This is a genomic window from Streptomyces sp. NPDC054783 (assembly GCF_053611725.1).
The window spans coordinates 54118-109991 of record NZ_JBSHAY010000029.1; the positions used below are offsets into that span (position 1 = coordinate 54118).

52 protein-coding genes and 4 pseudogenes (2 of these 56 only partly in view) are annotated in these 55874 nt (G+C 71.1%); 23 read left to right on the plus strand and 33 right to left on the minus strand.

Annotation, left to right across the window (positions count from 1 at the left end; all coding sequences use genetic code 11):
* On the plus strand, positions 1-256 hold the 3' end of the coding sequence (locus ACWGJ5_RS35725) for a UDP-glucose dehydrogenase family protein (protein ID WP_453313779.1). It extends 1172 nt beyond the left edge of the window; only the last 256 of its 1428 coding nucleotides appear in the window; its start codon lies off the left edge, out of view; the stop codon is at positions 254-256.
* Here ACWGJ5_RS35725 and ACWGJ5_RS35730 read toward each other — a convergent pair.
* Positions 190-1857: a right-handed parallel beta-helix repeat-containing protein gene (locus ACWGJ5_RS35730; protein ID WP_453313780.1), complete on the minus strand. Its 1668-nt coding sequence runs from the start codon at positions 1855-1857 to the stop codon at positions 190-192. The genes ACWGJ5_RS35725 and ACWGJ5_RS35730 overlap by 67 nt on opposite strands.
* 195 nt (positions 1858-2052) lie before the next feature.
* Between ACWGJ5_RS35730 and ACWGJ5_RS35735 the strand changes: the two genes are divergently transcribed.
* From ACWGJ5_RS35735 to ACWGJ5_RS35745, 3 genes are all read left to right on the plus strand, one after another.
* Positions 2053-2982 carry a glutaminase gene (locus tag ACWGJ5_RS35735; protein ID WP_453313781.1) on the plus strand — a complete coding sequence of 310 codons (930 nt, stop codon included), beginning with the start codon at positions 2053-2055 and terminating at the stop codon, positions 2980-2982.
* Between the two features lie 173 nt (positions 2983-3155).
* Positions 3156-4559 (plus strand): polyprenol phosphomannose-dependent alpha 1,6 mannosyltransferase MptB, encoded by a 1404-nt coding sequence (gene mptB, locus ACWGJ5_RS35740; RefSeq protein WP_453313782.1) that lies wholly within the window; start codon positions 3156-3158, stop codon positions 4557-4559.
* Positions 4556-5959 carry a glycosyltransferase family 87 protein gene (locus ACWGJ5_RS35745; RefSeq protein ID WP_453313783.1) on the plus strand — a complete coding sequence of 468 codons (1404 nt, stop codon included), beginning with the start codon at positions 4556-4558 and terminating at the stop codon, positions 5957-5959. The genes mptB and ACWGJ5_RS35745 overlap by 4 nt, the downstream gene beginning before the upstream one ends.
* A gap of 56 nt (positions 5960-6015) precedes the next feature.
* Here ACWGJ5_RS35745 and ACWGJ5_RS35750 read toward each other — a convergent pair.
* Together ACWGJ5_RS35750 and rho are read right to left on the minus strand one after the other, a co-directional pair.
* Positions 6016-6852, minus strand: a pseudogene (locus tag ACWGJ5_RS35750) (D-alanyl-D-alanine carboxypeptidase family protein); the annotation flags it as partial.
* A gap of 100 nt (positions 6853-6952) precedes the next feature.
* Positions 6953-8101, minus strand: a complete 1149-nt coding sequence (gene rho / locus ACWGJ5_RS35755; protein ID WP_453313784.1) for a transcription termination factor Rho — start codon at positions 8099-8101, stop codon at positions 6953-6955.
* 433 nt (positions 8102-8534) lie between these two features.
* Between rho and ACWGJ5_RS35760 the strand changes: the two genes are divergently transcribed.
* Positions 8535-9476 carry a hypothetical protein gene (locus ACWGJ5_RS35760; RefSeq protein WP_453313785.1) on the plus strand — a complete coding sequence of 314 codons (942 nt, stop codon included), beginning with the start codon at positions 8535-8537 and terminating at the stop codon, positions 9474-9476.
* A gap of 26 nt (positions 9477-9502) precedes the next feature.
* Here ACWGJ5_RS35760 and ACWGJ5_RS35765 read toward each other — a convergent pair whose 3' ends face one another.
* On the minus strand, positions 9503-9901 hold the full coding sequence (locus ACWGJ5_RS35765; protein WP_228622380.1) for a nuclear transport factor 2 family protein: 399 nt from the start codon (positions 9899-9901) through the stop codon (positions 9503-9505).
* A 110-nt stretch (positions 9902-10011) separates the two neighbouring features.
* On the opposite strand from ACWGJ5_RS35765, the gene ACWGJ5_RS35770 reads away from it, so the two are divergent.
* Positions 10012-10575: a PadR family transcriptional regulator gene (locus tag ACWGJ5_RS35770; RefSeq protein WP_453313786.1), complete on the plus strand. Its 564-nt coding sequence runs from the start codon at positions 10012-10014 to the stop codon at positions 10573-10575.
* A 4-nt stretch (positions 10576-10579) separates the two neighbouring features.
* Positions 10580-11332 (plus strand): class I SAM-dependent methyltransferase, encoded by a 753-nt coding sequence (locus ACWGJ5_RS35775; RefSeq protein ID WP_453313787.1) that lies wholly within the window; start codon positions 10580-10582, stop codon positions 11330-11332.
* On the opposite strand, the gene ACWGJ5_RS35780 is transcribed toward ACWGJ5_RS35775, so the two are convergent.
* From ACWGJ5_RS35780 to ACWGJ5_RS35805, 6 genes are all read right to left on the minus strand, one after another.
* Positions 11302-12045, minus strand: coding sequence for a GntR family transcriptional regulator (locus ACWGJ5_RS35780; RefSeq protein ID WP_453313788.1), 744 nt, complete (start codon positions 12043-12045; stop codon positions 11302-11304). The two genes, ACWGJ5_RS35775 and ACWGJ5_RS35780, sit on opposite strands and share 31 nt — an antisense overlap.
* Before the next feature lie 130 nt (positions 12046-12175).
* Complete coding sequence (locus tag ACWGJ5_RS35785) at positions 12176-13342, minus strand: serine hydrolase domain-containing protein (RefSeq protein WP_453313789.1); 1167 nt, start codon at positions 13340-13342, stop codon at positions 12176-12178.
* 118 nt (positions 13343-13460) lie between these two features.
* The gene (locus tag ACWGJ5_RS35790) at positions 13461-14429 is read right to left on the minus strand and encodes an acetylxylan esterase (RefSeq protein WP_453313790.1); all 969 of its coding nucleotides are present in this window, start codon (positions 14427-14429) and stop codon (positions 13461-13463) included.
* A gap of 106 nt (positions 14430-14535) precedes the next feature.
* Positions 14536-15120, minus strand: a complete 585-nt coding sequence (locus tag ACWGJ5_RS35795) for an Rv1733c family protein (RefSeq protein WP_453313791.1) — start codon at positions 15118-15120, stop codon at positions 14536-14538.
* A gap of 217 nt (positions 15121-15337) precedes the next feature.
* Positions 15338-16057, minus strand: coding sequence for a ferredoxin reductase (locus ACWGJ5_RS35800; RefSeq protein WP_453313834.1), 720 nt, complete (start codon positions 16055-16057; stop codon positions 15338-15340).
* Between the two features lie 361 nt (positions 16058-16418).
* Positions 16419-17024 (minus strand): sulfite oxidase-like oxidoreductase, encoded by a 606-nt coding sequence (locus ACWGJ5_RS35805; RefSeq protein ID WP_453313792.1) that lies wholly within the window; start codon positions 17022-17024, stop codon positions 16419-16421.
* 179 nt (positions 17025-17203) lie between these two features.
* On the opposite strand from ACWGJ5_RS35805, the gene ACWGJ5_RS35810 reads away from it, so the two are divergent.
* Positions 17204-18127, plus strand: coding sequence for an NADP-dependent oxidoreductase (locus ACWGJ5_RS35810; RefSeq protein ID WP_453313793.1), 924 nt, complete (start codon positions 17204-17206; stop codon positions 18125-18127).
* Positions 18128-18132: 5 nt separating this feature from the next.
* Entirely contained in the window at positions 18133-18885 is a 753-nt protein-coding gene (locus ACWGJ5_RS35815) for a GNAT family N-acetyltransferase (RefSeq protein ID WP_453313835.1), read from the plus strand.
* Positions 18886-18922: 37 nt separating this feature from the next.
* On the opposite strand, the gene ACWGJ5_RS35820 is transcribed toward ACWGJ5_RS35815, so the two are convergent.
* Positions 18923-19363 (minus strand): MarR family winged helix-turn-helix transcriptional regulator, encoded by a 441-nt coding sequence (locus ACWGJ5_RS35820; RefSeq protein ID WP_453313794.1) that lies wholly within the window; start codon positions 19361-19363, stop codon positions 18923-18925.
* 85 nt (positions 19364-19448) lie between these two features.
* On the opposite strand from ACWGJ5_RS35820, the gene ACWGJ5_RS35825 reads away from it, so the two are divergent.
* Positions 19449-20585 (plus strand): hypothetical protein, encoded by a 1137-nt coding sequence (locus ACWGJ5_RS35825; protein ID WP_453313795.1) that lies wholly within the window; start codon positions 19449-19451, stop codon positions 20583-20585.
* Between the two features lie 88 nt (positions 20586-20673).
* Here the strand turns inward: ACWGJ5_RS35825 and ACWGJ5_RS35830 are convergent, their stop codons facing one another.
* The 3 genes from ACWGJ5_RS35830 to ACWGJ5_RS35840 all read right to left on the minus strand — a co-directional run bounded on the left by ACWGJ5_RS35830 (position 20674) and on the right by ACWGJ5_RS35840 (position 24814).
* Positions 20674-21915 carry a vWA domain-containing protein gene (locus ACWGJ5_RS35830; protein ID WP_453313796.1) on the minus strand — a complete coding sequence of 414 codons (1242 nt, stop codon included), beginning with the start codon at positions 21913-21915 and terminating at the stop codon, positions 20674-20676.
* Positions 21912-23150 carry an AAA family ATPase gene (locus ACWGJ5_RS35835; RefSeq protein ID WP_453313797.1) on the minus strand — a complete coding sequence of 413 codons (1239 nt, stop codon included), beginning with the start codon at positions 23148-23150 and terminating at the stop codon, positions 21912-21914. The genes ACWGJ5_RS35830 and ACWGJ5_RS35835 overlap by 4 nt, the downstream gene beginning before the upstream one ends.
* 77 nt (positions 23151-23227) lie before the next feature.
* The gene (locus tag ACWGJ5_RS35840; protein WP_453313798.1) at positions 23228-24814 is read right to left on the minus strand and encodes a hypothetical protein; all 1587 of its coding nucleotides are present in this window, start codon (positions 24812-24814) and stop codon (positions 23228-23230) included.
* A gap of 221 nt (positions 24815-25035) precedes the next feature.
* Here ACWGJ5_RS35840 and ACWGJ5_RS35845 point away from each other — a divergent pair, with 221 nt between their 5' ends.
* Positions 25036-25839, plus strand: a complete 804-nt coding sequence (locus ACWGJ5_RS35845) for a putative protein N(5)-glutamine methyltransferase (RefSeq protein WP_453313799.1) — start codon at positions 25036-25038, stop codon at positions 25837-25839.
* Positions 25840-25851: 12 nt separating this feature from the next.
* On the opposite strand, the gene ACWGJ5_RS35850 is transcribed toward ACWGJ5_RS35845, so the two are convergent.
* The gene (locus tag ACWGJ5_RS35850; protein WP_453313800.1) at positions 25852-27930 is read right to left on the minus strand and encodes a SpoIIE family protein phosphatase; all 2079 of its coding nucleotides are present in this window, start codon (positions 27928-27930) and stop codon (positions 25852-25854) included.
* A gap of 374 nt (positions 27931-28304) precedes the next feature.
* Between ACWGJ5_RS35850 and ACWGJ5_RS35855 the strand changes: the two genes are divergently transcribed.
* Together ACWGJ5_RS35855 and ACWGJ5_RS35860 are read left to right on the plus strand one after the other, a co-directional pair.
* The gene (locus ACWGJ5_RS35855) at positions 28305-29186 is read left to right on the plus strand and encodes a hypothetical protein (RefSeq protein WP_453313801.1); all 882 of its coding nucleotides are present in this window, start codon (positions 28305-28307) and stop codon (positions 29184-29186) included.
* 105 nt (positions 29187-29291) lie between these two features.
* Positions 29292-29663: a hypothetical protein gene (locus tag ACWGJ5_RS35860; RefSeq protein WP_385312769.1), complete on the plus strand. Its 372-nt coding sequence runs from the start codon at positions 29292-29294 to the stop codon at positions 29661-29663.
* A gap of 12 nt (positions 29664-29675) precedes the next feature.
* On the opposite strand, the gene ACWGJ5_RS35865 is transcribed toward ACWGJ5_RS35860, so the two are convergent.
* Positions 29676-30089 (minus strand): tautomerase family protein, encoded by a 414-nt coding sequence (locus ACWGJ5_RS35865; RefSeq protein WP_453313802.1) that lies wholly within the window; start codon positions 30087-30089, stop codon positions 29676-29678.
* Between the two features lie 169 nt (positions 30090-30258).
* Here ACWGJ5_RS35865 and ACWGJ5_RS35870 point away from each other — a divergent pair, with 169 nt between their 5' ends.
* Positions 30259-32274: an oxidoreductase gene (locus ACWGJ5_RS35870; RefSeq protein WP_453313803.1), complete on the plus strand. Its 2016-nt coding sequence runs from the start codon at positions 30259-30261 to the stop codon at positions 32272-32274.
* Positions 32275-32305: 31 nt separating this feature from the next.
* The gene (locus tag ACWGJ5_RS35875) at positions 32306-32851 is read left to right on the plus strand and encodes a PadR family transcriptional regulator (RefSeq protein ID WP_453313804.1); all 546 of its coding nucleotides are present in this window, start codon (positions 32306-32308) and stop codon (positions 32849-32851) included.
* 21 nt (positions 32852-32872) lie between these two features.
* Here the strand turns inward: ACWGJ5_RS35875 and ACWGJ5_RS35880 are convergent, their stop codons facing one another.
* On the minus strand, positions 32873-33460 hold the full coding sequence (locus ACWGJ5_RS35880; RefSeq protein WP_453313805.1) for a hypothetical protein: 588 nt from the start codon (positions 33458-33460) through the stop codon (positions 32873-32875).
* 203 nt (positions 33461-33663) lie between these two features.
* Positions 33664-34641: a fibronectin type III domain-containing protein gene (locus tag ACWGJ5_RS35885; protein WP_453313806.1), complete on the minus strand. Its 978-nt coding sequence runs from the start codon at positions 34639-34641 to the stop codon at positions 33664-33666.
* 511 nt (positions 34642-35152) lie between these two features.
* Between ACWGJ5_RS35885 and ACWGJ5_RS35890 the strand changes: the two genes are divergently transcribed.
* The gene (locus ACWGJ5_RS35890) at positions 35153-35869 is read left to right on the plus strand and encodes a glycoside hydrolase family 75 protein (protein ID WP_453313807.1); all 717 of its coding nucleotides are present in this window, start codon (positions 35153-35155) and stop codon (positions 35867-35869) included.
* 22 nt (positions 35870-35891) lie between these two features.
* On the opposite strand, the gene ACWGJ5_RS35895 is transcribed toward ACWGJ5_RS35890, so the two are convergent.
* The 7 genes and pseudogenes from ACWGJ5_RS35895 to ACWGJ5_RS35925 form a co-directional block, all read right to left on the minus strand.
* A complete protein-coding gene (locus tag ACWGJ5_RS35895; RefSeq protein ID WP_453313808.1) occupies positions 35892-36302 on the minus strand; it encodes a PTS-dependent dihydroxyacetone kinase phosphotransferase subunit DhaM in 411 nt (136 codons plus the stop codon).
* Complete coding sequence (gene dhaL, locus ACWGJ5_RS35900; RefSeq protein WP_453313809.1) at positions 36299-36904, minus strand: dihydroxyacetone kinase subunit DhaL; 606 nt, start codon at positions 36902-36904, stop codon at positions 36299-36301. The genes ACWGJ5_RS35895 and dhaL overlap by 4 nt, the downstream gene beginning before the upstream one ends.
* A 67-nt stretch (positions 36905-36971) precedes the next feature.
* The gene (gene dhaK / locus ACWGJ5_RS35905; RefSeq protein WP_453313810.1) at positions 36972-37964 is read right to left on the minus strand and encodes a dihydroxyacetone kinase subunit DhaK; all 993 of its coding nucleotides are present in this window, start codon (positions 37962-37964) and stop codon (positions 36972-36974) included.
* A gap of 401 nt (positions 37965-38365) precedes the next feature.
* Positions 38366-38763, minus strand: a pseudogene (locus ACWGJ5_RS35910) (transposase family protein); the annotation flags it as partial.
* Positions 38735-39241, minus strand: coding sequence for an FUSC family protein (locus ACWGJ5_RS35915; RefSeq protein WP_453313811.1), 507 nt, complete (start codon positions 39239-39241; stop codon positions 38735-38737). The gene ACWGJ5_RS35915 and the pseudogene ACWGJ5_RS35910, both read right to left, overlap by 29 nt.
* A gap of 237 nt (positions 39242-39478) precedes the next feature.
* A complete protein-coding gene (locus ACWGJ5_RS35920) occupies positions 39479-40321 on the minus strand; it encodes an alpha/beta fold hydrolase (RefSeq protein ID WP_453313812.1) in 843 nt (280 codons plus the stop codon).
* A 1354-nt stretch (positions 40322-41675) separates the two neighbouring features.
* Positions 41676-42122 carry a MarR family winged helix-turn-helix transcriptional regulator gene (locus ACWGJ5_RS35925; RefSeq protein ID WP_453313813.1) on the minus strand — a complete coding sequence of 149 codons (447 nt, stop codon included), beginning with the start codon at positions 42120-42122 and terminating at the stop codon, positions 41676-41678.
* Positions 42123-42230: 108 nt separating this feature from the next.
* On the opposite strand from ACWGJ5_RS35925, the gene ACWGJ5_RS35930 reads away from it, so the two are divergent.
* Positions 42231-43160, plus strand: coding sequence for an alpha/beta hydrolase (locus ACWGJ5_RS35930; protein WP_453313814.1), 930 nt, complete (start codon positions 42231-42233; stop codon positions 43158-43160).
* Between the two features lie 80 nt (positions 43161-43240).
* Here the strand turns inward: ACWGJ5_RS35930 and ACWGJ5_RS35935 are convergent.
* Both ACWGJ5_RS35935 and ACWGJ5_RS35940 read right to left on the minus strand, forming a co-directional pair.
* Positions 43241-43622 (minus strand): annotated as a pseudogene (locus tag ACWGJ5_RS35935) (transposase); the annotation flags it as partial.
* A gap of 38 nt (positions 43623-43660) precedes the next feature.
* Entirely contained in the window at positions 43661-44065 is a 405-nt protein-coding gene (locus tag ACWGJ5_RS35940) for a winged helix-turn-helix transcriptional regulator (RefSeq protein ID WP_453313815.1), read from the minus strand.
* A gap of 211 nt (positions 44066-44276) precedes the next feature.
* On the opposite strand from ACWGJ5_RS35940, the gene ACWGJ5_RS35945 reads away from it, so the two are divergent.
* Positions 44277-45134 (plus strand): alpha/beta fold hydrolase, encoded by an 858-nt coding sequence (locus tag ACWGJ5_RS35945; RefSeq protein ID WP_453313816.1) that lies wholly within the window; start codon positions 44277-44279, stop codon positions 45132-45134.
* A gap of 228 nt (positions 45135-45362) precedes the next feature.
* On the opposite strand, the gene ACWGJ5_RS35950 is transcribed toward ACWGJ5_RS35945, so the two are convergent.
* Positions 45363-45650 carry a hypothetical protein gene (locus ACWGJ5_RS35950; RefSeq protein ID WP_453313817.1) on the minus strand — a complete coding sequence of 96 codons (288 nt, stop codon included), beginning with the start codon at positions 45648-45650 and terminating at the stop codon, positions 45363-45365.
* 359 nt (positions 45651-46009) lie between these two features.
* On the opposite strand from ACWGJ5_RS35950, the gene ACWGJ5_RS35955 reads away from it, so the two are divergent.
* The 5 genes from ACWGJ5_RS35955 to fumC all read left to right on the plus strand — a co-directional run bounded on the left by ACWGJ5_RS35955 (position 46010) and on the right by fumC (position 52494).
* Complete coding sequence (locus ACWGJ5_RS35955) at positions 46010-46729, plus strand: DUF6082 family protein (protein WP_453313818.1); 720 nt, start codon at positions 46010-46012, stop codon at positions 46727-46729.
* 85 nt (positions 46730-46814) lie between these two features.
* Positions 46815-47531, plus strand: coding sequence for a transposase (locus tag ACWGJ5_RS35960; protein ID WP_453313836.1), 717 nt, complete (start codon positions 46815-46817; stop codon positions 47529-47531).
* An 816-nt stretch (positions 47532-48347) separates the two neighbouring features.
* Positions 48348-49211 (plus strand): SDR family oxidoreductase, encoded by an 864-nt coding sequence (locus tag ACWGJ5_RS35965; protein WP_453313819.1) that lies wholly within the window; start codon positions 48348-48350, stop codon positions 49209-49211.
* Between the two features lie 170 nt (positions 49212-49381).
* Positions 49382-51037: an NAD-dependent malic enzyme gene (locus ACWGJ5_RS35970; RefSeq protein ID WP_453313820.1), complete on the plus strand. Its 1656-nt coding sequence runs from the start codon at positions 49382-49384 to the stop codon at positions 51035-51037.
* Between the two features lie 35 nt (positions 51038-51072).
* On the plus strand, positions 51073-52494 hold the full coding sequence (gene fumC / locus ACWGJ5_RS35975; RefSeq protein ID WP_453313837.1) for a class II fumarate hydratase: 1422 nt from the start codon (positions 51073-51075) through the stop codon (positions 52492-52494).
* Between the two features lie 44 nt (positions 52495-52538).
* Here fumC and ACWGJ5_RS35980 read toward each other — a convergent pair.
* The 5 genes and pseudogenes from ACWGJ5_RS35980 to ACWGJ5_RS36000 all read right to left on the minus strand — a co-directional run.
* Positions 52539-53003 (minus strand): annotated as a pseudogene (locus tag ACWGJ5_RS35980) (transposase family protein); the annotation flags it as partial.
* 86 nt (positions 53004-53089) lie between these two features.
* Positions 53090-53776: an alpha/beta fold hydrolase gene (locus ACWGJ5_RS35985; protein WP_453313821.1), complete on the minus strand. Its 687-nt coding sequence runs from the start codon at positions 53774-53776 to the stop codon at positions 53090-53092.
* Positions 53777-53980: 204 nt separating this feature from the next.
* Positions 53981-54676, minus strand: coding sequence for a type 1 glutamine amidotransferase domain-containing protein (locus ACWGJ5_RS35990; protein WP_453313822.1), 696 nt, complete (start codon positions 54674-54676; stop codon positions 53981-53983).
* 35 nt (positions 54677-54711) lie between these two features.
* Entirely contained in the window at positions 54712-55512 is an 801-nt protein-coding gene (locus ACWGJ5_RS35995) for a maleylpyruvate isomerase family mycothiol-dependent enzyme (RefSeq protein ID WP_453313823.1), read from the minus strand.
* 37 nt (positions 55513-55549) lie between these two features.
* Positions 55550-55874 carry the end of an NAD(P)-dependent oxidoreductase gene (locus ACWGJ5_RS36000; RefSeq protein ID WP_453313824.1) on the minus strand. Its footprint extends 584 nt past the window's final position, so the window shows 325 of its 909 coding nt (coding positions 585-909); the start codon falls outside the window, past its right edge — the gene reads right to left on this strand; its stop codon occupies positions 55550-55552.

Genomic DNA, 55874 nt, shown 5'->3' on the forward strand with positions numbered 1-55874 from the left:
GTGGCGGCACTACCGCGAGCTCGATCCGGTGCGGCTGGCCGAGGTGGTCCGGGTGCCGCGGCTGCTCGACGCGCGCAACGCCCTGGACCGGGCGGCCTGGCACGCGGCCGGCTGGCACGTGCGCGCTCCCGGACGGCCCGCGCACGTGCCGCAGCCAGGACAGGGCGAGGCCCTCCGGGTGCGGATCCCTCACGCCTTCGGCGCCACCTGCACGGCCCCCACCGTGGGAGAACCGGCCAGCGGCGTCCCGAAGTAGTCCACCGGCCCGGGGTCGGTCCCGACGGTCCGCATGTCCACCGCGGCACCGGTCAGCGCGTGGGAGCATTGGGAAGCGAGTGCGCCACGCATCGGGCCGGTGCCGCGCAGGTCGGGCCCGTTGGTGGGCAGCGGGACCTCCGCGAGGCAGGGGTCGGCGTCGGTGCCGGTGGCCCGCGGCCCCTGCAGTTCCTGACCGGACGACCGGCGCCAGGTCGCCAGATCGCCGTACCAGCCGTCGCCCCACTGCAGGGTCCAGCCGCTGGAGCTGTGGTAGTCGTTGCCCTGCATCTCCACTTCGGAGATGGCGAAGTGCCCTTGGGCCGCCACCACCGGGGCGCCGTCGGTGACGAACACGTTGTTGCGCACCGAGACGGCGCTGATGTTGGGCTGAAGCCGCAGCGCGGGTGCCCGGACCGTGCCGTTCGCCCTGGCCAGCACCGTGTTCTGGTAGATCGCCAGGTTCGCCACCCGGGCTCCGAGCGCCACGATGCCGCCGTAGTCCTGCAGTTTGCGGCCGTTGTCCTGGCTGATGTTGTAGCGGATCGCGTTGTTCGTGTGGGCCGTGTTCGCGACGGCGGAGTACGCCAGGAAGCCCGCGCCGTCGTTGCCGTAGGACAGGTTGTACTGCATCAGCGAGTACGACACGTTGTTGTCCAGGCCGAATCCGCCGCCGTCCACCTGGGATCCGGTGTGGTTGTCGTAGGCGACGTTGCGCTGGAAGACGATCCGTGTCGAGTCGTACGTCCAGATCCCCTCCGGGCCCTCCGCGGCGTTCGGCGAGGACGACGCCCCGTTGTCGTGGGCGACCGATGCCTCGACCACCCCGCCCCGGACACTGCCGAGGACGACGCCGCTGCCGGTGTTGCGTCCGGACTGCGCGTCCCCGGCGTTCTTGAACGCGACCAGTTTGGACACCCTCACCTGCTCGTGTGCGTAGGCGGGGGCGTCCGCGTCGAAGGCGGGGCCGTCCGTGACGAGGCCCGCGTCCTTGTTGTTGTGTACCGCGCAGTCGTCGACGACGATGTCCCGGAAGCCGGATGCCCCGGCGCCGCCGCGCAGCCGGATGCCGTTGCGGAAGCCCGAGACGTCGACGCCCGTGACCCGGATGTACGGCAGTTTCCGCTTGCCCGGCAGGTCGCTGACGAAGCCGATTCCGTCCTGCGACCGGTAGGACGCGGCGTTGCCGGCGAGGACCAGGTCGCGGATCTCGACGCCGCTGGTGTCGTGCACCTCGATGCCGCGCGTGCCCTCGGCCGTGATCATTGCTCGGCCGTCCCCGTAGGAGCCGATCTCCACGGGCTTGTGGGGGTCGCCCGCGTCCCCCCGGCCGATGCTGAGGGTGCCGGGGAAGTGTGCACCGCCCTCGAGCAGCAGACGGTCGCCCGGCTTCAGCCGCACGGCGTCGGCACGCCGCAGCGTGCGCCAGGGGGTCTGCGGGGTCCGGCCGTCGTCCTTGTCGTCACCCTGCGGGCTGACGTAGAAGGTCCGTCCTCCCCGTGGATTCTCCAGCACGGGAACATGCGGGGTGGGCAGGCTGCATCCGGCCAGCAGCAAGCCGATGGCACACAGACCCACCCTGTAGTCGTTCCGCCCGCGCACGATCACTCCTGTCTCTCTGTGACCGAACGGCCTCCGGATAGCAGGAGACCGCGGACCACACCCTGACGTGCGGATCCGACGATCGGCGGTCCAGCACGCGGAGTTCGGCGCAAGACATGCCTGATTGGCCTCCTGCGCGTGCCGCCAACGGGGGTTCCAGGCGCCCCCGGGGCGCTGGGCCGACAGGAGTGCGGCATGATGACGCGCATGTCCTCGCAGTTCCAACCGGTCCTCGATCGCATCATGGCGGAGATCGATCGCACTCCGGGACGCGGCCGGTCCGCCGACTACATCCCCGCCCTCGCCGCCTGGGACCCCCGCCGCTTCGGCATGGCCGTCGCCGAGCTGGACGGCACGGTGTACGGGGTCGGGGACTGGCGCCAGCCCTTCTCCACGCAGTCCATCACCAAGGTCTTCACGCTCGCCCTGGACCTGGCCCGCGAGGGCGACGAACTCTGGGAGCACGTGGGCCGCGAGCCCTCCGGCAACCCCTTCAACTCCCTGGTCCAGCTGGAGTACGAGGACGGCATCCCGCGGAATCCTTTCATCAACGCGGGCGCCCTCGTCGTCACCGACCGCCTGCAGACCCGTACCGGAGACGCGGCCGGCGAGCTGCTGGCCTTTCTGCGCGCCGAGAGCGGCAACCCGAGGCTCGACTTCGACAAGGAGGTCGCCGCCTCCGAGACCGCGCACGGCGACCGCAACGCCGCTCTCGCCCACTTCATGGCGGCCTACGGCAACATCGACAACGACATTCCCGTCCTGCTCGACCAGTACTTCCGCCAGTGCTCCATCGCCGCGTCCTGCGCCGACCTCGCCCTCGCCACCGGCTTCCTCGCCCGGCACGGCATCCGCGCCGACGGCAGCAGGCTGCTCACCCGCAGCCAGGCCAAGCAGGTCAACGCGGTGATGCTGACCTGCGGGACGTACGACGCGGCCGGGGACTTCGCCTACCGCGTGGGGCTGCCCGGCAAGAGCGGCGTCGGCGGCGGGATCATCGCGGTGGTCCCGGGCCGGTGCACGCTGTGCGTGTGGAGCCCGGGCCTGGACGAGCGCGGCAACTCGGTGGCCGGAGTGGCGGCCCTCGACCGGTTCACCACGCTGACCGGGCTCTCGGTGTTCTGAGTCCGAGGCCGGCGTGGGTGCCCTCCGCGGCGGCCGGACGACGTCCTCGGGGTACTCAAGACCCTGGCGTACGACCGTCACCACCACGCACCGGTCACACTCCGGTCCCCGCCCGGAGGGGCCCGCGTCGCCTTCCGGCCACCCGGCGTTGACACGCTGAAGCAGTGTTGGCCATGGCATTTCCCGTCGATATCCGCCGCTGCCAGGTGCTCGGGCTGGCCGGTACCGCCTTTCTCGCGCTGGGCGGTGAGACGGCCGGTGCCCTGCCCGTGCAGGATCTCCTGGCCCCCGCCTCGGTGCAGGCCGCGCTCGGCCTGGTCGGCGTGTACTTCGGCGTCGTGCTGCTGATAGCGGCCTGGGTGCTCCTCGGCCGCCTGGTGCGCGGCCCCCAGCCGCCCACCCCGCGCGCCCTGCTGCTGGTGCTCGCCGTGTGGGCGGCACCGCTGCTGCTCGCACCGCCGCTGTTCAGCCGGGACGTCTACAGCTATCTCGCGCAGGGCGCCATGGTCGACGCCCACATCGACGTCTACGCCCACGGCCCGGCGCAGCTCGGCGGCCCGCTCGCCGACGAGGTGGCCCCGATGTGGCAGCACACCGGCGCCCCCTACGGCCCCGCCTTCCTGGCCCTGGCCTCGGCGCTGTCCGGACTGACCCGCGGTCAGCTCCCCGCCGGCCTGCTCGGCATGCGGCTGGTCGCCCTGCTCGGCGTGGCCCTGATGGCGGTGGCGCTGCCCCGCCTCGCCCGGCACAGCGGCTCCGACCCGGCCGCCGCCCTCTGGCTCGGTGCCCTCAACCCGCTCGTGCTGCTGCATCTGGTCGCGGGCGCCCACAACGACGCCCTGATGCTCGGTCTGCTGGGACTCGGCCTGGTCGCCGCGCGGGGTGACCGCCCGGCCGGCGGCGCCGTCGGAGCCGTCCTCGTGACCCTGGCCGCCCTGGTCAAGGCGCCGGCCGCCCTTGGCCTGCTGGCGGTCGTGGCCCTCCAGGTCCGCTCCGGACGCCGCCCCCTGCCGGCGGTCCTGACCGCGGCGGCCGCCTCCGCCGTGACGACGGTTGCCGCCACGGCAGTCGCCGGCACCGGGTACGGCTGGATCGGCGCCCTGGCCACCCCCGTCTCCCCGCACAACTGGGCCCTGACCAGCCTGCTCGGCCGCGCCACCGGTGCCCTGCTGGAGCACCTCGGCAGCAGCCTGGCCCCGTTGGCCGTGCCGGCCTGGCATCTGTTCGGCCTCGCCGCCACCGCCGTCGCCGTGGCGCTGATATGGCTCCGGCTGCGCGTCAGGCCGGTGTACGCCCTCGGGCTCAGCCTGCTGACGGTCGCCGTGTTCGGCCCGGCGATCCGCCCCTGGTACGTGCTGTGGGGACTGTTCCTCATCGCCGCCGCCGCGCCCAGCACCTCGGTACGGCACCGGGTCGCGGCCCTGGCCGGCGTCCTCGCCCTCGCCGTGCTGCCGAGCGGCGGCCCGGCCGACCTCGGGCAACTCGTGCTCGCCGTCTCCGGCGGGGTGCTCGGCGTGGTCGTGCTGTGGCAGGCCCACCAGGCGGCCCAGGCCCCGGCCCCGGGACGCATGGCGTGAGGGGGCCGCGCACGACCAGGAGCCGTCTGCTGCTGGTCCTCGTCCTCGGCGCCGCGGTCACCGTCTTCACGGCGACCGTGCCGCTGCTGCGCGACTTCTTCGACCTGCGCGTCTACTACGGCACCGTGCACACCTGGGCGCACCACGGCGGACGGATCTACGACTACCAGGTGCCCGGCACCTCGTACGGCTTCACCTATCCGCCGTTCGCCGCGCTCGCCATGCTGCCGCTGGCGCTGCTGGACCGTACCTCGGCGATCGCGGCGTCCCTGCTGGTCAACCTGGCCGCGCTGGCGGTCATCCTGCGGATCCTGGCCGGCCCCGACTGGCGGCGGCACGGCTGGTACCGCTGGTCGCTGTGCCTGTGCCTGCTCGCGCTGTTCGAGCCGCTGCGGGACACCTTCAGCTTCGGCCAGGTCAACCTGGTGCTGCTCGCCCTCGTCCTCGGGGACTGTCTGCTGCTGGCGACCGGCCGGGAGCGCTGGGCGGGCGCCGGCATCGGGCTCGCCGCCGCCGTGAAGCTCACACCCGCCCTGTTCATCGGTCTGCTGCTGCTAGCCGGGCGGCGCCGGGCGGCCGGCGTCGCGACGGCCGTGGCCGCCGTCGCGACCGCGCTGGCCGCCTGGGCGGACCCGCGGGCGTCCCGTTTCTACTGGACCCAGGCGCTGTGGGACACCGGCCGGGTGGGCCGGCTCGACTATGTGTCGAACCAGTCGCTCCAGGGTGTGCTGGCCCGCCTCGGCGAGCCGGGCCGCCCGCTGTGGGCGACGGCGGTCCTGCTGACCCTGTGCGTCTGGGCATGGCGGGCGCGTCGGGCGGTGCAGGCCGGTGACTGGACGGCGGCCTTCGCCCTCACCGGGGCGGCGGCCTGCCTGGTCAGTCCCATCACCTGGGTGCACCACCTGGTGTGGCTGCTGCCGTCGTTCGCCGTGCTGCTGCGCGCAGGGCACCCGCGGATCGCGGGCGCCCTGTACGCGGTGCTGTGCACGAGCGTGGTCTGGCTGTGGTTCGACGACGCCTCCGGCATCGGCGGCTTCCTCGGCAGCAACACCTACACCTGGATCACGCTGGGGCTGCTGCTCGGCCTGCCGACGGGTCAGCCGCGCGGGGTGCGCTTGCCCCTGGCCCGCAGCGCCACCACCACGGCGGCGCGCAGCGCCACGACCGCGGCGCCGGCGACGAGTCCCGCGAGCCCCGCGACGACGGCGGGGCCCGGCCAGCCCGAGCGGTCCGGTGTCTGCGACGTGCCCGCGGCCACCGGTTTGGCCGGCGACACCGGCCGCGACTTGACACGCAGCCCGTCCAGCGAGCCGACCGGGTCCACCCGGCCGGCCGCCGCGAAGCCCCAGTCCAGCAGCTCGCGCGCCTCCTGGTACACCGCCAACCCGCCGCCCGTCTGAGGGTTCATCACGGTCACCACCAGCGTGCGGCCGCCATGGCGGGCCGCGGCCACCAGGGTGTTGCCCGCTTTGCTGGTGTAGCCGTTCTTGATGCCGATCAGCCCGGGATACTTGCCCACGCCGTTCTGGCCGGTCAGCAGCCGGTTGGTGTTCCTGATGCCGTACGTCGAGCCCTCACCGGGGAAGAACGCCTCGGCGGTGGAGCAGTACCGGGCGAAGTCGGGATTGCGCAGGCCCTCCCGGCCGAAGACCGCCAGGTCGTAGGCGGAGGACACCTGGCCGTCGGCGTCGTAGCCGTCGGGGGAGACGACATGGGTGTCCATGGCGCCGAGCGAGCGCGCCTTGACCTGCATCTCGGCGGCCGTGGCCTGCCAGCCGCCGTTCATCGAGGCGAGGACGTGCACGGCGTCGTTGCCGGAGTTGAGGAAGACCCCGCGCCACAGGTCGGCCACCCGGTAGGTGAGTCCCTCCTTGACGCCGACCAGGCTGCTGCCCTGGCCGATGTCCGCCAACTCCGCGTTGCGCACGGTGTGCCGCATCCCGGCGGGCAGGGAGGGCAGCACGGTGAGGGCGAACAGGGTCTTCAGGGTGCTTGCGGGCGGCAGTTTGCGGTGCGCGTCGCTCGCGGCCAGCACCGCCCCGCTGCCGGCGTCGGACACCACCCAGGACAGCGCCGACACCTTCGGCAGCTCGGGCGCGTCCGGGTGCGGCCGGACCAGGGAGCCGGAACGGTAGAGCTGGTTCGGCCCGGGCATCGCCGCCCCGGGCTCCGGCGGGCCGGGTTCCCCGGCACGGGGCCCGGCGGAGGCGGCGGCCGGGGTGAGTGCCAGCACACCCGCCACGCACAGGGAACAGGCCGACACGGCCACCCGATGAGAAAGTCCGGTGATCATGTGATCAACGTACGAACAGGTCCGTCATCCCTCGCGCTGGAGGGGCCGTTCGGCCCAGGCGAGTAACCCGTAAGCCGCACCCGGCCGCCTCCGGGCGGGCTCAGCCGGCGGGCAGGGTGGGCCGGATCTGCCGCAGGAACGCGGCGTTGTCGGGCGTGGCGCGCAGCCGTTCCAGGAGGGTCTCCAGACCGGACGGACCGCCCTCGCGGGAGCGCAGGACGCGGCGCAGACCGTGTACGGCCGTCAACTCGGACGGAGTGAGGAGGAGTTCCTCGCGACGGGTGCCGGTGGCGTCCAGGTCCACGGCGGGGAAGAGACGCCGGGCGGCGGCTTCCCGGTCCAGGCGCAGCTCCATGTTGCCCGTGCTCTTCAGCTCCTCGAAGTAGTAGCCGTCGGCGCGGGAGCCGGTGTCCACCAAGGCGGTGGCGAGGATCGTCAGCGAGCCGCCCTCCTCGGCCTGGCGGGCGGCACCGAAGAACCGCTTGGGGCCGATCAGCGCGCCCGCGTCGACACCGCCGCTCAGGGTACGGCCGCCGGCGGCGGAGGCGTTGTTGTGCGCCCGGCACAGCCGGGTCAGCGAGTCCAGCAGGATCACGACGTCCTCGCCGGCCTCCACCAGGCGCTTGGCCCGCTCGACGACCAGTTCGGCCAGGGCGATGTGCTCCTTGGGCGTCCGGTCGAAGGTGGAGGCGTACACCGCGCCGCGCACCGAGCGGCGCACCTCGGTGACCTCCTCGGGGCGCTCGTCCAGCAGCAGGACGATCAGACGGCACTCGGGGTGGTTGCCGGCCACGGCGGCCGCCAGTTGCTGGAGCAGCACCGTCTTGCCGCTCTTCGGCGGGGCCACGATCAGTCCGCGCTGGCCCTTGCCGAGCGGAGCGAAGAGATCGGCGACGCGCCCGGCGACTTTGGACGCGGGGTGTTCCAGGCGGATGCGCTCGTGCGGGTGGAGCGGGGTGAGGTCGCGGAAGTGACGCCGGCCGCGGACGTCCGCCGGGTCGTGTCCGTCGACGCGCGTGACCTCGGTCAGGGCGCGCCGGTCACCCCGTACCCCTTCGACGAGGTCGCCCTTGCGCAGTCCGTGGCGCCGGATCAGGGCCGGGGAGAGCTGCGGGTCGCCGGGGGAGGACAGGAGGCTCGGGCCCCTCAGGTGCCCCTTCCCCTGCGTGTCGATGTCGAGGACACCGGTGACGAGCCGGGAGACCGGGGTCTGCTGGACCACGGGAGGGTGTTCGAGTGTGGTGGTCATGGTGGGAGTCCTTTCACGGACGGGACGAAGAAGGAGTGGGAAGGAGAGAGGCCGCGAGCGGGAGGCTGGACAACTGCCTCCGGGCGGCGGGAACGACACCTCGAGTACGGCGGAGACGCCCTGGTCACGAGGTGGTGCAGGGAAGAAGCCCGGGCCGGTCGGAAGCCTGGCCGAGGGGCTGATGGAGAGAACGGCGGCATCGGTGCCCGTACTACGGGAGACGCACATGCGCTGATCGCACTATACCCGTGCGCTCGCTTCGGTCAACATGACGCCGTCCGCGTCCATTCCCGGGTTCCGGCAGGGCCGGAGCGGTGCGCCCTCGCCCTCTTCGCAGGTCCGTCAGGTCATGGAACCGCATCAGATGTCCCCAGACCATAACGGTCCCGGACGTCAGGGGACTTGACCGTCAACCGTGGACTATGTTCCAGACATGTCCACGCCACCGCAGCCCCCGCAGCCGGCCGACCAGCCGGTTCCGCAGCCCCAGCAGCCCGCGCAGGCGCCGGCCGTCCCGCCGCAGCCGACGGCCTACCCCTACCCGAACCCGCAGTCCCCGCCGCAGGGCAACTTCTACGCCCAGCCCACGCTGGTCGGCCAGCCGCAGCCGGGTCAGTTCGGTCAGCCGGGCCAGGCGGGCCAGCCGGGCCAGTTCGGTCAGCCGGGCCAGCCGCAGCCGGGGAACCCCTACGCCCAGGCTCCCCAGTTCGCAGCCGCGGTGCCGCCCGTCCCTCCGTCCGGTGGCGGGGCAGCCGGCAAGGCGGTGCTGTGGGCAGCGGTCGGCGCGGTCATCGCCTCCGCCGCCTGGGCGGGCGGCGTCCTCCTCGCCGGCGGCAAGGGTGACGGCGCGGACCTGCGCGGCTACTCGGCGCCCTCCGACATGTGCTCCAGCGCCGACTACTCCTCGTTCAAGGACGAGTACCCCGAGGGTGACTCCTCGCCGACCAAGACCTCTCTCAAGGACACGGCGCTGGACGAGAGTTACTGCTACGTGGACCTGAAGAAGACGGGCTCCTCATATGCCGACGCCTATCTGTCCATGCAGCTCGACCTGCACAGGAAGACCGATCCGGGGCCCGAGTTCACGGCCCAGTGGAAGAACTACGGTGACAGCCACACCGGTTACGACGTCTCCCCGGTCAGCGGCATCGGCGACGAGGCCTACCTGGTCAGCCAGGACACCACCCGCGGCTCCTCCAGCAGCGGTGCCCGCTATGCCACGCTCGCGGTCCGAGACGGCTGGGTGACGTACACGATGAGCTACAGCGCCTACCTCACCTCGTACGACCAGGACAAGAACCCGCCCGCGCTCAGTGATGTGGACGACTGGCTGAAGAAGGACGCCAAGGCCACGCTGGGGCAGCTCAAGGGCTGACCCCGGGCTGCCGCCTCGGGGCGCGTTCACGCCGACCGCGCCTCCGCCTCCTTCACGATCTCGTCGAACCGCGCGCCCATGGCCTCGGCGAGGGCGTGCGCCCCGGACAGCGGGCGGACCATGACCATGAGCTCGTCGATCAGGCCGTCCTCGTTCACATGCAGGAAGTCGCAGCCGGTCAGCTCGCGGTCGCCCACCCGGGCGGTGAAGACCAGCGCGTGGTCGGGCGCGGCCGGGTCGCCGATCTCCCGGACGTACCGGAAGTCCTCGAAGACCTGGGAGACCGCGCGCAGGATCGCCGCGGTGATCGCCTTGCCCGGATACGGCTTGAAGACGACCGGGCTGGTGAAGACGACGTCCTCGGCCAGCAGTGCCTCGACGGCGTCGATGTCCCCGGCCTCGACCGCCGCACGGAACGCGTGCATCGGATCACCTCGCAGAGTCAATGAGCATGGTCAATGAGCGTGAACATGAGCCTAGTCAATTAATTGAATAGGTGCGGATGAGAATAATCAACGGCTGCTAGTCTGTCCATATGTCGCTCAAGTACGCCGTCCTGGCAGCCCTGCTGGAGGGCGAGGCCTCGGGCTACGAGCTGTCGAAGTCGTTCGACGTCTCGCTCGCGAACTTCTGGCCCGCCACCCCGCAGCAGCTCTACCGGGAGCTGGAGCGGCTGGCGCAGGACGGGCTGGTGCAGGCCCGGACGGTGCAGCAGGAGCGGCGGCCGAACAAGCGGATGTTCACGCTCACCGAGACGGGCCGGGCCGAGCTGGACGCCTTCGCCGCCGAGCCGCCCAAGCGGCCCACCGCCATCCGCGACGAACTCCTCATCAAGATCCAGGCGATGGACGGCGGCGACCCGGAGGTCACCCGCGCGCTGGTCGAGGAGCGCATGGGCTGGGCGCGCGGAAAGCTCGACCGCTACCGGCGGGTGCAGCGCCGGCTCCTCGACGGCCGGACCGAGGACGAGTACCTCCGCAGCGACGACCGCGTCGGCCCGTACCTCACCCTCATGGCCGGGATCGCCTTCGAGGAGGAGAACCTGCGCTGGTGCGAGCGGGTGCTCGCGGTCCTGGCACAGCGGGTGGCCCTAGGCTGAGGAGATGTTCGGTCCCGAAGGCCCCGGCCTGCGTGAACTCGCCGTGCAGGCGCTGTCGTCCGTCGAGCACGGCTACGACCTGCTCGCCCCGAAGTTCGACCACACGCCCTTCCGGACACCCGACGGCGTCCTGGAGTCCGTGGCGAAGACACTGACCCCGCTCGGCCCGTTCGAGGACGGTCTCGACCTGTGCTGCGGCACGGGCGCGGGCGCCGAGGTGCTCACCGGGCTGTGCCGCCGCAGCGTCACCGGGGTCGACTTCAGCGCGGGCATGCTGGACGTCGCCCGGCACCGGGCGCGGTCCGCCGGCGGGCCCGAGGTCGCCTGGGTGCGCGGCGACGCCCGTGCCCTGCCGTTCGCGGCCGCCTTCGATCTCGTGGTCTCCTTCGGGGCTTTCGGCCACTTCCTGCCGCGCGAACTGCCGGGTCTGTTCGCCCGGGTCCACTCCGTCCTGCGGCCGGGCGGACGGTTCGCCTTCCCGGTGCTCGCCCCGCCCCGACCGACACAGGCCGGCTTCTGGATGCTGCTCGGCTTCGACGCGGTGATGCGGGTGCGCAACGCGCTGTGGCGGCCGCGGTTCGTCATGTACTACCGGGCCTTCCGGCTCGGCCGCGTGCTCGGCGAGCTGGGCCGTGCCGGGTTCGCCGTCGAGCTGCACCCCCTGCCCGAGTTCGGGCGTCGCGGCGACGGCAGCCCACGGGCCCGGCTGGTCGTGGCCCGGCGGACTCAGCCGGCCGCCGGCAGCATGAACTCGTAGACCAGCGCGTCCCGTTCGGCGTCCACCACCAGATCGGTGATCTCCAGCGGCCGGGCGTACTGGTCGTGCACCCGCCGGGTCACCCGCACCGAGGAGGCGCCGTCGACCTGGGTGATGGAATCTCGCTGGTGCAGGGACAGGCCGGCCTTGCGCATCCAGTCGTAGGCCCGGCGCAGCTGCGCGGGGGTGGTGCCGTCGGCCCGGCCCCGGTAGCGGGCCAGCTCCGCCACCTCGGCCAGCGCCACCGCCGAGAACGACGTCACCGCCGTCCGCAGCGACCGGCCGTCCGGCGTGGCCGAGCGGTAGCGGTGCACCAGCGTCGGCCGGTGCGGGGCCAGGCCCAGCGCCCGCGCGTGCTCATCCGGCGGCACCTCCCAGGTCACCGTGGCCCGGGCGACCGCTGACGGGTCCGTCGAACGGGCGCCCAGGGGGAAGGCCGGCGTCCCCGGCGTCGTGACCGGCCGCGCGGGCAGCGTGGCATGGCTGCCCCGCCGGTCGGTGGAGACGGCACCGCTGCGCCGCAGCACCTCCAGCGCCTGCCGGACGGTTTCCCGGCTGACCTGGAAGTAGGCGGCCAAGTGCCGCTCGCCCGGCAGCCGTTCGCCCGGTGGAATGGCGCCTGCGCGCAGTTCGTCGAGGAGCAGCGCCGCGATCCGTCCGTACAGGGGCCGGTCGTCGCTCTGCGCGGGTTCGTGCGGGGTGGTGCGGGCCATGCCGCGCCCTCCTGTTGTGACAAGACGTAGTCGTGCGGGCTCGTTGCGCGACCACAATTAGCATTGGTCTAAACCACAAGGGAAGAGTGGTCTGCCGGTTCGGCCGAAACCCACCCGCGCGATCACGCCGTCACAGGGCGCTGTACAGAGCGTCGATCAGCGCCATCTTCCGTGGGTCGTCGGCGATGCGCGGCCCCATCCGGTTCAAGACGTACCCCAGTGACACGCCCGCCTCGGGATCGGCGAGTCCGCACGAGCCACCGAACCCGTCATGACCGAAAGCCCGCGGGTTCGGGCCGTACGACCCCTGCGGACCGCTCAGCCACAGACCGAGCCCCGCCTCGGTCTCCCGCTCGAAGCCGGCGCCCAGCACCAGATCGCGGCAGCTTCCCTGGCCCTCGCGCACCTGCTCCGCCGCTTCCGGCGACAGAAGACGCCGCCCGCCGTGGCGGCCGCGCCCGGCCAAGACGCCGTACAGCGCCGCGACGGCGCGTGCGGTGCCGTGCCCGTTCGCCGCGGGGATCTCCGCCGCCCGCCACTCGGGCGTGTTCGCCTCCGCCGCGCCGACCACCGGATTGGTCAGCGCCGCCAGCGCGGCGGGCGCCAACTGGCCGAAGACCGCCGCTTGTTCACTGCGGGAGGCGGCCGGCGGACGCACCAGCTCGGCAGCCCGGCCCGCCTCCTTCGCCGGCAGTCCGACCGTGAAGTCGATCCCGAGCGGCCCGGTCACCTCCCGCTCCAGGAAGGCCCCCGGCAGCAGCCCCGAGATCCGCCGCACGACCTCGCCGACCAGATGGCCGTACGTCAGCGCGTGATACCCGGAGCGGGTGCCCGGCTCCCACCACGGCGCGGTCGCCGCCAGCCGGGCGGTCGTCAGCTCCCAGTCGTACAGCTCCGCCACCGAGTGCGGCTCGCGCAGCCCGGACAGCCCGGCGCGGTGCGACAGCAGATGCCGTACGAGCACCTTCTCCTTGCCCGCCGCCGCGAACTCGGGCCAGTACGCGGCCACGGGCGCGTCGAGGTCGAGCAGTCCCCGGTCGGCGAGCAGATGCGCGCACAGGGCCACCGGCCCCTTGGTGGTGGACCACACGTTCACCAGCGTGTCGCGCTCCCACGGCCGGTTGCCGGCCGCGTCCGCCCAGCCGCCCCACAGGTCCACCACGGTGGTGCCGTCGACGGTCACCGCCACCGCGGCGCCCAGTTCGCCCCGCTCCCGGAAGTTGTCCTCGAATGCCTCCCGCACCGCCGCGAAGCGCGCGTCGCAGTGGCCGTGGACCTGTGTCTCGTGCCCGGGCATGGGACCTCCGTCGTCGCCGGAAACGCGGGCCGCGGCGCCGCGACCCGGGTGCCCCGAACGTACCGACTGGTCGGACTGGAGGGAAGTGCGCGGCACGCCCTCGCGCCCGCCCGCCGCCTCAGGCGTACGACCGCAGCCAGCGCAACTGCTCCACCTCGTGGAAGGGACCGCCGCCCTCGTGGTCGTTGAAGTCGTAGACCTCGATCGCCTTGTCCTCGTGCGCCCAGGCGTTGAACGCGGCGAACACGGTCGACGGCGGGCAGGTCTGGTCCTCAAGCGCCGCCGAGAAGAGGGCCGGGGCCCGGCCGCGGGCCGCGAAGTGCACCCCGTCGAAGTAGGACAGCGTGCGCAGCACCTCCGCCGAGCGGCCCCGGTGCGTCTTGAGGAACAGTCCGATCTCGCGGTAGGGGTGCCGGTCCGTCAGCGTGGTCGCGCGCGGGAAGTCGCACAGGAACGGCACGTCCGGTGCCACCGCGGCCAGGTCGGGGACCAGGCCGCCGACGGCCAGGGTGATGCCGCCGCCCTGGCTGGCGCCGAGCGCCACGGTGCGGCCCGAGTCGGTCAGCGGGTGTGAGCGGGCCGCCTCGACGGCGCGTACGGCGTCCGTGTACACCCGGCGGTAGTAGTAGTTCTCGGGCGCGTCGATGCCCCGCGTCATGAAGCCGGGGTACGCCGGGGCCGCGCCGACCGGGTCCGCCGTGCCGCCCCCGGCGCCCCAGGCGCTGCCCTGGCCGCGGGTGTCCATCACGAAGTGCGCCCGGCCCGTCGAGGCCCACAGCAGGTTCTCGTGCGGCAGCCCGCGCCCGCCGCCGTAGCCGACGAACTCCACGATCAGCGGCAGGGGTTCGGTCGCGCCGGCCGGCAGCCGGAGCCAGCCCCTGACCGGGTGGCCGCCGAACCCCGCGAACGTCACGTCGAACACCTGGACCGTCGCCAGCCCGGTGTCCACCGGCTCGAAGCGGGCGTCCAGGTCGTGCTCGCGCGCCTCCTCGAGGGTCTTGTCCCAGAAGGTGTCGAAGTCCTCGGGCTCGGTGGACTCGCTGCGGCGCTCGTGAAGTTCGTCCAGGGGCAGGTCGAACAGGGCCATCTACAACCACCTTTGCGAAGGGAGACTGCGTCAGCTCACCGTACGTGGGTGTCGCAGGGCCGGCCAGTAAGCGTTTGCCCCCGCTCGGCGGCGGGGCGCCTGTCCCTCACGTCCGCGGCTGGGTCCACCTCGGTCCCGTCCGCGCCCACTCCCGTTCCCACTCCGCCAGCCGGTGGCGCAGCGCGATCCGGCGCTCCATGGCGTGTCCGAGGAGTACCACGGCCGCTGTGCCGCCCGCCGCGACCAGGCCGACGGTCACCGTGTGCTGCCACACCGCCGCGTCGTCCGGCGGCGGCGCGACACTGCGGCCCCGGGCGTCGAACCACACCGAGACCGTGTCACCGGTATGGGTTCCCGCCGGCACCCGGGCCCATGCCGTACGGGTTCCCTTGCCGGGCTCGGTCCAGCGGACCTGGGCGCGGTACGCGTACGCGCGACCGCCCTGTTCGGCGGAGAGCCGCTCGGGCGGGGAGCCGACCACCTGCGCACGGATCCGGTGGCGCTCGGCCCGCTGGGTGGCGGCGACGGCCCGGGCCGTGTCATGCGCGTATAGGCCCGCGGCCACGCCCACCAGCGGTGTGACGACGAAGAGCAGGACGGCCACGACCAGCATCGTCCATGCCTCCACGACATCCGAGTGACGCCGCAGCGGATTGCGCCGCCAGCGCCAGCCACACACCCGGGTACGCATGTCCACCTCCTTGCACCGTCGGAGCCGGAGAGCCGACGAGCCCGTCCGAACGGCCCGTCACCCCCCCGCTCACGCACACGAGCGTCCACACCCGTCTCGTACCCCGTACGGAGCACCTCGCTCACGCAGCGAACCGCGACTTCGAGCCCACCTGGAGCACGGAACGCGCCACGCGCCCCGGGACCGTGCGTACGACCCCGGCGCGCGACCGGGACGGTCAGCCGAAGCGCTCGATCCGGATCCGGTCCACCGGCTGGCCCGCCGCGACCAGCAGCCGGGACGCGTGCTCGGCGAACCCGTTGGATCCGCACACATAGGCCTCCCACCCACCGGGAGGCTGCTCGGCCAGGAGAGGCGCCACATGTGCGGCTGCCATACGTCCCACGGGCACTCCCTGTGGGGCGCTGCGAGTGAAGACAGGCGTCGTCTCCGCGCCGAGCTCCGCCGAGTAGATCAGCTCCTCGGGGCTGCGCGCGGACACCAGCATGCGCAGCGGCACGGTGGGACCGTGCCTGCGGTGGTGCCGCACCATCGACATCAGCGGGACGATCCCGGAGCCGGCGCCGATCAGCAGCGCGGGCCGGTCACCCGGCCAGGCGAAGAAGCCGCTCAGCGGCCCGCGCACCTCGACCGTGTCACCGGGGCGGGCGACCGTGTGGAACCAGCCGGAGACCTCGCCGTCCGGCACCTGGTCCAGGGTCAGCTCGATGTGCCCGGAGTCGTCCGGCGCCGAGGCGATCGAGTAGTGGCGCTGGGCCACGTACCCGTCCGGCGCGGTCAGACGCAGCATCAGATGCTGCCCGGGCAGATGCCCCGCCCAGCCCGGCACCGCCAGCCGGAAAGTGGCCGCGTGCGGTGTCTCACGCCGTACCTCCACCACGGTGGCGATCTGCCACACCGCCGCAACCTGCCCACTCACCGCGATCCGCCCGGGCACGGCGAAACGCGCGGCGGGGACGGCGGTGCTGGAGGGCGGGGCGGGGGCGGTCGGGGCCGGGGTCGTGTGGGGGGCGGCCGCATCCGGGGCCGGAGTCGTCGGGTTCCGGTTCCCGGGTACGGCCCTGGCGGTCAGGTTCTGGGCCGTGCTCACGGCCGCGGCCTCGGCGGGGGCCGGGCCCGGGGCGGCAGCGTGGGCAAGCTCCTCCCGCGGCCGAGCGCCTGCTTGCGGTGCCGTGGTGCCGGCGGTCGTGTCCGGTGGGGGAGTCGTCGGCTCCGGGGTCGTGGTGCCGTCGGTCGGGGCCGGAGGCTGGGCCGCGGTCGGAATCATTCGTTCCGGACGGGGGGTGTGGGGCGCCGTGTCAGTCACCGGAGTACCGCTGCTCCTCCCAGGGGTTGCCGCGTTCGTGGTAGCCGTTGCCTTCCCAGAAGCCCGGTTCGTCGTGGTCGAGGAGTGTGAGGCCGGCGATCCACTTGGCGCTCTTCCAGAAGTACAGGTGGGGCACCAGCAGCCGGGCCGGGCCGCCGTGTTCGGCCGGCAGTGGCTCGCCGTCGTACTCCCAGACGATCCAGGCCCGCCCGCCGGTGACGTCGGCGAGCGGCAGATCGGTGGTGTAGCCGGTGTGGGAGCGGGCGAGCACATGGGTGGCGGACACATGGGGCCGGACCACATCGAAGAAGGCGTCGAGGGAGACTCCGCCGAAGCGCACACCGAACTTCGACCAGCCGGTCACACAGTGGATGTCGCCGTCGTACGCCGACGCCGGCAGCGCGTGCGCCCCCTCCCAGTCCCAGGTGTGCGGCCGCTCGACGAGGCCGTCGAGCCGGAGGGACCAGTCGGCCGGTGCGAGGTCCGGGGTGACTTCGGCGGACAGGACGGGCCAGTCCTCGCCCGCGTCGTACTGCCCGGGCGGCAGCCCCGGGTTGTGGACGCGCGGGCGGCCTGTGAAGCCTCGCGTAACGTTCATCCTTCAACCGTACGTGGTCGTTCCAGGTGCTCCGTCCCTGGTGACCATCCCGCACGCCCGGATGATTGCGGCCGTATGAACTCTTTCGGGCCTGGGGAATAGCTCTGCGGCGCTTCTCCTTTGCGCTCGATGCCGGCACCGGTAGACCGGTGACAGCGCGAGAGAAGCGAGGGAAGAGCATGCCCAAGGCGTATGTCTACATGCGGCACGGAGGACCGGAGGCCGAGGCGCTGATCGGTCTCGACCGTCCAAGTCCTGGCCCCGGAGAGATCCTGATCGCGGTCCGCGCGGCGGGCGTCAACCCCGTCGACTGGAAGCTGCGCCAGGGCTTCCGCCGCCCCGGCGAGGTCGAGCGTGTCTTTCCGGTGGTGTTCGGCAGCGAGGCCGCCGGCGTCGTCGAGGAGGCCGGCCCGGGGGTCACCGGCTTCGCCGCCGGCGACGAGGTGTTCGGCAGCGCCCTCCACGGCGCATACGCCGAGTACGCCCTGCTCACCGCCGAGATGACCGCCCACAAGCCCGCCGCGCTGTCCTTCGGTGACGCCGCCACCCTCCCGGTCGCCGCCGCCACCGCCTACGACGGCGTCCGCCAGCTCGACCTGCCGGGGGGCTCGACCCTGCTGGTGACGGGCGCGGGCGGCGGCGTCGGCAGTGCGGCCGTGCAGATCGCCCGCGCCTTCGGACTGCGGGTCGTGGGCGTGGCGAGCGAGGGCAAGAGGGAGTTCGTGGAGTCGTTGGGCGCGGTGCACGTGTCCTCCGGGCCCGATCTGGCCGAGCGGGTGCGGGCCGCCGCGCCGGACGGGATCGACGGGGCGTACGACCTGGTGGGCGGCCCGGTGCTCACCGAGGCCGCCGAGCTGCTGAAGGACCGCGGCAAGCTGGTCACCGCGGGCTCGCCGCAGGCGGAGGTGGCCGCGCTCGGCGGCGCCGCCGTCCAGCGGGTCCGCACCGCCGCCGTCCTCGAGGCGGTGGCCGATCTCGCCGTACGCGGCGCTCTGAAGCCGCACATCACCCGCGCCTTCCCGCTGGAGCAGGCCGGCCAGGCGCTGCGCGCGGTCGAGGACGGGCACGCCCTCGGCAAGATCGTGATCGAGGTGGCCGCGTGAGCCTCATAGCCGGAGCGGGCGTCGGCGACGGCCCCGCCGCCGACGCCCCGCACGTCCTCGACAACCCCGCCCTCGCCTCCCTGACCGGCCCGCACGCCCACTTCGCCGAGCGGCGCGGCCGCGTGCTGCGCTACCCCCTGGACGTCTCTCCCTGGCCGGCGCTGCCCGACGAACCGGACGCGCGGGACTGGGCGGATTTGGCCGCGCTGGCCGGTCCCGGCGCGGAGATCCCGCTGCCGGGCTACCGCGGCGAGGTGCCTGAGGGCTGGGAGATCACCTTCCGGATCGACGGGGTGCAGTTCGTGGACGACGGCCTGGCCGCCGCGCCGGACGCGGAGGCCGTCCGCCTCGGCCCGGCGGACGTACCCGAGATGCTCGACCTCGTGGCCCGTACCCGGCCCGGACCGTTCCTGCCGCGGACCGTCGAACTCGGCACCTACCTCGGCATCCGCCGCTCCGGCGCGCTGATCGCCATGGCCGGGGAGCGGCTGCACCCGCCGGGCTGGACCGAGATCAGCGCGGTCTGCACCGACCCCGCCTTCCGCGGCGAAGGCCTCGCCACCCGGCTGATCCTCGCGGTCGCGCACGGCATACGGGAGCGCGGAGAGACGCCCTTCCTGCACACGAGCGCCCGGAACACGGGCGCGATCCGGCTGTACGAGTCCCTCGGCTTCCGGCTGCGCCGCCGTACGGCGTTCCTCGCGGCGCGCGCCCCCGAGCGGCTGGCCGACGAGCGGACCGCGGTGCCGGTGGCATGAACCTCCCGCCCGGTACTGCGCCCCGAAAAGCCGCCGGTCAGCCGGCCCCGGCCGCGCCCGGACCCGCGTTGTACCGCTCCAGGTAGGCCGCGAAGCGCACCAGGTCCTCCTCCGGCCAGCCCGCGAGCCGCTCCCGGAACGCGGCCCGGCGGCTGCGGGTGACCTGGGCGAGGATCTCCCGGCCGGCCTCCGTCAGATGCAGCACCTGGACCCGGTGGTCCTCCGGGTCCAGACGGCGCTCGATCAGCCGGGCCCGCTCCAGCGCGGCCACCTGGCGGCTGACGGTGGACTTGTCCAGGGCGTAGTGGGCGGCCAGGTCCGTCGCCCGGCAGCCGCCCTGCTCCTCCAGATGGCCGAGGAGGGTGTACGACACCAGGGACAGTTCGGGATGCATGCGGCCCGCCGAGGCGCGGGCCCGGCGGGCGAAGATGGTCATCTCGCGCTGGATCGTCTCGACGGCCGACTCCGCTGCGCTCACGGGAATACCTCCTCCGGGCGTTCTAGTTGTATAGTACAACTTGATGTGAGAGTTGTATAAGCCAACTACTTGGAGGTCGCGCGCGATGAGGTCACCCGCACTGCGCCATGTGCTCACGCACCTGATCACCCCGCTGCTGATGTGCCTGGGCATGGGGCTCGCGTACATGGGGGCCTTCGTAACCCCGGAGCCGCACCACCTGCCGGTCGCCGTCGTCGGCAGCTCCCCGCAGGCGAAGGTCTTCGCCCAGACGGTCAAGGACACCGCCGGGGACAAGCTCGACGTCCGCACGGTCGCGAGCCGCGCCGACGCCGTCGGCCTGCTCAAGTCCCGCGATGTGACCGGCGCCTACGTCCCGAGCGCCAAGGCGCCCGAGCTGCTGGTGGCGAGCGCCGCCTCCGACATGGGCGCGACGGCCGTCGAGAAGGTCTTCACACCGGTCGCCGCCAAGGAGGGCGTGCCGCTGAAGGTCACCGACCTGGCCGAGCCGGTCGCCGACGACCCCACGGGGCAAGGCCTGTTCTTCCTGCTGATCGCCCTCAGCATCGGCTCCTACGCCTCGGTCGCCGCCCTCGGTGCCGCGGGCGCCGCCCTCTCGATGCGGGTGCGGGCGCTGCTCGCGCTCGCTGTCTCCGCCGTGGTCAGCGGCATCGGCGCGCTGCTCGCCGGACCGGTGTTCCACCTCGCCCACCACGACCTCGCGGGCGTGTGGGGCATGGCCTGGCTGTACTCGGCCGGCATCCTCTTCATCGGCGTCGGCCTGCACACCTTCCTGAAGCGGTGGACCACGCTCACCATGATGGTGCTGTTCGTGATGCTCAACTTCACCAGCTCCGGCGGGTTGTTCCGCCCCGAGCTGCAGAACGGCTTCTTCGGCACGCTGCACGCCTTCTGGAACGGCGCCGGATTCGTCGAGGGCGTCCGCAGCCTGCTGTACTTCGGCGACGACGGTCTTGCGCGCAACGTGTGGACCCTCGGCATCTGGCTGCTGGTGGGCCTGGTCGTGACCGGGATCGCGGCCCTGTACGAGCGGCCCCGCCGGGCCCGGCACGCGGCCGGCCACACCGGCGCCGCGACCGCGACCGCGACGACCGCCACGCCCGCCGTGGTGCCGGCCCGGCCGGAGGCGGCGCGGGCGGCCGAGGAAAAGGCCGGGGAAATGGCCGAGGAGGACGCCGGGGAGGCCGCCGAGGAAGAGATCGAGGAGACCGTCGGCGTCTGACCCGAGGACGTCAGGGACAGGGAGCGCGCCCGGCGACGGGCGGGGGCTCCCTGCCGACACGTCCTCGGACGGGGCCCCACCCGCCCATTCATCCAGCCGCCGACCCGATCGTCACCACCCGCGCCCACGCCGGCGGCGCGTCCGGCAGGTAGTCGGGATCGTCCTCGTCGTACGACCCGCCGGCCCGGGGAAACAGCCCCACCACCGTCCGGCACGGCGGCCGTTCGTCCGGCCACGGAGTCTGACCGTCCGTCAGGGCCACGACCACATCCGGCCGGGTCCGCAGCGCGCGGGCGAACCCGGTGCGCAGATCCGTCCCGCCGCCGCCCACCAGCTCGATGCCCTCCGTCCGGCACAGCGGCTGCACGGTCCGGGCCGCGGCATCGCAGGACAGTACGGAGACCAGGTCCCGCCGGCCGCCCGCGGCCCGGCAGATCGCCGCCACCTCCAGCAGCGCGCTGCCCAGTTCGGCGTCGCTGACCGACCCCGAGGTGTCGATGACGACACACACCCGGGGCGGCCGGCGCCGCAGACTCGGCAGGACGACCCCGGGCAGCCCGGCCGACCGCCGCGCCGGACGGCCGTAGCTGTAGTCCTCGCCCGCACCCGGCGCGGAGACCGCCGACCGCAGCGCCGAGCCCAGCAACTGGCGCCAGGGCTGCGGCGGATGGAACACCTCCTGCGCCCACCGCCGCCAGCCCTGCGGTGTGTCTCCCGGGCTGGCCTTGATGCCCTGCGCCACCCGGAACCGGACCGCGTCCCGCTCCTGCTCGCTGAGCCCGTGCGCGCCGTCCGGCCCCAGCTCCCACGCCCTGTCCAGCCCGTCGGCGCCGCTGCCGCAGTCCAGCCAGGCCAGCCGCTGAAGCCGCGGGCCGAGCCGGAAATGGCGCAGGTAGTCCTCCATGAGCTCGCCCGGGCACAGCCCCAACTTCTCGGGTGTCACCGCGCCTTCGGGCTCCACCAGCCCGTCGCCGTACACATCGTCGTTGATCTCGCAGTCGGCGGCGATGTTCATGCGGAGCCGTTCCGCGGGCCCGGACAGCCGGCGCTCGCGGGCGTACCGCTCGCTGCGCCCGTGATGGTCGCGCAGCAGATGCGCCACCTCGTGCACCCACACCGCCGCCAGCTCCTCCAGCGGTGTGCGGTCCACGAACGCCGGGGAGACGTAGCACCGCCAGTACCGGTCGACCCCCATCGTCGGAACCTCCCGCGACTCCACCGGCCGCAGCGCGAACAGGGCCGTCGCCAGGTAGGGCCGGACGCGGGCCGCGTGCAGCCGTGCGGCGAACAGCTTGCCGAGGTTCAGCGTGCCGGGCGCGTCCGCCGTCATCGGCCCGCCCCGGCGGTCCGCGCGACCCGGCGGGCAGCCTCGTCGGCATGCCGGGACAGCGACACCACCCCGGCGAGCCGTTCCACCGCCGCCGGCACGTCCCAGTCCTCCCGGCGCAAGGATGCCAGCGTGGTCGCCGGCACGACCACCACGTCCGGCGCCCCGGTCTCCAGCGCCCGTACCAGCACCGCCCACGCCGCGTCCCAGCGGGCCCGCTCCGGGCGCCCCCGGACCGCGTCCACCACCCCGTCCAGCACGGCCTGCCGCAGATCCCCGCGCTCGGGCAGTTCGGCACCCGCGGGGTCGGCGAGCAGCGTCTCGGGGTCGGGCAGGTCCATCCGGTCCAGGCCGGCCAGCAACTCGAGCCCGGGACCGTCCCCCACCGTGCCGCGGACCAGCAACGACAGCACGTCCCGCGACGATCCCGCGGCGGTCGCGAACGCGATCAGCCGCAGGGTCGCCTCCCAGCTCCGGGGCGACGGCCACGCCCCGCCCCGGCGGCTCTCCCCGCTCGGCAGCCGGTGCACCAGCCCCGGCCGCGCGACGAGGAATGCGCACACCGCGCGCCGGGCGAAGGCCACGGCCTCGGACAGCCGCTCCGCATCGAGCCGGGGCAGGGTCGCCCGCGGCCAGGTCCCCCCGAGGCCCCGTACGACCACGTCGTGGTCGTGGGCCCACTGCAGATGCACGAACCGGTTGGCCAGCGGCGGGCTCAGCTCCCAGCCGTCGGCCGCCGAGGAGCGCGGGTTGGCGGCGGCCACGATCCGCACCCCGGGCGGCAGCCGCAGCGCGCCGATCCGCCGCTCCAGCACCAGCCGCAGCAGGGCCGCCTGCACCGCCGGGGGAGCGGTGGACAGCTCGTCGAGGAACAGCAGTCCGCGCCCGGCCCGTACGAGCCGCACCGCCCAGTCCGGCGGGGCCATCGGGACGCCCTGCACCGCCGGATCGTCTCCCACGACGGGCAGGCCGGAGAAGTCGGACGGTTCGTGGACGCTCGCGATCACGGTCGTCAACGGCAGGTCCAGGGCACCGGCGAGCTGGGTCAGCGCCGCCGTCTTGCCGATGCCCGGCTCGCCCCACAGCAGCACCGGAAGGTCGGCGGCCACGGCCAGGGTCAGCGCCTCGAGCTGGACGTCGGAGCGCGGTTCTGTGGTGGTGTCGCGGAGCAGGTCCAACAGGGCTTCGGCGACATCGAGTTGAGGGACGGGGGAGACAGGAGTGGTGGCAGCAGTCATGTGGGATCACCTGAAGGGTGTGAAGTGGCGGAAGAGAGCGGAAGAGAGCGGAAGAGAAAGGAGGTTCAGAAGAGGGTTCAGAAGAACGTGACGGTTCGGGTCTGCCGTCGGGCGGGGCGGCGGCCTCGGCCGGTGCGGCGGCTCGGGTCGGTGGAGGTGCCGCCCGGGCTGGTCAGACCGGCCCGGTACAGCCCGTAGGCGATGCGCCCCTCGGCGGCCGCCGTGAGCTCGTCCCGCAGCGGCCCCTCGCGCAGCACCGCGCCGGGGCCCAGCAGCCCCTCGACGACGGCCAGCGCGCCCTCGGTGTCACCGTGGTCCAGCCGTTCCCGCACACCGGCCAGGCAGTCGGGGCGCCGGTGCGCCTCGTCGATGACCCGCAGACAGGGCAGCGGCGGTCCGCCGAGCGCGGCCAGCAGCTCCTCGCGCCGGATCTCGTCCGGAGCGTGGTCCAGCGGAACGAGGACACCGTCGACCAGGCCGATCCGGTGCGTGGCTCCCCCGCACTCCACCTGACGAGCCCGTTCCACCGGATCCGGAACGCGGAGCGCAGCGGGCGTCATGGGGCCGGGCAGCAGCGCGGCGGCGACCAGGGGATGCAGCCGGTCGGCGCCGATCAGTCCGGCACGCAGCAACTCGAGATCGGGCGCCACCCAAGTCGCCGCATCGGGCAGCACCGGTACGGCGGACATACCGCCCGGCGGAAGCTCGTCGACGATCAGCAGGCACGGCGCACCGTCACGGTTCGGGACCCGGTGCCGCAGCCCGGCTGGGCCTGGTGCGCCGTCGCCTGGGCAGGCTGCGCGTGGGCGCTCGGCCGGATCCGGGGCGTCGTGCCCGTCCGCGATGTGGTGCGGTTGGCCGCGGTGCCGCATCCCGGCCAAGGGCCGCGGCCTGTCGGACTGGGCGGCCCCGCACCGGTTCTCGGTCGGCTCCGGTGTGTCGCTCCCGTCCGCCGCCACCGTCAGGAGCAACCGGCGGCCGCCGCCGAGCCGTACGGCGAAGGTTCCGCCGGTGTGTCCGTCGGCGCACAGCAGGATGCCCGCCTCGGCCGCCCACCGGCCGACGGCACAGCCATGTCCGGGCGGGACGAGACCCAGCGGATCGTGGTCCGGCGGCGCGGGACCGCCGGCGCCCGACCGGTCGCGCAGCTCGCCGGCCCTGCTCGCGTCCCACAGGTGCCGGTGCAGATCGAGCCGGTAGCGGCGGTTGGGGCGGGGATGGGGATGGCGGCCGGCGGGCGTGTCGGCCGGATCGAACAGGGCGAGGCCGATCCGCTGGCCGGCGTCCGCCCAGGCCGGTGGGGTACGGGCCACCAGGTGCAGGGGTCCGGCCCGGCCGGGCCGCTCGTACCGGGCCAGCGTCAGGGTCAGGCCGGGGCGCAGCAGCCCGTCGGGCGCGATCCTCGGCATGTGCCAGCGCAGCAGGTCCGGGGCGAGACGGCGCAGGTCGGCGCGGAGCCGGGCCGCGATCTCCCGGCCGTGGGCGCGGGCGACGGAACGCAGATCGAGGTCGACGTCGATCCGGGCGGCGGCGCAGGCGCCGGCCCAGTCCCCGGCGGCACGGCGGGCGGTGGCGAGCTCGATCATGGACGGTGGCACGGCGTACGTCCGTACGCGCAGCCACATGGAAAGCCGGGAATCCCCGTACGCGGTGGAAGGGAGCATCAGCGCTCACCTTGCGTGGACGGGTCCCCCAATCTCTGCGAGGCGTGAGTCGTCATCGCGGCGAGAGTAGCCGCGCGCCCGGCACCGCGCCAGGTGTTTTTCCCGCCCGGAACCGGGTGTCCCCCTGCGGTAGGCTGGGCGTCCGGTCGCGGATGGTGCACCGGCAGCGGTGACCGCGAGAGCGCCCTGAAGTCCCGCGCTCCGAAAGGCTTTCGGCCCCCATGTCCTCTCCTGGTTCCCTGTCTTCTTCTTCCCCTTTTCCCCCCGCCGCCCTCGTCTCCGCGCTGCGCGCCGCCGGGTGTGTCTTCGCCGAGGACGAGGCGGAGTTGATCCTCGCCACCGCCCGCACGCCCGAGGAAGCCGCCTCGATGGTCGAACGGCGCGCCGCCGGGCACCCGCTCGAACACGTCCTGGGCTGGGCCGAGTTCCACGGAATGAGGGTCACGGTGGAACCGGGAGTGTTCGTCCCCCGCCGCCGTACCGAGTTCCTGGTCGACCAGGCGCTGGCCCAGGCGCCGCGGGCGGGCGTCGTCGTGGACCTGTGCTGTGGCTCCGGCGCACTCGGCGCGGCCCTCGCCGCCGCCCTGGACGGTGCCGAGGTGCACGCGGCCGACATCGACCCGGCCGCCGTACGCTGCGCCCTGCGCAACCTCGCCGCCTTCGACGGACGCGTCCACCAGGGCGACCTCTACGACTCCCTGCCCACCGCCCTGCGCGGCCGCGTCGGCATCCTGACCGCCAACGTGCCGTACGTCCCCACCGCCGAACTGCCCCTGCTCCCGGCCGAGGCCCGCGAGCACGAACCGCGCGTCGCCCTGGACGGCGGTGCGGACGGCCTGGACGTGCTGCGCCGGGTGGCCGCCGGGGCACCCGAGTGGCTCGCACCGGGCGGCTGCCTGCTGACCGAGACCAGTGAACGCCAGGCACCGGCCGCCGTACGGGCCTTCGCGGACGCGGGCCTGACGGCCCGTCTGGCGGTGTCCGAGGAGCTGTCCGCGCACGTGGTGATCGGCCTGCGGCCCTGAGGCCCGTCCCCGCTACGGCAGTTCCTGCGCCCGGGCGATCAGCAGGGCGACGTCGTCGTGGTTGTCGGGGTGGTGCAGGGTCCGCAGAAGGAAGTCGCAGGTCTCCTCCAGCGGGCGGGCCGGGTCGTCGAGCAGGGACAGCAGGAGGTCCAGGCGTTCGTCCAGGGAGTGGCGGCGGGTCTCCACCAGCCCGTCGGTGTAGAACACCAGCTCGTCGCCGGGCTCGAAGTCGACGGTGACGGTGGAGAAGGCGATCCCGCCCACGCCCAGCGGCACCCCGGTCGGCAGGTCGAGCAGTTCCGGAGGCCGGCCCGGGCGGAGACGGGCCGGCGGCAGGTGGCCGGCGTTGGCGATCCGGCACTGGCGAGTATGCGGATCGTGCACGGCGTACATGCAGGTCGCGATGGAGTGGTCCAGGGCCGACGTGGTCTTGTCCAGGTGCTCCAGCAGCAGCGCCGGGTCGAGGTCCAGGGCGGCCAGCGTGGTGGTCGCCGTGCGCAGCCGGCCCATGGTCGCGGCCGCGCCGAGCCCGCTGCCCATCACATCGCCCACCACGAGCGCGGTCTTGCCGCCCTCCAGCGGGATGACGTCGAACCAGTCGCCGCCGACCTCGCTGGTGGCCCCGGCGGGCTGGTAGCGGGAGGCCACCTCCAGGCCGGTCGTCACCGGCGGACGGCTTGGCAGCAGACTGCGCTGCAGGGTGAGGGCGGTGTTGCGGGCGTTCTGGTACCAGCGCGCGTTGTCGATCTGCACGGCCGCGCGGGCGGCCAGTTCCCGGGCCAGCAGAACGTCGTCCTCGTCGAACGGCGCCGGATTGCGGGTGCGCTTGAGGTCCAGGGCGCCGAGCACCTCGCCGCGCGCGATCAGCGGCACCGCGAGATACGAGCGCAGGCCCGCCCGGCCCAGCAGCTCGGCCGCCTCGGGGGAGCGGGCGATGCGCGGCAGGTCCTCGTCCTTCACGTGCGGCACCAGCACCGCCTCGGCCGAGCGTACACACTCGGTGATCAGCCGGTCGGGCTCGTACGTCGCGATCCGGCCGGGCGGGTCGGCGGCCCGTACCACGTCCGAGCCGTCCTGCGGGCGTACCGCGAGGGCCCGGATCACCGCCGGCTCCGACGGGCCGAGCGTGCTGCGCCGGCCCTCCACCACCGAGTCCAGCAGGTCCACGGCGGCCACGTCGGCGAGTCCCGGTACGGCGACCTCGGCCAGCTCGCAGGCGGTGCGGTCCAGGTCGAGCGTCGTACCGATCCGGGCGGAGGCGTCGGCGATGACCGCGAGGCGGCGCCGCGCGGCCTCCGCCTCCAGGGAGGCCCGGTGCTGCTCGGTGATGTCGACGACCGAGACCGCGACGCCGAGCACGTTGCCTATGGCGTCGTCGAGCCGGTACAGCGAATGCGCCCAGGTGTGGTCCTCGTCCGGGTCGGCGGGGGTACGGCCGATCAGCGTGTTGTCGATGACCGGCACACCGGTGTCCAGCACCCGCCGGGCGTCGGTCTCCACCGGCTCGGAGTCGAGCATGGGCAGCACCTCGCTCAGCGTGCGTCCCACATGCTCGGCGGCGGGCACCCCGTTGATCTTCTCCAGGGCCGGGTTGACCGAGACGAACCGCAGCTGGGTGTCCAGGACGGCGTAGCCGATCGGCGACTGCTTCACCATCCGCTCGGACAGGGCCACGTCCTGCTCCAGCCGCCGCAGGGTCGACTGGTCGGCGCAGAGCCCGAGCGCGTACACGTCACCGCGGTCGTCCAGCAGCCGCATGTTGCGGAACTCCACCAGGCGGGTGCCGCCGTCCTTGTGCCGGATCGGGAAGCCGCCTGCCCAGCTCTGCCCGGTGCGCATCACATCGGCGAAGAGCTTGCCGACCAGCTCGAAGTGCCGTTCGTGGACCATGAGCCGGGCGGCGTACTCGCCGAGGGCCTCCTGCGCGCCGTACCCGAACAGCTCCTCCGCCTGGGGGCTCCACAGCACGATCCGGCCGGCGGTGTCCAGCACCACCGATGCCACGCCCAGCACGTCGAGCAGGCCGCCCGGCCGCACCGGCCCGCGCGCGGGCTCGCCACCCTCCGTCACCGGAGCCTCGGCTGCGCTCATGCCATGTACCGCCTTCGCCCGTCCGCACGGCACGTCGTCCCCCGTGCCGACTCCCCTTGATCCACCGCGTTCACACCCGACTCTCCGAGGCCGTCGCCGGTTACCTCCACCATCTCCCACCACAGTGGTGCACGTCCGCCCAAGCCGTCACGCCGGGGCCCGACCGCTTGCCCGGACATCCTGCACGTCCCTTCGGCGGACCGGGAGAGTTCACGCTCATGTTGCTGCATTGGCCTGTACATGACTAACGCGCCACGCCAGACTGTCCGCCGACCGAGTGTTCCCGCCCCGCCCCGCGCCGTGTTCCCGCCCGCCCCACGCTGTGTTCCCGCCCGCCCCGCCCTGTGTCCCCACCCCCGTTCGAGGAGTCGGCCATGCCCGCGTCCGCCCGGCAACGTTGTCATGCAGTTCTCGCCGGACTCGTCACCCTCGCCACCGCCGCCGTCGTGTCCCTCACCGCGCCCGCGCCCGCCTCCGCGGCCGACACCTGGGCCGAGACCGGCTCCGACCGCGCCCGGCCGCTGGACGAGAGCCAGGGACTGACCTCCGTGGAGGTCCCCGCGAACAGCCCCAACCGGTACACCGGTATCGGCACCATTCCCCTCGGTGTCTCCAGTCGCGGCTGGAACCACGTCGGCGATCCCGACGCCTCGTACAACGGCTACTACATCGAGCCCTACCAGCAGGACACCGGCAACTCGAAGATGTACCGCGTGCAGGCACCCGACGGCACCTGGTCGGAGTACGTCCACACGCTGAGCCCCGGCGAGGCCCTGAACAACTCCTGGGACGCGATCTCACCCGACGGCCAGTGGATGCTCTCCGGCGAGTGGGGCACCATGAACCGCCTGCTGGTCTTCCCGACCCCCGGCGTCAATCCGTCCACCTCGCCCTCGGCGAACCTCCCGCAGGTCTCGAACGTCAACCTGGACCACGCCGTCCGTGACGTCCAGGGCTGCGACTTCTCCGGCCCCACCACCCTGCTGTGCTCCTCCGACGACCCCGACGGCAGCCTCTTCGGCATGACCAAGCCGCTGCTCCAGATAGACCTGTCGGCCCCGCCGAACGGCTCAGGAGACGTCACCGGCCATGTCACAGCCCTGCGCCAGCTGCCGCTGCGCAGTGCCTGCTCCGGCACGTTCGAGGTCGAGGGCATCGACTACGACCGCCGCACCGGCGTCCTGCGCGTGATCGTGATGTCGCCGGGCTTCTGCATCCTGACGGACAGCAAGACGTACAAGTTCTCCCGCGGCTGAGCCCGCCTGGGGTGTGCCGACCGGCCGGTGGTGCTTTCCTGGGGGATGGACGCGGTTCGGCGGGGTACCCCCTTCCACCGCGGCGCGGCACGAAAGGAGCGATCAATGGCACACACGGAGCGGTCGCACCCGGAAACCGTCACGGTGGAGATCAGCGGTTCCAAGGAGGACGCCCGCCTCGTCTTCGACGCGCTGAGCTCCTGCTTCGCCTCCGACCGGGGCGCGGACGAGATCCCTCAGCAGCTCCACGAGGTCCGGCCGATGGTGTGGCTCGGCACGTACGACGTCGCGGACGCCCGGGGGCCGGGCTGCCCGCCGGTCCACCTCGACGCGACCATCCAGGCGGACGTCCAGGGCGGCTACTGGGCCGTGGACCGGTTCCGGCACACCCTGGACTCGATGTTCACCGTCGAGGAGACCTGCACGGCCTCCGGCGACCAGGAGAGGGACCTGCATCTGCGACTGCGCAGCCGCTGACCCTCTCGAGCACTACGGGAGCGCCCCGGCCGGCTCCCCGTCGGCCGGGGCGTACTGCGCCTCGCCGTCGCCGAAGGACCAGTCGACGCAGGTGTTCTCGGTGACGCTGACGAGCACGTTGTGCGGCGCGGTGCCGGTGCGCTCGTGCACCAGCTCCGCGATCCGCCGGTAGAGCGCGCGCTTGTGCTCCGGGGAGCGCCCCGAGCGCATGGTGATGGCGACGAAGACGACCGAGTCGTCCTTGCACAGGCCCAGGTGGTCGCCGTAGCGCAGGGTGCTGGTGGCGCCGTCGTGTCCGGTCAGCACCTGGAAGCGGTCGTCGGGCGGGACGCCGAGCGTCTCCACCAGGGCGTCCTGGACGGCCCGGCCGAGCGCGTCGAGGCGGGCAGGGTCGGTGCCGAGCGTGTCTATGCGGACGAAGGGCATGGTGGGGCATCCTTTCGGAGGCGGGCCGGGCGGTTTCGTGTCTTCCGTGTGTACATACTAGTAGGTACAGAGTGGCCCGTGTCACCTCCCGCCAGTTGTGCAACTAGTTGCATAAAGACTCCGGCTTCCTCTACAACAAGAGGCGACGACACCGCGCACGGAGGGCCCGATGAGCCGTTACCCGCACCTGATGACCCCGCTCGACCTGGGCTTCACCACCCTGCCCAACCGCGTGCTCATGGGTTCCATGCACGTCGGTCTGGAGGAGGCCGAGCGCGGCTTCGAGCGCATGGCGGCGTTCTACGCGGCCCGCGCCCGCGGCGGAGTGGGTCTCATCGTCACCGGCGGCATCGCACCCAACGAGGAGGGCCGGCCGTACGAGGGCGGAGCCAAGCTCACCACCGACGCGGAGGCCGAGCAGCACAGGGTGGTCACCGAGGCCGTGCACCACGAGGGCGGCCGGATCGCGATGCAGATCCTGCACTTCGGGCGGTACGCCTACCACCAGGACCTCGTCGCCCCCAGCCCGCTGCAGGCACCGATCAGCCCCTTCGCGCCGCGCGAACTGACCGACGCCGACGTCGAGCGGACCATCGACGACTACGCCCGCGCCGCCCGCCTCGCCCGGCAGGCCGGCTACGACGGCGTGGAGATCATGGGCTCCGAGGGTTACCTCATCAACGAGTTCATCGCCGCGCAGACCAACCGGCGCACCGACCGCTGGGGCGGGTCCTACGAGAACCGGATGCGTTTCCCGGTCGAGATCGTCAAGCGGGTGCGCGAGGCCGTCGGCGAGGACTTCATCGTCATCTACCGCCTCTCCATGCTGGACCTGGTCCCGGGCGGCTCCTCCCTGGACGAGGTGATCGCCCTCGGCAGGGCGGTCGAGGCCGCCGGGGCGACGATCATCAACACCGGCATCGGCTGGCACGAGGCCCGCATCCCCACCATCGCCACCTCCGTGCCGCGCGGCGCCTACACCTGGGTCACCAAGAAGCTCATGGGCGAGGTGTCCGTGCCGCTGGTGACCACCAACCGCATCAACACCCCCGAACTCGCCGAGGAGTTGCTGGCGGGCGGTTGCGCCGACATGGTGTCGATGGCCCGCCCGATGCTGGCCGATCCCGACTTCGTCGCCAAGGCCGCCGCCGGGACGCCCGAGGCCATCAACACCTGCATCGGCTGCAACCAGGCCTGCCTCGACCACACCTTCAGCGGAAAGATCACCTCCTGCCTGGTCAACCCGCGCGCCTGCCACGAGACCGAGCTGGTGCTCTCCCCGACCCGGCTGAGGAAGCGCGTCGCGGTCGTGGGCGCGGGTCCGGCCGGACTCGCCTGCGCGGTCTCCGCCGCCGAACGCGGCCACGCCGTCACCCTGTTCGACGCGGCGAGCGAGGTCGGCGGCCAGCTCAACGTGGCCCGCAGGGTCCCCGGCAAGCAGGAGTTCGACGAGACGCTGCGCTACTTCCGCCACCAGCTCGACGCTCACGGTGTGGACATACGCCTCGACACCTGGGTCACCGCAGCCGATCTGGACGGTTACGACGAGGTCGTGGTCGCCACCGGTGTCACCCCGCGCACCCCCGCCATCCCCGGCGTCGGCCACCCCCGCGTCGTGGGCTACCTCGACGTGCTGCAGGGCCGCGCGACCGTCGGCGAGCGGGTCGCCATCCTCGGCGCCGGCGGCATCGGCTTCGATGTCGCCGAGTACCTCACCGACGGCGGGGACAAGGCGAGCGAGGACCCGGAGACGTACTTCCGCGCCTGGGGTGTCGACATGGACTACCAGACGCCGGGCGGCCTCGCCGCGCCGCAGCGGCCCGCCCCGCCCCGCCAGGTGCACCTGCTCCAGCGCAAGACCACCAAGGTCGGCGCCGGGCTCGGGAAGACCACCGGCTGGATCCACCGCACCGAGCTCAAGCACCGTGGCGTGACCATGGTCCCGGGCGTCCGCTACGACCGGATCGACGACGCGGGCCTGCACATCACCGTCGGCGAGGAGAGCACGGTGCTGGAGGTCGACACGGTGGTCCTGTGCGCCGGCCAGGAGCCGCGCCGCGACCTGTACGAGGAGCTGGCCGGCGCCGGGCGAAGCGTCCATCTGATCGGCGGCGCGGACGTCGCGGCGGAACTGGACGCCAAGCGGGCCATCAAGCAGGGCACGGAGCTGGCGGCGGCGCTGTAGGCCCCTTACGGGCGATCCCTAGGATGAGGCCATGTCCCTCCCGCACGCGATCCTCACCGCCCTGCTGGAAAGGCCGTCGTCGGGGCTGGAGCTGACCCGCCGGTTCGACAAGTCGATCGGCTACTTCTGGTCGGCGACGCACCAGCAGATCTATCGCGAGCTGGGGCGGCTGGAGGCCGACGGCCTCATCCGCGCCCTGCCGGCGGAAGCACCGGCCCGCGGGCAGAAGAAGAGCTACGAGGTGTTGCCCGCGGGCCGTGCCGAACTGGCCCGGTGGACCGCCGCCGCGCAGGACCCCAAGCCGCTGCGGGACACGCTCCTGCTGCGGCTGCGGGCCGCGGCGGTGGTCGGCACGGCGGGCCTGGACGCGGACCTGCGCCGCCATCTCGAGCTGCACCGGCGGCAGTTGGCCGAGTACCGGGAGATCGAGAAGCGCGACTTCCCGCCGGACCGGGACGCCCCCGAGGACCGGCTGCGCCATCTCGTGCTACGGGCCGGCATCGACCTGGAGACCTTCTGGACCCAGTGGCTCACCCACGCCCTGGCGGAGTTCGGCGAACGGCCCGAGGGCGACTGAGCCGGGTGCGCAGTCGGTGCGTCAGAGCCGGTACGGCCTCGAGCGCCGGCGCAGATACCAGCCGGTGGCGATGACCCCGGTACCCACCAGCGCCGCGCCGATGCCCAGGGTCAGCGGGCCGTAGTCCCGGGCGGCACCGCCCAGGCCGCCCAGCACACCCCGGGAGGGCGCCGGCGAGGCCGATGACGAGGCCGCCGATGAGGTCGTCGACGAGGTCTTCGACGAGGCCGTCGAGGAGATCGTCGGCCCCGAGCCGGACGAGACGGTCACCGGCTGGTTGCCCGCGCTGCTGCCGCTGGAGCACACCACGACGACGGTGTACGTCCCCGGGCTCACACCCGACCAGGCCGCGGACTGGCTGACGGACGTGCCCGCCAGAGACACCTGCCGGCCCTGGGCGAAGTTCGCCTGCTTACTGGTGAGCAGGGCCGCGTTGCCCCAGCTGCCGTTGATCTCGGAACATGCGCTGGTGACCACCGAGACGGTGGACCCGGTGGTGCTGACGGAGATGCCCGAGGCCGCGGCGGACGGCCCGGCGAGGGTGGCGGGGAGCGCCGCGGCGGCCGCCAGGGCCAGACCGGAGCGGACGAGGAGTCGCGAGGGATGCATGGGCTGGCCTCCGGCGGCACGGTCGGCGGTACGTCCCATGCGCCGCCGGGGGTCGGGAAGCGTCCGTGCTGCCTGGGCAGCAGCCAACGTGGGCGCGGGAGTGGCCGCACCCGGACGGGGGCCGGTCAGGTGACCGTTTCCCACGTCCGGCGCAGGGCGGCGCCCACGCGGCGGAGCCGCATGTCGGCACGGTCCCGCGCCGCTCACGGGGCTGCCGTGGTCACCGTTCGCTCCGGCGACCAGCCGCCCCACGTGCCGTCCGGCAGCCGCGCCCGCAGCCGCACCCGGTGTTCCTCGCCGGTGTTCCGGCCGACGTAGAAGCTGTAGCTCGACCGGCCGGTCGGTGGAGTGCCGCCCCACACCAGCGAGGTCGCCGCGGTGCCGTCGAGCCGGATCTGGTACTCGGTGATCACCCCGTCCACGCGCGGCGGATCCCAGGACAGGTCGATGTAGTACGCCCCGCCGGCCCGGTGGGTGTTCGCGGTGAGACCGGTGGGCGCGGTGCTGCGGCCGTCGTCGGCGCCCGGGGTCGTGAGGCGGACCGGGGCGCTCGCGGGGGAGAGGTTGCCGGCGGCGTCGCGGGACCGCACCGTGAAGACGTAAGCGGTGCCGGGGCGCAGTCCGGTGACCACGGTCGCGCTCTGGTTCCCGCCGACGCTGTGGATCTTCGCCCCGCCCTGGTACACGTCGTACGACACCACATCCCGGTCGTCCCGGGACGCGCCCCAGGACAGCTGGACCTCCTGGGCGCCGAGCACCCGCCCGGCGGGATGCGACGGCCGGGTGGGCGCCGAGCGGTCCGCCGGCGCCATGGCCGGTGTCCGCGCCCGCACCGCACGGCTCGGTGGCCCGAGCCGCCCGTCGGTGTCCCGGGCCTGCACGGTGAAGGCATACACGGTGGACGGCCTGAGCCTGGTGACGTCCACCATGTGCTGTGAACCCGGAACATCCTCCACCTTCGTGGTGCCGCGATATACCTCGTAGGTGCGGACACCGGGGCTGTCCGGCACCGCGTTCCACATCACGTGCACGCTGGTGGCGCTGCCGGCCTGCGCCGTGACCCCGGTCGGAGCACCGGGTGCCCGGCCTTCGTCGCCTTCGTCGGCCTGGCTCCGGCCGCAGGACGCGACCAGCAGCAGGGCCCCGCAGACCAGCACGAGCGGCCACGGAACGCGTCGCACGGCTCTGCCTCCCCCGGAACGGCGGCATGGGCATCACGCAAAGGTCCGGACCAATATGGCGCGGCCGGTGCGGCTCGGCAAGAGGGCCGCGTGGGTGACCGATGTGGGCCCGTGTTGGTGACCACGCCGGGAAGTTACGTATGCTGAGGCTCCCTGCGGCTGAACTACCCCAGGGAGCAGGGGAGTTCATGCCGTGTGGCGCGGACACGCTGTCGTCGCCGATCCCGCGCCGGTGCGGGCGGCCGGAGGATCCGGACCCGATGCGGCCCGGATCCCCGGCCCCTGTTGCCGAAGGTCACCGCAGCCCCTCTCGTCGTCCTGCCGCTGTCCTTCCGTTTGACCTGCCGTTTTCTTCCCGGTGTCCCTCACGGGGCGTCAGAAGCATGCTCCATCCGGCCGCTTCGGAGTGGCCCGTACGGCCGGTGGGCGTGTATGCGCACCAGAGTGGGCTGGATGTCCGCCGCGCAGCGGCCGGACGTCCGCCCCGTCCCCGACGAGAGGGTCCCTCATCGTGCGTGTCCCGTCGCTGACGCCGGCCCTGGCCGGCGTCGCCCTGCTCGCCCCGGCCGCGCTGCACGTCCCGGCCGTGCTGCCCGCCCCGGCCACCGGCCCGCCCCGGGAACGGCCCGTGGCCCGCAGCGAGGGCGCGGTGGCCGCCATCGACCTGCTGGCCCGGCTGGGCGAGTGCCACCGGATCTCCCGCGGCCGGTACCGCACCGACGCCGGCCGTCCCCGGACCGTGCCCGTCTGCGGCACCCGGGACGCCGTCTTCTGGAAGGCCGACATGGACATCGACTGCGACGGACGGTCCACCGCCCGCTGCAACCCTCGCACCGACCCGCAGTTCGCCACCACGACCGCCTACCAGCAGTCCGACGGCCGCCATCTGAGCGCGGAGAGACTGCCCTACATCGTGGTGCCGGCCGCCAGCCGCACCTGGAACCCCCGCAAGCACGGCGTACGGGGCGGCTCGGTCGCCGCCGTCGTCTACCGGGGCCGGGTGCAGTACGCCGTGGTCGGCGACACCGGCCCGCGCGACGTCATCGGCGAGGCCTCCTACGCCACGGCGCGGGGCCTCGGCATCCGGGCCGACCCGCGCGGCGGCGGGGTGCCCTCCGGGGTCACCTACATCGTCTTCAAGAACTCCCGCGTGAACCCCATCGAGGACCACCTGGCGGCAGTGGCCGCAGGAGCGCGGCTGGCCAGGCTGTTCCTCGTGAACAGGTGACCGGCCGGCCCCCGTGGCCGGGTCACACCTTGCGGTAGCCGTACGCCTCCGCCGCCGCGGCCTCCACCGCGTCCAGGTCGGCCCCCGTGGCGGCGGTGACCACCGCTGCCACCGCACCCTCGACGAACGGCGCGTCCACCAGCCGGGTGCCGTCCGGCAGTTCGTCACCCTCGGCGATCAGGGCCTTCACGGTGAGCACGGCACTGCCGAGATCGGTGATCACCGCCACCCCGGCGCCCCGGTCCACGGAGGCCGCCGCGGCGGAGATCAGCTCGGCGCTGGTGCCGAGCCCCCCGTCCTCGGTGCCGCCCGCCGGGGCCACGGGCACCGCGGGGGCCCCGCCCGCCAGGCCCTTCGCCAGGTCGGCGACCGAGGCGGCCACTTCCGCGCTGTGCGACACCAGCACGATCCCGACCACCTTCTCGTCGCTCACCGTCCGCCCTCCGCCGCCTCTTGCAGACCGGCGATGAGCAGCGCCGACGAGGTCGCCCCCGGGTCCTGGTGGCCGATGCTGCGCTCGCCGAGATAGCTCGCCCGGCCCTTGCGGGCCTGCAGCGGGGTGGTGGCCACCGCGCCCTCATCGGCCGCGGCCCGCGCGGCGGCGAAGCCGTCGCCGAGCGCGTCCACGGCCGGCACCAGGGCGTCGATCATGGTCTTGTCGCCGGGGGCCGCCCCGCCCAGCGCCATCACCCCGTCCACGCCCGCGCGCAGCGCCTCGGTCAGCTCCTCCTCGCTGACCTCGGCCTCGTCGCCGAGCGCCTTGCCGGTGCGGCGCAGCAGCGTGCCGTACAGCGGCCCGGACGCGCCGCCGACGGTGGAGATGAGCTGCCGCCCGGCGAGTACCAGTACCGCGCCGGGGGTGTCCGGCGCCTCCTTCTCCAGGGCGGCCCGTACGGCGGTGAAGCCGCGCTGCAGATTGCTGCCGTGGTCGGCGTCCCCGATCGCCGAGTCGAGGGCGGTGAGCCGCTCCGCCTCACGTTCGACGGACGCGGCGGTCGTCGCCATCCAACGGCGGAAGAAGTCGGCGTCGAGCACTGGATCTCCTTGCGTGGTAGGGGTGGTGACCGGCGTGCTGCGGGTGATGGTCGCTTCGTCCGCCGTATCACATCCCCCACCGCAGCGCAGGAGTCCTCACCGGCGCGTCCCACAGTCGCAGCAGCTGCTCGTCGACCTGGCACAGCGTCACCGAGGCGCCCGCCATGTCCAGGGAGGTGACGTAGTTGCCGACGAGCGTGCGGGCCACGGCGACGCCGCGCTCGCGCAGCACCCGCTGCACCTCGGCGTTGAAGCCGTACAGCTCCAGCAGCGGGGTGGCGCCCATGCCGTTGACCAGCACCAGCACAGGGCTGCGCGGCGGCATGTCCTCCAGGACCGCGTTCACCGCGAAGTCGGCGATCTCCCCGGACGTCATCATCGGCCGCCGCTCCCGGCCCGGCTCGCCGTGGATGCCGATGCCCAACTCCAGCTCGCCGTCCGGCAGATCGAAGGTGGGGCTGCCCTTCGCCGGGGTCGTACAGGCGCTGAGCGCCACACCGAAGCTCCGCGAGTTCTCGTTCACCTGACGCCCGATGGACTCGACCCGCTCCAGCGGCTGCCCCTCGGCCGCGGCGGCGCCGGCGATCTTCTCCACGAACAGCGTCGCACCGGTGCCGCGCCGCCCGGCCGTGTACAGGCTGTCCGTGACCGCCACATCGTCATTGACCAGCACCTTGGCGACCTGGATGCCCTCGTCCTCGGCCAGTTCGGCCGCCATGTCGAAGTTGAGCACGTCGCCGGTGTAGTTCTTCACGACGAACAGCACGCCTGCGCCGCTGTCCACGGCCGCCGCGGCACGCACCATCTGGTCCGGCACCGGGGAGGTGAACACCTCTCCCGGACAGGCGGCGGCGAGCATGCCCGGGCCGACGAACCCGCCGTGCAGCGGCTCGTGCCCCGACCCGCCACCGGACACCAGCGCGACCTGCCCGGCCACGGGAGCGTCCCGGCGGACGATCACCCGGTTCTCCACGTCCACCGTCAGATCGGGATACGCGGCCGCCATCCCGCGCAGCGCGTCCGCCACGACGGTCTCCGGCACGTTGAACAGCATCTTCATGGTGTCTCCTCGGGGGCTTGGCACTAAGGCTCAGGACCTGCGTCTTCGCAGGTCACCTGCGGTGAGGGCAGTTCTTGATCTTGGCGGTTCGTTGCGGTTCGTTGCGGTCCGAGGCGGGTGTGCTGCTGACTCAATGCTGACTTCGGTGACGGGGTGTCAGGTGCTGTCGGCCGCCCGATGGAGGGGGTCGCCTGTCCCGTCTATGGGCAGTATCGACCTTGCGGCAGCGAAGGTCACCTGTGAGGGAGGCCTTACGGTTCGTAGCGTCCGGTTCGCCGACGGTGCTCGCTGCTTTTGCGCAGTACGGATGCCATGTACGCCCGCCTTTGCCGACGAACGGATGCAGGCCCCGGGCAGCCGGTGACGCCCGCTGCGCCTGTCGCGGTCACGTCGTCATCCGACCGGCGGACCTGGATCTCGGTGGCGTCAAGCCTCAGTTCGAGACCCTCGGCCTGCGCATAGGCGAACACGTCCTCCAGCGTCCGGAGCCGCAGGCCCGGGCGATCGGGAACCGCGCCTACCGCGCTCGGCCGGCAGCCCGCGAATCTCTCCGACGGCGTGCGTGACCGTGCAGCGATCGACACTGAACAGCAACGCCAGGGCCGCGTGCGGCAGATCGTGCCGCAGGTCGATCAGCGTGGCCACCCGCCGGCCCACGAACACCATTCGATACCGGACGCCGGCCCGGTGAGCGTTTCCTCACGCAACCTTGCTCCTGGAAGGGCCGCCCCTCAGCCGTGGCTGTCCACGGCCGTGCCCGCTCACAGGGGTCAGTCGGCCTGGCTCGTGACTGCTCGATCCGAGTGAGAGCCGCGGCCCCGGCCTGTCCACCTGCCGATCTGAGCCACGACGACCAGCGTGACCATGCCTGCGGCAACGCCGATGGTGGTGTCCGCCAAACGCAGCAGCGGCTGTTTCCAGGCCCCGTGCGGGTTCAGTCCTGCGACGACCATGACGACAGTGGTGGTGATGGCTGCGGTCGCTTCGTCGCCGGGCCGTCCGACTAGCCCGGGCACCAGGACGCTCAAGCCTACGAGCAGGGCGAGGCCCCACGCTTGAAAGGGCAAGAACGCGAGGTAAACCAGGCAGAGTGCAAAGCTGATGAGCGTCGCCGACATGCGAGCGATCGCCGCTGTTGTACTCTTCCTTTTGCATTCCCGGACCACGAAAATCGTGGAAATCGCAGCCCACATGCCGCCGAGTTGCCCTTCCTCGTATGACTGATGAGTGCTCGACCAAATTCTGGTGGCCGCCCAATAGCTCAACAGACTGGCCAAACCGACCTCGATTGAGTACCTCAGCAGCTTCCCGGTCCCCGCCTTTGGTGAACTCGCTGTCACCGCCATTCCGCGACCGCCGTTTCAGGATCCAGGAACCTAACGAGGTTCGTGTGCTGCCAGCCTGCCGTGACCTCGTGGCCGACACACTCCGCGCGGTGCCAGCCGCTTGTTTCTGCCGACAGGAGCCGCGGCTACCACCGCCACCCGCGGCTGTGGCAGGTCAGGCCCGTTCGTCTACTGGTGGCCGGCGTCGTTGGCTGCGTTGAGGATGAGATCGGTGACGGCTTGGGGGTGGGAGATCAGGGAGACGTGTGAGGAGTTGATCTCCACTGTCCTGCGTGCGTGTGCGCGTTTGGCCTCGTACCGTTCGAGGCTGGGGTTTATGGCCCGGTCCTGGTTGCCGACGAGCACGTAGACGGGCTTGTCCCGCCAGGCTGCTTCGGTGACCTTGTCGGTGAAGGCCGACTGTGCGATCGGGCGTTGTGTCGATGCCATGACGGAGGCCTGCTGCTGTGAGAGGTCCTGGGCGAAGGTGGCGTGGAGTTTGGCGGGCTGGATGTACACGTCGGTGCCCGTGGTGCCGTCGCCGTTGCGGAACGGTACCTGCTGCAGTGCCTTGGTGAGCGGGGCTGCCGAGAACTTGCCGGAGAGGCTGGCGAAGGACTCTCCCTTGTCCGGCATGATCGCGTTGATGTAGACGAGTGCCTTGACGTTGTCGACGCCGGCGGCCGCCTGCGAGATCACTTCGCCGGCGTAGGAGTGTCCGACGAGGACGACCGGCCCCTTGACGGTCTTCAGGAGGCTGTTCAGGTATGTCGAGTCCTGGGGTATGCCGCGGAGCGTGTTGGGTGGGGCGATGACCTGGTAGCCGTCCTGCTGCAGGCGCTGCACCACTGCGTTCCAGCTGGACCCGTCGGCGAATGCTCCGTGTACGAGCACCACGGTCGGCTTCTGGCCCGCCGGGGACCCGCCGAGATCATCCGCTGCGTGAGTCGGCATCACGGTCAGGGTGGAGAGCACCGCCACCCCAAGGGCCACTCTGCCCTTGACCGATGTCAGGATTCCGGAGACGGTCATGTGCTTCCACTTCCTCGGCGTACACGGTGAAGTTGGCCTGTTCGGCGACTGAGAACGGTGAGGATCATGCGGAAGGCGTCGGCCATCGCGGCCGCGATGGCCGTGTGCGGTCGGCGACGCGGACCGGGAGGGGGCCTCCGACGCGGAAGTCGTGATGGTCGGCGTTCCGCCGTATGCCACGGATCACCATCGTCGCGCGTCTCCGCTTGTCGCGCATCCCATGCCGTGCTGGATGATCGGCAGCGGGTGTGGTGGCAGCTTGACAGGCCGTCGCTGACTGGACCGCGGGGTGCTCGCCGAGCTGTTAAGGCACGGCTACCGGTTGCCGGCGCGCCGTGTCGCAGGTCTAGATGCCGCTCACCTGCTCGCGGGCCAACTGCTGGCCGATGGCTACGGATTCCGAAGTCAACGAGAAGGTTCTGATCGGCGGCATGAAATCGTAGGGACCGTAGGGTTTGATCATGGCGATCCGTCGAAAGATGCCGCTTCGCTGGACGGGCGTACCTGTGTTTATGTGTCCTGGTCGATCCAGACGGTCTTGGCGTTCATGGATATCCGCATGCTGAGGTCCATCTGGAGTCCCTTAGGGGGATGGTTCATCGAAGCTCGCGCGAACGGGTGAGCATGGGGATATCCGAAGCGGTGGCCGTCGGGACCGACGCAACAAGTTGATGCTTGCACATGTCGTTCGGCCCCCCCGCCTTGCCGCTCGCAAACGAACAGCTGTGCAGAGTGTCCCTTCCTGGTCGGACGCCTGACCCCGGCCCGGCCGGGTCCGTCGCCATTCGGCAGCATCCCGCCCTGCTGGACGCTGCCGAATCCCGCCCTGCTGGACGCTGTCGTCCTGACAGTTGGATCGCCGGTCGTCAGGCCGTGCAGCAGAAGAGCCCGCCGTGTCCGCGAAGAGCTTTCGCCTCAGGACGCGCACGTGGAGCAAGTAGGTCTACGACGTTGGGAACTCTGGACTTCCGCACCGTCGTCTTCGCCCGTGAATGACGACCGGCAGAGCGACGACCGGGGAAAAGCTCTTACCGCTGAAGACAGGAGCACCACTGGCTGATCCCGGGCCCGCTGCTCTAGCCCTCCGTCTACGCCATCCGCCACTTCCTCGCCGCCACCCATCTCAACGCCCGGCACACCCTCGACGTGATCATCCAATGCGACCTGTGGCGGCGTCTGCGCCAGGCGAGAGCCCTGGTCAGCCACTACCTCCGACGCGGCGCCCCCCTGCCGGCCCACCTCCGCGGCTGGGTCCGACGTCACGCCACCCGCTCACTTCAAGATCTTCGATCTGTAGTACAAGCAGCGTCACTCAACTCTGGGGGGTCGGATGCCATTCGCGGGTCATGTCCCCTCATCCCGGCTGGCCGTGGGTGCCCGCCTCGAGGGTTGCGCGAAGGATGGCCAGGGTTGAGGCGATGCGGGCCAGGTCGTCGGGGGGAACCGCCGCGGTCAGTGAGATGAGCTCGCTCTCGACAATGGGGCGGGAAGCGGACAACTGCTTCTCACCCGCGGGTGTGAGGCGGAGGACGGACGAGCGGCGGTCCTGGGGGTGCGCGACCCGCAGGCACCAGCCCGCAGCCACCAGCCGGTCGACCGCCTTGCTGACGGCCCCCACGGTGATCGCTAGTTCGCCGACGATGTCGAGCACGCGGCACCCCGGCACGCGGTCGATGATCTCCAAAAGCTCGAACTGTCCCAGCCCCAGCCCTTGTTCGGCGCGCAACCGAGCGCTCACCGCGTTGTAGAGCCGGGTCTCGACGCGGACCAGATCAGTGAAGATGGGGGTGATGTGGCTCACATTAGCTCCAGTAGATTCCCGGGAATCATCTTCCTTGGAATCCGGTTGGGGTCAGGCAGGTGGATTCCAAGGAATCCATCCTCGCACCCCGACCCATGGAGGCCCCGCATGTCCCGACAGCAGCGTGACGCCCTGGACGCCATACTCCGTTCCGCCCCTCGCGGCGAGATACGGCCCACTCCCAAGGAGCAGCGCAGTGGTTTCGCCGCGGCTGTCACCCGCCCCGCGCCGGAGAGTGTGGTCACCCGCAGGACCGTCCTGGGCGGGCGGCCGACAATGGAGCTGGAGCCGGCCGAAGCCTCCGGCCGCGGCCGACTGCTCTACCTGCACGGCGGCGGCTACGTCATCGGCTCACCGGACACCCACGCAGGGCTGGTCGGTGAACTGGCCCGCCGCGCCGGGCTGCGCGCGACGTCGGTGGATTACCGGCTGGCGCCCGAGCACCCTTTCCCCGCGGCTGTCGACGACGGGCTCGCGGTCTACCGCGAGCTGCTGGCGTCGGGCACCGACCCACGGGACCTCGTCATGGCCGGCGACTCCGCCGGTGGCGGATTGAGCATCGCCACGCTGCTCGCCGCCCGGGAGGCCGGGCTGCCGCAACCGGCCGCCGTGGTCGTCTTCTCCCCCTGGGTCGACCTCACCCTCGCTGGAGGAAGGATCCGTTCCAAGGAGAGCGCCGACCCCATTTTCACAGAGGCCGACGTGCGCGCCTACGCCGATCTCTACGTCGGCGCAGGCGACAGGGCGCATCCCCTGGCCAGTCCGGTGTTCGCCGACCTCACCGGACTGCCCCCACTCCTCGTGCAGGTCGGGGCGAACGAGGTGCTCCTCGACGACGCGGTCCGGCTGGCCGGCCGCGCGGGCGCCGACGGCGTCGAGGTCACGCTCGAAGTCGGCCCCGGCCTCCCCCACGTCTTCCAACACCACTACGGCCGCCTCGACGAGGCGGACGCCGCACTCGACCGCGCCGCCCGTTTCCTCACCGCCCACCTGAGCGCCGGGCGCCCGGACGCCGACCATCTCGAACCGGTCCACTGACACCGACCCCGACGGCCTCCACGTGATGTCGGCGACGGCCGCAGAAGCACCATCGCCGACATCGCGGGTTCAATTTCAGTTTTCTTGCCCCGCGCCACAGGATTCGGACCCGTTGGCTCCCTCCTTTCAGAGCCCGCATGTTCACCGAGTCGATCGCGCAGCGCGATCAGTCCTGCTCTCCCCACGAGCCGAGCTCGACGAGGATCAGCCGGTGGAGCCTGGCCCACACCCGGGCGGCGGACCACCCGGTGAAACGCCGGTGCGCGGTCGATCCCGACGGGCCGAACACCGGCGGCAGCTGCCGCCAGGTGCAGCCTGTCGTGGCAACGAAGACGATCGCCGCGAGGACCTCCCAGTCGCCGTACCGCCGTCGAAACACCACCCTGCGACCGCGTCGGGGCTGCAGACCCCCTGGAAGGGGTCGTACAGTCCGTCCGGCACCAAACGCTCCACGATCGACACAAACCCAGACTGCCGATCACGCCAAACGAGACGACGTCTCAGTCCTCGCCGGTTCCGTCCCGCTCGGCACGGCGGCGGGCGTCGATCTCAGCCATGTGCTCCTCGGCCCAGGACCGGAGCGCGGCGAGCGGCACCTCCAGAGACAGCCCCAGTCCGGTGATCCGGTAGTGCACGCGCGGAGGGACGGTCGGCTCGACACGCCGGGAGACCAGGCCGTCGTAAGTGAGGCTCCGCAGGGTGGCCGACAGCATCTTCTGCGACACGCCGGGCATCCTGCGCTGCAACTCGGCGAACCGCACCTCCTGCGGATGGGCCTCGGACAGCACCTTGATCGCCATGGACGTCCACTTCGTACCGACCCTGTCGAGGAGCCGACGCGTCGGGCAGTCCGGATCGAAGAGGTCCCCGGGCGCGGCGAGGGGACCCGTGGGTGAGGTGGTCACCCGAAGCTCACCACCTTCCGGGAAAGTGCCGTCTTGGTACGCCGAGTCTAGTCACATACCTTCAGCTTGTAACCATTGGTTATTGCTAGGAGTTGATGTGACGCCTCACACGCCAATGCCCTCGCCCGCCCGCCGCACCACCGGTCCGGACACGGATCGGGACACGGATCGGGACACGGATCCGGACGTGGATCGGGACACGGATCCGGACGTGGAGATACGAACCGTCACCGCAGGTGGCGTGGCACTGAAGGTGGCCCTCGCCGGCGAAGGCCCCGCCCTCCTGCTGCTGCACGGCTTCCCGCACACCTGGGAACTATGGCGGGCGGTCATCGGCCCGCTGGCCCGGAACCACCGCGTGATCGCACCGGACATGAGGTGGCTGACCACCGGCGAGGAGGCGCCCACGGGAGAGCCCACGGCCGAGGGATACGACGCCGCGACGCTCGCGCGGGACGCCGAGTGTCTGCTGGAGGCACTCGGCGCGACGGACGCCGCGGTGGTCGGCATCGACGCGGGAGCCCCGCCCGCCTTCCTGCTCGCCGTGCGGCGCCCGGCACTCGTCCGGCGCCTGGTGCTGATGGAGTCGCTTCTCGGCGGCCTGCCGAGCGGCGGGCAGGCCACGGCGGGCGCACCCCGGTGGTGGTTCGGCTTCCATTCCGAGCCCGGTCTCGCGGAATCCGTGCTGACCGGTCACGAGGACCGGTACATCGGCTGGTTCCTCGACAACGGCACGCTCGGACGCGGCATCCCCACCGCGCTCCGCGAGGCGTTCATCGCCGCCTACACCGGAGAGGACGCCCTGCGCCGCGCCTTCTCCTACTACCGCGCCCTGCCTGCCAGCGCCCGGCAGATCAGGGACGCCACCGTGACGGCCCGGCTCACGATGCCCACCATGGCCATCGGGGCACACCCGATCGGTGCCGCGCTCGAGCAGCAACTACGTCCGTTCGCCGACGATCTGACCGGCCATGTCATCGAGGACTGCGGTCACATCATCCCACTGGACCGCCCTGACGCCCTGCTCGCACTGCTCCAGCCGTTCCTGGCCGCCGACATCGCCGCGTGAGGGCCGCGGCCCCGGGCACCACGCCGGCGTGCCGACGGGGTCCTCCTGCGGCACGCGTGAAGCGTGATCAGTCGCCGACGGCGGGGCAACCGACCGTGTGCGCGGGGGAGGTACGGAGACGGGGCGAGCCACCGAGGGCGTCGCCGGCCTGGAGGAGGAAGTCGCCCAGGTCGTCCAAGCGATCGATCTCCTCGGTGGGAACCGGCTTCTGGTAACGGTCGCACGGGGCTACGAGGTCGAAGGTGAGGCGTCCTCGTGGCCCACATGCGTGATGACGTAGTCGCGGACCGCGTCAGTCAGCCGGTCGGCGTCGCACACCGATCCGTTGAGCAGCCACTGCATCCGGTCCGCGGTCACACGCCCGGCACGCTCCGACAGCGCCCGCCCGTTCTTCTTCGGCTGCTCCGCCAGCAGCCCCTCGATGAACTGCGTGAACACCACCCGAGGCTCCGGCCGGTTGAACAAGTACCCCAACGAGCCGGTCAACGGCGACAGTCCGGTATCCCACTCAGCCATCTACTCAGCCGTCACACCCAGCATCATGCACGGTCAACGACACCACACAGGATCCGTCACGAGATCTCCGGCTGTAGTTCGGGTCTCCGACTTCGTCGCACCGGGCAACGCATCCCTGCGAACGTTCCCGGTCACAGCAGTAAGGGCTGTCCCGTAAACGATCTTCGAGCCGGTGTGGCAGCCGTTCCCTGTCGTCGGGCGCTCGCTCGGTCGACGACGTGAGCTTGCGCAGGCGGGCGATGCCCCGAACGCGTAGGCTGCCCCGTGGCTCGGCCTAGTCACTGGGGCAGGCTCGCCTGGGGGTGATTTACCTGATAGCTCGTCATCGGTCCGCGGCTGCAGTATCAGTGGCTCGCCGGGTGGGCCGGGCTCTGGGGCTGGTCGCCGCTGCGGCGGCCATGCTGGCGGCGCTGTTGTTGTCGCCTTTCGTGCTGCAGGACATCTCCGGTTCCAAGGGGGTGGACTGGAACAGGCTGAGCCAGATCGGCGCGGCGTACGGCTTCACGTCGGCGATCGTCTCGGCGCTCGCGTTGGCCGGTGTCGCCGGTTCGCTGATTGTTCAGAACCGGCAGGCCAGGGCGGAGCAGGTCCAGGGGATCCGCAGCTACTACCTCGAGCTGGTCCGCCTGGAACTTGACGACATGGCGCTTTACCAGCCTGTCTGGGGCGCCACGGACATCGCCGATCCCCGTGATCGGAAGCGGCATGTCTATGCGGACCTCATGATGAACTACGCGTGGATGGGCTACGAGATCGGGACCATCCGCGAGCCTCTCCTGCGGGACATGCTGGCCGGGATGTTCACCGGAGAGGCTGGGCGGTACTACTGGAGCAGGGCCCAGACCTCATGGACTGCAAGTTCGTCCGGTAGCCGCATCGGTCGTCGCTTCCTGGCCATCGTGGGCGAGGAGCATGCTCGCGCTGTCGCTGCCGGACCGCCGACTCGCTCGGCCGTCGCCTCCAGTCCGCCTGACGTGCCCGCCGCAGGGTCGGCGCCCGCATGGCGGACATCGCTCGGTGCCCTGATCGGCCTGGGTACCGGCTTGGCGCTCGGATCGCTTTTGCGCAGCCGACGCTAGGGACTGTCGGCCACGATTGGATGATCACGGTGTGATTGGTGTGATCACGGCGTCGGAGCCGTCTTAAACAGTCCCGTTCTCCGGGCTGTGCCCGCGCTGCTTCGGGAAGTTGGTGACCGCGCTACGGCGTGAGGGGCCCGACGCGGCTGGCCGGGGACGGCCCTGGAGCCTGCCCCTTGAGGACCGAGTACTGCTGGTCGCGGCCTACTGGCGCACGAACTTGACGATGCGCCGGTTGGCCCTGCTGTTCGGCATCTCGAAGTCTGCGGCAGACGGGATCATCGACCACCTCGGCCCGCTGATGTCTCTGCGGCCGCGGCGCCGGTTCTCCAAGGACACCGTGCTGATCGTGGACGGAACTCTCGTACCCACCCGCGACCACGAGGTAGCCGAGCAGTCCAAGAACTATCGGTACTCCACCAACCGGCAGGTCGTGATCGACGCCGACAGCCGACTCGTCGTCGTGGTCGGTCGACCGCTGCCCGGCAGCCGCAATGACTGCAAGGCACGGGAGCTGTCAGGCGCCAAGGGCGCCGTCGGCAGGACAGCGGTGATCGCGGACGGCGGCTACCGGGGCACCGGTCTGGTGATCCCACATCGACGCGAGCGCGGTCAGATCGAACTGCCGGGGTGGAAAGAGGAACACAACGCCTCGCATCGCCAGGTCCGCGCCCGTGTCGAGCATGCCTTCGCCCGCATGCAGAGCTGGAAGATCCTCCGCGAATGTCACCTGAAAGGCGACGGAGTCCACCACGCCGTGCGCGGCATTGCACGCCTGCACAACCCAGTCCTCACGGGATAGGAGCTGGTCCCACCGGTCTGCCCTCTGCGCCTCAATCCGTAGAAGATCGTTTGCGGGACAACCGTTAGATCGGCGTAGCCCTGAATCCACGACGGTTAGGCCGAGCGGATATCAAGAATCGGAAAATAACGTCGGAAAATAAGGTCGGAAAATGACGCCCGACTCGTGCATCGCTGTTTCGGGCTGGAATATCCGTGCCGCCGGCCTTGGAAAAAAGTGCCACCCGGGCTTGGATACGAGCCCGATCTGTCCCTATTTCGGCCATGCATAATTGGCTGGATCGCTGCGGGCGGATCCGGCTTGCGCCCGAAGGACGCACCGAGGCGAGCCCCGGGTGACGGGAGCCGTAGACGTCGTTGGTGTCCACAAAGCAGACGGCGGCCACTCCGCACCAGGGCTACGCCCAGGGCGGGAGGTTCATTGGAATGATGCCGGGCCGGCGATTCCCCTGGTAGACGGCCGGCGTCTGCGTTGACCATTCGATCACTGAGGCCGGTTTCCCGCCTGTGACTGCGGGCCCGGGACCCGCTTCCTCAGAACCCGCTGAAGGGTGCGTCGCATGTGGCGTGCCAGGCAAGTGTCCGAGTCCGGCCGGGCCGTGGTCGGATCGCGGGTCGGCGAAGTGTGTGGCACCGTGGCATCGAGAGCGGACCGCAGTCTCCATGTGGTTTTGACTTCCGCGGTCCGGTCTGCCGCCGTGAAGGGAACGTATTTCCGCGAAGCCAGCCTGTCGCGTCCCATGGCCGACTGTGCGTGAAATGAATTCGGCGTTCCGGATTCGGTGGTTGGGCAGAAAGAATCGATGGGAAGGTCCACATGGCGAATCGTGCGCTGAAGAAGGTTCTCATCACCGGAGCGGGTACCGGCTTCGGACATGAAGCCGCCATGCGCTTGGCGAAAAAGGGCTTCGATGTGATCGCCGCGGTGGAGATCTACGCCCAGGTCCAGACGATGAAGCGGCAAGCGGCTGAGCGAGGGGTGAGCCTGCACGTCGAGAAGCTCGATGTGACCAACGATGGTGATCGTCACAAGGCTCTCGACTGGGGCGTGGAGATCCTGGTGAACAACGCAGGAGTCGGCGAAGGCGGCTCGACAGTTGACATTCCCGCAGCGAACATCCGGCACCAGTTCGAGGTCAACGTCACCGGCCCGCTGCTCCTCACTCAGGGGATCGCCAAGCAGATGGTCAAGCGCGGTGCCGGCAGAATCGTATGGGTCTCGTCCCGGGAGGGCCTGAACGTCAACCCCTTCACCGGCATCTACTCCGCGTCCAAGCACGCGGTCGAGGCGATCGCCGAAACCATGGCCTACGAGCTGCAGGAGCACAACATCGAAGTCGCCACGGTCAACCCGGGGCCGTTCCTGACCGGCTTCAACGACCGGATGTTCCAGACCTGGGAGAGCTGGGAGGACGACCCCTCGCAGCGGCTCTTCGACTACTCCAAGCTCGCCTTCCCCCGAGCACAGTTCGATCCTGAAGCCGTCTTCGCGACGTTGACCGCTGTCGCTGCCGGAGAAGTCGACAGTTTCCGCAACCTGGAGCCCACGTCGATGCTCGAGGAGACCAAGCACCTCCAGCAGGTTCCCTGGGAGCGCAAGGTCACGGATGGCCTCGGGACCCGGCACCAGGCCATCCAGCATTCCTACGAGATGCAGCCGGAGACTCTCGTCTCAACCTGATCCCCTTCCGGGTGACCGCGAGCGTCTCCTCACAGGCTCTCTCACCCAGCAAGAGGCGCTGCACGGACGGGCGAGGACGGTAGCAGGCTCCCTGTACCCAAGGGAGCCTTGCGGAGCCATGCCCGGGGCAGCGCAAAGAGCCAAGGCCCGAAACCTGCCGAGGGGCATCCATGTCTGTCAAACCGACCGTCCTGCAGGATCGCAACCGAAACCGCGGCACCGCATACACACTGGAGGAGCGGGCGAAGCTCGGGATCACCGGCCGGCTGCCGGCGGCCGTCGAGACCCTCGAGGGGCAGGCCTCACGGGCCTACGCACAGCTCAAGCAGAAATCGTCCGATCTGCAGAAGTACATCTACCTCAACGAGATTCACGACCGGAACCAGGTTCTGTACTTCAAGCTGCTGGCCGACCACCTCGACGAGCTGCTGCCCGTGGTGTACGACCCGACCGTGGGCGACGCGATCCAGCAATGGTCCGTGGACTACCGCGACTCGCGTGCGGTGTACCTGTCGATCGACCGCCCCGACGACGTGAAAGCTTCGTTCGAGTCGCTCGGCCTTGGTGCAGACGACGTCGATCTGATCGTTGTCTCCGATGCTCAGGAAATTCTGGGAATCGGGGACTGGGGTGTCAACGGGACCGACATTTCCGTCGGCAAGCTCGCCGTTTACACGGCCGCAGCCGGCATCGACCCGAACAGGGTCATCGCAGTGAACCTCGATGTCGGAACAGACAACGAGCAGCTGCTCAACAGCCCGCCCTACCTGGGCAACCGGCATGCGCGGGTGACCGGTAAGCGGTACGACGACTTCGTCGCCCTCTATCTCCGGACTGTGTCCGAGTTGTTCCCGAACGCGCTGCTGCACTTCGAGGACTTCGGGCCGTCGAACGCCCGGCGGATCTTGGTGGAGAACGCGGACAAGTACCGGATCTTCAATGACGACATGCAGGGCACTGGGGCGATCGTCATGGCGTCGGTGTTCTCTGCCCTGAAGGTCACAGGTGGCCGCTGGTCCGAGCAGCGACTGGTGGTCTTCGGAGCGGGAACCGCCGGCACCGGCATGGCCGACCAGATCCACGCAGCGATGGTGCGTGACGGTGTCACACCCGAACAGGCCAAGAGCAACATCTGGCTCATCGACATCCATGGCCTCGTGACCGACGACATGGCGGACCTGCCTGACTACCAGCGGGCGTACGCCAGGCCGAAGTCCGAGGTGAGCGCGTGGGCGGACGGTGAGATCGACCTGCTGACCACCATCAGGCATGTCAAACCCACCATCCTGATCGGCACGTCGACCGTCCATAACGCCTTCACTGAAGACGTGGTGCGCGCCCTGGCCGAGGGGGTGGACCGCCCGATCCTCCTTCCGCTGTCGAATCCGACGAGTCGCATCGAGGTAATGCCTTCTGACGCGATTGTCTGGTCCGAGGGCAGAGCGCTGATGGCTGTCGGCATCCCGGTCGGACCGGTGGACTACAACGGCGTCTCCTACGAGATCGGACAGGCAAACAACGCGCTCCTTTATCCCGGACTCGGCCTCGGCACGATCATTTCGGGCGCCCGTCATGTGACCGACGGGATGCTGCTCGCCGCTGCAGAAGCGGTGGCCGGCCAGGTCGATGTGTCCCGGCCGGGGGCCTCACTCCTGCCGCCGGTTGCGAACCTGAGAGCGTCCTCGGCCACAGTCGCCGTCGCCGTCGCCCGAGCCGCCGCGCAGGATGGAGTCGCGACGAAGACACACGAAAACCTCATTCAAGCGGTCCAGGACGCGATGTGGCAGCCGGTCTATCCCACGAGCGATGCGGAGAACGTGCAGTGAGCCGGGGAGACCAGTCGGTCCCCGAGTTGCAGGATGTGCCGATCGGGATCCAGGCCGATGGACAGCGCGAAGAATTTGACAGCATGGGCACCGTGGAGGTGCCGGCGGACCGCTACTGGGGTGCGCAGACGCAACGGTCACTGATCCATTTCTCCATCGGTGGCGACCGGATGCCCAAGGAGGTCTACCACGCCTACGGCTACGTGAAGAAGGCGGCAGCGCTGGTGAACGCCGCCGCCAACCGGCTGCCCGAATGGAAGAAGCAGGCAATCGTACGGGCCGCGGAGGAAGTCATCGCCGGAGAGCTTGACGAGCACTTTCCCCTGTTCGTCTGGCAGACGGGCTCGGGCACTCAAAGCAACATGAACGTCAACGAAGTCATCTCCAACCGTGCGTCGCAGTTGCTCGGTGGCACGCTCGGGAGCCAGAAGCCGGTGGGCCCGAACGACGACGTCAACATGGGGCAGTCCAGCAACGACAGCTTCCCGTCCGCGATGCACATCGCAGCGGTGCAGGAAGTCGATGACCACCTCCTGCCTCAGGCCCGAGACCTTGCGGCGGTCCTTGAGGCAAAGGCCAAAGAGTGGAACACGGTCGTGAAGATCGGCCGCACGCACCTCGAAGACGCCGTACCACTTACCGTGGGACAAGAGTGGTCAGGTTATGCCGCCCAACTACGCGCCTGCATCGAGGAGATCGAGCACAGCCGCAAGGGGCTGCTCGAGCTGGCCCTGGGCGGAACCGCCGTCGGAACAGGCCTGAACGCGCCGAAGAACTTCAGCCGTGACGTCGCGGCGCAGATCGCCGAACTGACCGGCAAGCCATTCGTTACCGCCGAAAACAAGTTCATGGCGCAGGGATCGCTGGACCCCATCGTGCGGGCGCACGGAGCACTGCGCGGCCTGGCCGTTGCCCTGATGAAGATCGCCAACGACATGCGATGGCTGGCCTCAGGCCCACGCACCGGCTTCGCCGAGCTACTGCTTCCCCAGAACGAGCCCGGCTCCTCGATCATGCCCGGCAAAGTCAACCCGACCCAGTGCGAAGCCATCGTCATGATCGCGATACAGGTGCTCGGCAACGACTCTGCAGTGGCGTTCGCCGGAAGCCAGGGCAACTTCGAACTGAACGCCATGCGCCCAGTGATCATCAGGAACTTCCTGCACTCCGCGCGCATTCTTGCCGACGGGATGGAGAAGTTCCGGACATTCTCCGTCGACGGCACCGAGCTGAACCGAACGAAAATCGCACAATACGTCAACGAGAGCCTCATGCTGGTCACGGCGCTGAGTCCGGTCATCGGCTACCAGAACGCCGCGCACATCGCCGAGTCCGCGCTCGCCAACGACCAGACCCTCAAAGAGGCCGCCCTGGCAAGCGGTCACGTCGACGAAAAAACGTTCGACACAGTGGTCGACCCGCTCTCGATGGTCGGAGACGGCGTGTCCGGTGCCTGACCCTCCGCCGCGGACATGGTGCAGCCGCAGAACACTGAGGTCTTTCAGCGTTGCCGCTCCAGTGTGCGGACGGCTGCTGTGATTGACGTCATTCGATTCGGGCCGCACCGCGCTCTGCGGAAGATCCGCCAGGGCTTCAGACGGGGCGACTCCACGCTCGACCGCGCCCGAGCCATCGACAGCGCCCGGTTGACGGTCTGTTCGGCGAGTGTCAGTTCACCTCCCGCAGGCCGTCTGGCCGGTGTGGTCACCCACGCTCCGGCACCGATGTAGGCGCGATCGGCCAGGATCGGCACGCCCTGGCGCCCGCAGATACTGATGATCCGGTGGGCGCGGGCCGCGGTCAGGTCGTGGCAGCGCCCCGGCAGGGCGGGAGACAGCCACAGCACCTCGCCATCGGGGTCGGTGACCACCTGCACGTTCACCCCGTGCCGGCGGTGCTTGGCCGGGTGGTCGGCCCGGCCGTCACCGACGCGGTCGCACTCGGCCAGGCTGCCATCCGTTGAGACTTCGAACACCTCCCTCAATGGCACGGGAGCCTTGTGCGTTGCGGCCAAGGTCGCTGTCATCCCATCGGCGCCCTCACTGAACGACCTCACTGTTCCAGGGACCTCGCGGCCTCGCGAATCACGTCCAGTACGAATTCCGGGTGCGAGAGCATGGGGACGTGGCTGCTGTCGATATCCCGGGTGCGAGCGCCCATGCGCTCAGCAGCGGCGCGCTCCAGCTCGGGGTTTACGGTGCGATCGCTGTTTGCGACGATGTACCAGCTCGGCTTCGTACGCCAGGCGGTCCCCGGAACTTGCTGATCGAACAGGTCTGCCACCGGTACGCCGCCGGTGGCCAGCACGAGCTTCTGCTCATCCTCCGGCAGGTCGCCGCAGAAGTCCGCGAGAGCCTCTTCACGGAGCCAGACACGCCCGTCAGCAACCTCGACGTGCCCGAAGATGGGCGTTTGGGGGAACCTGTCCTGGTGCTGCTGGGCGGTCTCGTTCTCGTCGGGCGCTAGGGCTGCGATATAGACCAGCGCACCCACTCGGTCGTTCGTGCCGGCCTTCGTGATCAAGACGCCGCCGTAGGAGTGGCCGACGAGGACGACCGGTCCGGGAACGCGGTTGATAGTGAAGTTGACGCATTCGACATCGCTTGCGAGCGAGTTCAGCCCGTGCTGCGAGGAGATCACCTCGTACCCTTCCCCCTGGAGCGTGGGGATGAGCTTATTGAAGCACGAACCATCGGCCCAAAGCCCGTGAACGAACACGATGCTCGGCTTGCGTGCCATGTTGTTTCTCCTTCAGTGCAGAGTGATCTTGGGCTATGCAACATGCATCGCATCAACCAGCGAGTACGGACAAATGCCGGCGCTCGACCACTCCTGCACATTCACAGCGTCGCACGTCCCTCCACGGCATCCGGTCCGGCCAAACGTTGAAAGGAGCCGGAGCAACGTCACCCGATCAGTGGCTGTCCTGAAAGGGCTCACTGGTCAGGAGAGAGCCTTGACCAGCTCTTTGGCGAGGGGACCCGAGGAAGCGGGGTTCTGCCCCGTGAAGAGGTTGCGGTCCACGACCAGGTAGGGTTCCCAGGCGGGGCCCCGCGAATACTGGGTGGGCAGCTTCTTCAATGCGTCCTCCAACAGCCACTTGGCTTTGTCGGCGAATCCGACGCCCTCCTCCTCTTCGTTGCAGAAGCCCGTCAGACGGTAGTTCGCGAAGGGCGTGTCGCCGTGTGCGTCACGGGTCGCGAGCAGAGCGGCCGGGGCATGGCAGACGATGCCGAGTGGATTTCCGGAATCGAGTGCCCTTCGCAGCAGTGACGCGGACTCGGGGTCGACCGAGAGGTCTTCCATCGGGCCGTGACCGCCGGGGTAGTAGACCGCGTCGTAGTCCTCGAGATGCACCTCCTCGAGGGAGATGGGATGCCGCAGTTCATCCGCCGACTCGATGACAGCCTCCTCCCGGAGGGCGTTCTCCTCGCCGCCCGCCATGCGGGGCTCCAGGCTCATCGTGTCAACGACGGGGACGACCCCACCCGGGGTTGCCACGGTGACTTCGTGTCCGGCGTCGGTGAACACGCTGTACGGAGCCACGAACTCCTCGGCCCAGTACCCGGTGGGGTGCCGGTGCCCGTCCTTCAGGGTCCAGTAGCTCGCGCCGGTCAGCACGCAAAGGATCTTGGCCATGGGAGGCTCCTCCAAAAGACATTGCCCTGGGAGGGCTAAACGATGTTGAGACAGTCGAGGAAGGGGATCGCGGCGGATGCGTCGCCTGTGATGCGGCAGTGGTCGCGCCAGGGTTTGCGGGTGGTGGCCCACGCGATGAAGTCGAGTGCCGTGCTGTGGACGTGGGTGGTGGCGTCGTCCGCACCAGGTGCCACGGTCAGCTGTCCGTCCGGCGCGGTCGGGGGGAGGATGGTGACTGTGGTGGCGCCCGGGCCGGTCAGGTCCAGGACGAGGGGTCGGCCGACGGTGCCGGTGAGTTCGGGCCCCTGCATCTGGGGGAGGCCGGCGAGCATGAAGCCGACGGCGGGAGCGACCAGGTCGTCGGTCGGTTCCGGCAGCGTGAACGGGAGCGGGCCGTCCGGGGCGAGCATGTCGTTGTGCAGGTGGCAGAAGACGTTGAACGCCATGGTGTTCGCCAGGAGGTGGCGCGGATACGTCCCGAGCCCGGCCACCAGGACGGGCTCGTCGGCCGAGGGCGGTTCCTGGGCCGCTTCCAGGAGGTCCAGCTGGCGGGGGGTGCTGCGCCGCCACTCGTCGAGGACTTCGGCATGGGTCCAATCACGGCGTTGGTCGACGCGCAGGTCGTGGTAGCGCTCGCGGTTCTTCGGCAGTGAGGGGTCGGGCGGCGGTGGGTCGACCGCCTCGGAGGCGAGGGCGGCGAGGTGGGCCACCACGTCGATCACTCGCCAGCCCTGGCACGCGGATGGCAGCTCCCACTGCTCGTGGTTCACCTGGGGGATGATCTCCGCGAGTTGCGCCGTGCTCGAACGCGCGGCGGCGAGGCCGGCACGGGTCATCGTTTCCTCCCTCGTCCTGCTCGAAGGGGCGGTCCGGTCAGGGTGCGGCCTGGCGGGACGTACGGTAGGTCGCGGCGACGTCCGCGCGGCCGAGTCCGTCGTCGGCCGCGAGGTGGAGGCGTTCGTGTACGACTTCCGCGATGCCCAGGTGCAGGCCCACAGCGCGGGCGGTATCGGTGATCAGGCCGGCATCTTTCTCCGCCGCTTCGAGCGGGAAAGAGGGGGTGTCGAGGTCGTCGTCGATCATCTTCGGGCCTTTGCTCTGGACGTACGGGCTGTTGAGGCCGCTGCCGTCGATGACGTCGATGACCAGGTGAGGGTCCACCCCCAGCGCGTCGGCAAGAGTGAGGGCTTCCGCGATG

Excerpts from the sequence above, each read along its gene's own strand:
- ACWGJ5_RS35875 (WP_453313804.1), top strand. The coding sequence starts at position 32,306 with ATGTCCCTCCCGCACGCGATCCTCACCGCCCTGCTGGAAAGGCCGTCG.
- ACWGJ5_RS35760 (WP_453313785.1), top strand. The coding sequence starts at position 8,535 with ATGTCCACGCCACCGCAGCCCCCGCAGCCGGCCGACCAGCCGGTTCCG.
- ACWGJ5_RS35855 (WP_453313801.1), top strand. The coding sequence starts at position 28,305 with ATGCCCGCGTCCGCCCGGCAACGTTGTCATGCAGTTCTCGCCGGACTC.
- ACWGJ5_RS35780 (WP_453313788.1), bottom strand. The coding sequence starts at position 12,045 with ATGGCCCGCACCACCCCGCACGAACCCGCGCAGAGCGACGACCGGCCC.
- ACWGJ5_RS35995 (WP_453313823.1), bottom strand. The coding sequence starts at position 55,512 with ATGACCCGTGCCGGCCTCGCCGCCGCGCGTTCGAGCACGGCGCAACTC.
- rho (WP_453313784.1), bottom strand. The coding sequence starts at position 8,101 with ATGACCACCACACTCGAACACCCTCCCGTGGTCCAGCAGACCCCGGTC.
- ACWGJ5_RS35920 (WP_453313812.1), bottom strand. The coding sequence starts at position 40,321 with ATGACCGTCTCCGGAATCCTGACATCGGTCAAGGGCAGAGTGGCCCTT.
- ACWGJ5_RS35970 (WP_453313820.1), top strand. The coding sequence starts at position 49,382 with ATGTCTGTCAAACCGACCGTCCTGCAGGATCGCAACCGAAACCGCGGC.
- ACWGJ5_RS35790 (WP_453313790.1), bottom strand. The coding sequence starts at position 14,429 with ATGGCCCTGTTCGACCTGCCCCTGGACGAACTTCACGAGCGCCGCAGC.
- ACWGJ5_RS35835 (WP_453313797.1), bottom strand. The coding sequence starts at position 23,150 with ATGACTGCTGCCACCACTCCTGTCTCCCCCGTCCCTCAACTCGATGTC.
- ACWGJ5_RS35770 (WP_453313786.1), top strand. The coding sequence starts at position 10,012 with ATGTCGCTCAAGTACGCCGTCCTGGCAGCCCTGCTGGAGGGCGAGGCC.
- ACWGJ5_RS35765 (WP_228622380.1), bottom strand. The coding sequence starts at position 9,901 with ATGCACGCGTTCCGTGCGGCGGTCGAGGCCGGGGACATCGACGCCGTC.
- ACWGJ5_RS35870 (WP_453313803.1), top strand. The coding sequence starts at position 30,259 with ATGAGCCGTTACCCGCACCTGATGACCCCGCTCGACCTGGGCTTCACC.
- ACWGJ5_RS35990 (WP_453313822.1), bottom strand. The coding sequence starts at position 54,676 with ATGGCCAAGATCCTTTGCGTGCTGACCGGCGCGAGCTACTGGACCCTG.
- ACWGJ5_RS35845 (WP_453313799.1), top strand. The coding sequence starts at position 25,036 with ATGTCCTCTCCTGGTTCCCTGTCTTCTTCTTCCCCTTTTCCCCCCGCC.
- ACWGJ5_RS35965 (WP_453313819.1), top strand. The coding sequence starts at position 48,348 with ATGGCGAATCGTGCGCTGAAGAAGGTTCTCATCACCGGAGCGGGTACC.
- ACWGJ5_RS35985 (WP_453313821.1), bottom strand. The coding sequence starts at position 53,776 with ATGGCACGCAAGCCGAGCATCGTGTTCGTTCACGGGCTTTGGGCCGAT.
- mptB (WP_453313782.1), top strand. The coding sequence starts at position 3,156 with ATGGCATTTCCCGTCGATATCCGCCGCTGCCAGGTGCTCGGGCTGGCC.
- ACWGJ5_RS35880 (WP_453313805.1), bottom strand. The coding sequence starts at position 33,460 with ATGCATCCCTCGCGACTCCTCGTCCGCTCCGGTCTGGCCCTGGCGGCC.
- dhaK (WP_453313810.1), bottom strand. The coding sequence starts at position 37,964 with ATGAAGATGCTGTTCAACGTGCCGGAGACCGTCGTGGCGGACGCGCTG.
- ACWGJ5_RS35805 (WP_453313792.1), bottom strand. The coding sequence starts at position 17,024 with ATGAACGTTACGCGAGGCTTCACAGGCCGCCCGCGCGTCCACAACCCG.
- ACWGJ5_RS35735 (WP_453313781.1), top strand. The coding sequence starts at position 2,053 with ATGATGACGCGCATGTCCTCGCAGTTCCAACCGGTCCTCGATCGCATC.
- ACWGJ5_RS35785 (WP_453313789.1), bottom strand. The coding sequence starts at position 13,342 with ATGCCCGGGCACGAGACACAGGTCCACGGCCACTGCGACGCGCGCTTC.
- ACWGJ5_RS35950 (WP_453313817.1), bottom strand. The coding sequence starts at position 45,650 with ATGGCTGAGTGGGATACCGGACTGTCGCCGTTGACCGGCTCGTTGGGG.
- ACWGJ5_RS35865 (WP_453313802.1), bottom strand. The coding sequence starts at position 30,089 with ATGCCCTTCGTCCGCATAGACACGCTCGGCACCGACCCTGCCCGCCTC.
- ACWGJ5_RS35795 (WP_453313791.1), bottom strand. The coding sequence starts at position 15,120 with ATGCGTACCCGGGTGTGTGGCTGGCGCTGGCGGCGCAATCCGCTGCGG.
- ACWGJ5_RS35830 (WP_453313796.1), bottom strand. The coding sequence starts at position 21,915 with ATGACGGCGGACGCGCCCGGCACGCTGAACCTCGGCAAGCTGTTCGCC.
- ACWGJ5_RS35810 (WP_453313793.1), top strand. The coding sequence starts at position 17,204 with ATGCCCAAGGCGTATGTCTACATGCGGCACGGAGGACCGGAGGCCGAG.
- ACWGJ5_RS35930 (WP_453313814.1), top strand. The coding sequence starts at position 42,231 with ATGTCCCGACAGCAGCGTGACGCCCTGGACGCCATACTCCGTTCCGCC.
- ACWGJ5_RS35825 (WP_453313795.1), top strand. The coding sequence starts at position 19,449 with ATGAGGTCACCCGCACTGCGCCATGTGCTCACGCACCTGATCACCCCG.
- ACWGJ5_RS35840 (WP_453313798.1), bottom strand. The coding sequence starts at position 24,814 with ATGCTCCCTTCCACCGCGTACGGGGATTCCCGGCTTTCCATGTGGCTG.
- ACWGJ5_RS35850 (WP_453313800.1), bottom strand. The coding sequence starts at position 27,930 with ATGAGCGCAGCCGAGGCTCCGGTGACGGAGGGTGGCGAGCCCGCGCGC.
- ACWGJ5_RS35775 (WP_453313787.1), top strand. The coding sequence starts at position 10,580 with ATGTTCGGTCCCGAAGGCCCCGGCCTGCGTGAACTCGCCGTGCAGGCG.
- ACWGJ5_RS35860 (WP_385312769.1), top strand. The coding sequence starts at position 29,292 with ATGGCACACACGGAGCGGTCGCACCCGGAAACCGTCACGGTGGAGATC.